The sequence below is a fragment of the Streptomyces sp. 8K308 genome (assembly GCF_004348315.1).
Lineage (GTDB): Bacteria > Actinomycetota > Actinomycetes > Streptomycetales > Streptomycetaceae > Streptomyces.
The window spans coordinates 1-48,818 of sequence record NZ_SMKC01000011.1 but is presented as its reverse complement, the minus strand read 5'-3'; the positions used below and the strand labels follow the sequence as shown (position 1 = coordinate 48,818).

Annotated in this window: 47 protein-coding genes and 2 pseudogenes; 24 read left to right on the top strand and 25 right to left on the bottom strand. The window is 72.6% G+C overall.

Annotated elements, in window-relative coordinates; all coding sequences use genetic code 11:
* The first annotated feature begins 437 nt into the window (after window positions 1–437).
* The 5 genes from sdhC (at window position 438) to E1265_RS03540 (ending at window position 5,384) form a co-directional block, all read left to right on the top strand.
* Window positions 438–818 (top strand): succinate dehydrogenase, cytochrome b556 subunit, encoded by a 381-nt coding sequence (gene sdhC / locus E1265_RS03560; RefSeq protein ID WP_132928719.1) that lies wholly within the window; start codon window positions 438–440, stop codon window positions 816–818.
* Between the two features lie 5 nt (window positions 819–823).
* Entirely contained in the window at window positions 824–1,285 is a 462-nt protein-coding gene (locus E1265_RS03555) for a succinate dehydrogenase hydrophobic membrane anchor subunit (protein ID WP_132928718.1), read from the top strand.
* 24 nt (window positions 1,286–1,309) lie between these two features.
* The gene (gene sdhA, locus E1265_RS03550) at window positions 1,310–3,064 is read left to right on the top strand and encodes a succinate dehydrogenase flavoprotein subunit (RefSeq protein ID WP_132928717.1); all 1,755 of its coding nucleotides are present in this window, start codon (window positions 1,310–1,312) and stop codon (window positions 3,062–3,064) included.
* Window positions 3,064–3,843, top strand: coding sequence for a succinate dehydrogenase iron-sulfur subunit (locus E1265_RS03545; protein WP_132928716.1), 780 nt, complete (start codon window positions 3,064–3,066; stop codon window positions 3,841–3,843). Before sdhA ends, E1265_RS03545 begins: the two co-directional genes overlap by 1 nt.
* Window positions 3,844–4,001: 158 nt before the next feature.
* The gene (locus E1265_RS03540) at window positions 4,002–5,384 is read left to right on the top strand and encodes an FAD-linked oxidase C-terminal domain-containing protein (RefSeq protein ID WP_132928715.1); all 1,383 of its coding nucleotides are present in this window, start codon (window positions 4,002–4,004) and stop codon (window positions 5,382–5,384) included.
* Between the two features lie 16 nt (window positions 5,385–5,400).
* Here E1265_RS03540 and E1265_RS40605 read toward each other — a convergent pair whose 3' ends face one another.
* The 6 genes from E1265_RS40605 to E1265_RS37815 all read right to left on the bottom strand — a co-directional run bounded on the left by E1265_RS40605 (window position 5,401) and on the right by E1265_RS37815 (window position 10,813).
* Window positions 5,401–5,475, bottom strand: coding sequence for a hypothetical protein (locus E1265_RS40605; RefSeq protein ID WP_347877149.1), 75 nt, complete (start codon window positions 5,473–5,475; stop codon window positions 5,401–5,403).
* Window positions 5,472–5,948: a hypothetical protein gene (locus tag E1265_RS03535; RefSeq protein WP_347877147.1), complete on the bottom strand. Its 477-nt coding sequence runs from the start codon at window positions 5,946–5,948 to the stop codon at window positions 5,472–5,474. Before E1265_RS03535 ends, E1265_RS40605 begins: the two co-directional genes overlap by 4 nt.
* A 107-nt stretch (window positions 5,949–6,055) precedes the next feature.
* Entirely contained in the window at window positions 6,056–6,895 is an 840-nt protein-coding gene (locus tag E1265_RS03530; protein ID WP_132928714.1) for a hypothetical protein, read from the bottom strand.
* Window positions 6,896–6,916: 21 nt separating this feature from the next.
* The gene (locus tag E1265_RS03525) at window positions 6,917–8,512 is read right to left on the bottom strand and encodes an ABC transporter substrate-binding protein (protein ID WP_165953633.1); all 1,596 of its coding nucleotides are present in this window, start codon (window positions 8,510–8,512) and stop codon (window positions 6,917–6,919) included.
* 227 nt (window positions 8,513–8,739) lie between these two features.
* The gene (locus E1265_RS03520) at window positions 8,740–9,081 is read right to left on the bottom strand and encodes a carboxypeptidase-like regulatory domain-containing protein (RefSeq protein ID WP_132928712.1); all 342 of its coding nucleotides are present in this window, start codon (window positions 9,079–9,081) and stop codon (window positions 8,740–8,742) included.
* Between the two features lie 85 nt (window positions 9,082–9,166).
* Window positions 9,167–10,813 carry a metallophosphoesterase gene (locus E1265_RS37815; RefSeq protein WP_207930938.1) on the bottom strand — a complete coding sequence of 549 codons (1,647 nt, stop codon included), beginning with the start codon at window positions 10,811–10,813 and terminating at the stop codon, window positions 9,167–9,169.
* Between the two features lie 131 nt (window positions 10,814–10,944).
* Here E1265_RS37815 and E1265_RS03510 point away from each other — a divergent pair, with 131 nt between their 5' ends.
* Window positions 10,945–12,246, top strand: coding sequence for a serine hydrolase (locus E1265_RS03510; RefSeq protein WP_243740507.1), 1,302 nt, complete (start codon window positions 10,945–10,947; stop codon window positions 12,244–12,246).
* Between the two features lie 64 nt (window positions 12,247–12,310).
* Here E1265_RS03510 and E1265_RS38585 read toward each other — a convergent pair.
* A pseudogene (locus tag E1265_RS38585) lies at window positions 12,311–13,069 on the bottom strand (YihY/virulence factor BrkB family protein); the annotation flags it as partial.
* Window positions 13,070–13,338: 269 nt separating this feature from the next.
* Here E1265_RS38585 and E1265_RS37810 point away from each other — a divergent pair.
* Both E1265_RS37810 and E1265_RS03495 read left to right on the top strand, forming a co-directional pair.
* Complete coding sequence (locus E1265_RS37810; RefSeq protein WP_207930937.1) at window positions 13,339–13,497, top strand: hypothetical protein; 159 nt, start codon at window positions 13,339–13,341, stop codon at window positions 13,495–13,497.
* A gap of 83 nt (window positions 13,498–13,580) precedes the next feature.
* Window positions 13,581–13,934, top strand: coding sequence for a MarR family transcriptional regulator (locus tag E1265_RS03495; RefSeq protein ID WP_132928710.1), 354 nt, complete (start codon window positions 13,581–13,583; stop codon window positions 13,932–13,934).
* A 26-nt stretch (window positions 13,935–13,960) separates the two neighbouring features.
* Here E1265_RS03495 and E1265_RS03490 read toward each other — a convergent pair whose 3' ends face one another.
* Both E1265_RS03490 and trpS read right to left on the bottom strand, forming a co-directional pair.
* Window positions 13,961–14,554 carry a 2'-5' RNA ligase family protein gene (locus E1265_RS03490; RefSeq protein ID WP_132928709.1) on the bottom strand — a complete coding sequence of 198 codons (594 nt, stop codon included), beginning with the start codon at window positions 14,552–14,554 and terminating at the stop codon, window positions 13,961–13,963.
* 62 nt (window positions 14,555–14,616) lie between these two features.
* A complete protein-coding gene (trpS, locus tag E1265_RS03485; protein ID WP_132928708.1) occupies window positions 14,617–15,633 on the bottom strand; it encodes a tryptophan--tRNA ligase in 1,017 nt (338 codons plus the stop codon).
* 131 nt (window positions 15,634–15,764) lie between these two features.
* On the opposite strand from trpS, the gene E1265_RS03480 reads away from it, so the two are divergent.
* A complete protein-coding gene (locus E1265_RS03480) occupies window positions 15,765–16,754 on the top strand; it encodes a malate dehydrogenase (protein ID WP_132928707.1) in 990 nt (329 codons plus the stop codon).
* A 190-nt stretch (window positions 16,755–16,944) separates the two neighbouring features.
* Window positions 16,945–17,835 carry a glycine betaine ABC transporter substrate-binding protein gene (locus E1265_RS03475; protein WP_132928706.1) on the top strand — a complete coding sequence of 297 codons (891 nt, stop codon included), beginning with the start codon at window positions 16,945–16,947 and terminating at the stop codon, window positions 17,833–17,835.
* A 272-nt stretch (window positions 17,836–18,107) separates the two neighbouring features.
* On the opposite strand, the gene E1265_RS03470 is transcribed toward E1265_RS03475, so the two are convergent.
* A complete protein-coding gene (locus tag E1265_RS03470) occupies window positions 18,108–18,533 on the bottom strand; it encodes a DUF3017 domain-containing protein (protein ID WP_132928705.1) in 426 nt (141 codons plus the stop codon).
* Complete coding sequence (locus E1265_RS03465; protein ID WP_132928704.1) at window positions 18,530–19,399, bottom strand: bifunctional methylenetetrahydrofolate dehydrogenase/methenyltetrahydrofolate cyclohydrolase; 870 nt, start codon at window positions 19,397–19,399, stop codon at window positions 18,530–18,532. The genes E1265_RS03470 and E1265_RS03465 overlap by 4 nt, the downstream gene beginning before the upstream one ends.
* A gap of 215 nt (window positions 19,400–19,614) precedes the next feature.
* On the opposite strand from E1265_RS03465, the gene E1265_RS03460 reads away from it, so the two are divergent.
* Window positions 19,615–20,271: an HNH endonuclease family protein gene (locus tag E1265_RS03460; RefSeq protein WP_132928703.1), complete on the top strand. Its 657-nt coding sequence runs from the start codon at window positions 19,615–19,617 to the stop codon at window positions 20,269–20,271.
* A 23-nt stretch (window positions 20,272–20,294) separates the two neighbouring features.
* The gene (locus E1265_RS03455) at window positions 20,295–20,546 is read left to right on the top strand and encodes a hypothetical protein (protein ID WP_132928702.1); all 252 of its coding nucleotides are present in this window, start codon (window positions 20,295–20,297) and stop codon (window positions 20,544–20,546) included.
* A 153-nt stretch (window positions 20,547–20,699) separates the two neighbouring features.
* On the opposite strand, the gene purH is transcribed toward E1265_RS03455, so the two are convergent.
* On the bottom strand, window positions 20,700–22,274 hold the full coding sequence (purH, locus tag E1265_RS03450; protein ID WP_132928701.1) for a bifunctional phosphoribosylaminoimidazolecarboxamide formyltransferase/IMP cyclohydrolase: 1,575 nt from the start codon (window positions 22,272–22,274) through the stop codon (window positions 20,700–20,702).
* The gene (gene purN / locus E1265_RS03445; RefSeq protein ID WP_132928700.1) at window positions 22,271–22,906 is read right to left on the bottom strand and encodes a phosphoribosylglycinamide formyltransferase; all 636 of its coding nucleotides are present in this window, start codon (window positions 22,904–22,906) and stop codon (window positions 22,271–22,273) included. Before purN ends, purH begins: the two co-directional genes overlap by 4 nt.
* Window positions 22,907–23,071: 165 nt before the next feature.
* On the opposite strand from purN, the gene E1265_RS03440 reads away from it, so the two are divergent.
* Entirely contained in the window at window positions 23,072–23,884 is an 813-nt protein-coding gene (locus E1265_RS03440; RefSeq protein WP_132928699.1) for a hypothetical protein, read from the top strand.
* Here E1265_RS03440 and E1265_RS03435 read toward each other — a convergent pair.
* From E1265_RS03435 to E1265_RS03420, 4 genes are all read right to left on the bottom strand, one after another.
* Entirely contained in the window at window positions 23,808–25,031 is a 1,224-nt protein-coding gene (locus E1265_RS03435) for a DUF6350 family protein (protein WP_132928698.1), read from the bottom strand. The genes E1265_RS03440 and E1265_RS03435 overlap by 77 nt on opposite strands.
* A gap of 464 nt (window positions 25,032–25,495) precedes the next feature.
* Window positions 25,496–26,386, bottom strand: a complete 891-nt coding sequence (sucD, locus tag E1265_RS03430; RefSeq protein WP_132928697.1) for a succinate--CoA ligase subunit alpha — start codon at window positions 26,384–26,386, stop codon at window positions 25,496–25,498.
* Between the two features lie 44 nt (window positions 26,387–26,430).
* On the bottom strand, window positions 26,431–27,606 hold the full coding sequence (sucC, locus tag E1265_RS03425) for an ADP-forming succinate--CoA ligase subunit beta (RefSeq protein WP_132928696.1): 1,176 nt from the start codon (window positions 27,604–27,606) through the stop codon (window positions 26,431–26,433).
* Window positions 27,607–28,043: 437 nt separating this feature from the next.
* Entirely contained in the window at window positions 28,044–28,457 is a 414-nt protein-coding gene (locus tag E1265_RS03420) for a cobalamin B12-binding domain-containing protein (protein WP_132928695.1), read from the bottom strand.
* A 337-nt stretch (window positions 28,458–28,794) separates the two neighbouring features.
* Here E1265_RS03420 and E1265_RS03415 point away from each other — a divergent pair, with 337 nt between their 5' ends.
* Entirely contained in the window at window positions 28,795–30,222 is a 1,428-nt protein-coding gene (locus E1265_RS03415) for a M23 family metallopeptidase (protein WP_132928694.1), read from the top strand.
* A gap of 88 nt (window positions 30,223–30,310) precedes the next feature.
* Here the strand turns inward: E1265_RS03415 and E1265_RS37805 are convergent, their stop codons facing one another.
* Complete coding sequence (locus tag E1265_RS37805) at window positions 30,311–31,030, bottom strand: hypothetical protein (protein ID WP_207930936.1); 720 nt, start codon at window positions 31,028–31,030, stop codon at window positions 30,311–30,313.
* A 152-nt stretch (window positions 31,031–31,182) separates the two neighbouring features.
* Window positions 31,183–33,618 (bottom strand): DNA helicase PcrA, encoded by a 2,436-nt coding sequence (gene pcrA / locus E1265_RS03405; RefSeq protein ID WP_132928693.1) that lies wholly within the window; start codon window positions 33,616–33,618, stop codon window positions 31,183–31,185.
* A 264-nt stretch (window positions 33,619–33,882) separates the two neighbouring features.
* Here pcrA and E1265_RS03400 point away from each other — a divergent pair, with 264 nt between their 5' ends.
* The 6 genes and pseudogenes from E1265_RS03400 to E1265_RS03380 form a co-directional block, all read left to right on the top strand.
* Window positions 33,883–35,082, top strand: a complete 1,200-nt coding sequence (locus E1265_RS03400; RefSeq protein WP_132928692.1) for a C40 family peptidase — start codon at window positions 33,883–33,885, stop codon at window positions 35,080–35,082.
* Window positions 35,083–35,089: 7 nt separating this feature from the next.
* Entirely contained in the window at window positions 35,090–36,232 is a 1,143-nt protein-coding gene (locus tag E1265_RS40600; RefSeq protein ID WP_347877148.1) for an AAA family ATPase, read from the top strand.
* Between the two features lie 106 nt (window positions 36,233–36,338).
* Window positions 36,339–37,214: a glycosyltransferase gene (locus tag E1265_RS03390; protein ID WP_132928690.1), complete on the top strand. Its 876-nt coding sequence runs from the start codon at window positions 36,339–36,341 to the stop codon at window positions 37,212–37,214.
* A gap of 100 nt (window positions 37,215–37,314) precedes the next feature.
* Window positions 37,315–37,479: a hypothetical protein gene (locus E1265_RS36785; RefSeq protein ID WP_165953630.1), complete on the top strand. Its 165-nt coding sequence runs from the start codon at window positions 37,315–37,317 to the stop codon at window positions 37,477–37,479.
* A gap of 135 nt (window positions 37,480–37,614) precedes the next feature.
* Window positions 37,615–37,890 carry a hypothetical protein gene (locus E1265_RS03385; protein ID WP_132928689.1) on the top strand — a complete coding sequence of 92 codons (276 nt, stop codon included), beginning with the start codon at window positions 37,615–37,617 and terminating at the stop codon, window positions 37,888–37,890.
* A 157-nt stretch (window positions 37,891–38,047) separates the two neighbouring features.
* Window positions 38,048–38,525, top strand: a pseudogene (locus E1265_RS03380) (response regulator transcription factor); the annotation flags it as partial.
* On the opposite strand, the gene E1265_RS40595 reads toward E1265_RS03380, so the two are convergent.
* Window positions 38,509–39,195, bottom strand: a complete 687-nt coding sequence (locus tag E1265_RS40595) for a hypothetical protein (RefSeq protein ID WP_347877146.1) — start codon at window positions 39,193–39,195, stop codon at window positions 38,509–38,511. The pseudogene E1265_RS03380 and the gene E1265_RS40595 overlap by 17 nt on opposite strands.
* Complete coding sequence (locus E1265_RS40590; RefSeq protein ID WP_347877145.1) at window positions 39,149–39,676, bottom strand: hypothetical protein; 528 nt, start codon at window positions 39,674–39,676, stop codon at window positions 39,149–39,151. Before E1265_RS40590 ends, E1265_RS40595 begins: the two co-directional genes overlap by 47 nt.
* 72 nt (window positions 39,677–39,748) lie before the next feature.
* Here E1265_RS40590 and E1265_RS40185 point away from each other — a divergent pair, with 72 nt between their 5' ends.
* Window positions 39,749–40,396: a peptidoglycan DD-metalloendopeptidase family protein gene (locus E1265_RS40185; RefSeq protein WP_132928688.1), complete on the top strand. Its 648-nt coding sequence runs from the start codon at window positions 39,749–39,751 to the stop codon at window positions 40,394–40,396.
* Window positions 40,397–40,590: 194 nt separating this feature from the next.
* Window positions 40,591–41,367 carry an MBL fold metallo-hydrolase gene (locus tag E1265_RS03365; RefSeq protein WP_132928687.1) on the top strand — a complete coding sequence of 259 codons (777 nt, stop codon included), beginning with the start codon at window positions 40,591–40,593 and terminating at the stop codon, window positions 41,365–41,367.
* Between the two features lie 31 nt (window positions 41,368–41,398).
* Here E1265_RS03365 and E1265_RS03360 read toward each other — a convergent pair whose 3' ends face one another.
* Window positions 41,399–41,749: a hypothetical protein gene (locus E1265_RS03360; protein ID WP_132928686.1), complete on the bottom strand. Its 351-nt coding sequence runs from the start codon at window positions 41,747–41,749 to the stop codon at window positions 41,399–41,401.
* A gap of 161 nt (window positions 41,750–41,910) precedes the next feature.
* Here E1265_RS03360 and E1265_RS03355 point away from each other — a divergent pair, with 161 nt between their 5' ends.
* Entirely contained in the window at window positions 41,911–44,523 is a 2,613-nt protein-coding gene (locus E1265_RS03355; protein WP_243740506.1) for a glycoside hydrolase family 9 protein, read from the top strand.
* A 174-nt stretch (window positions 44,524–44,697) separates the two neighbouring features.
* On the opposite strand, the gene E1265_RS03350 is transcribed toward E1265_RS03355, so the two are convergent.
* Window positions 44,698–45,381, bottom strand: a complete 684-nt coding sequence (locus E1265_RS03350) for a response regulator transcription factor (RefSeq protein ID WP_132928685.1) — start codon at window positions 45,379–45,381, stop codon at window positions 44,698–44,700.
* A complete protein-coding gene (locus tag E1265_RS40180) occupies window positions 45,363–45,485 on the bottom strand; it encodes a hypothetical protein (RefSeq protein WP_279571397.1) in 123 nt (40 codons plus the stop codon). The genes E1265_RS03350 and E1265_RS40180 overlap by 19 nt, the downstream gene beginning before the upstream one ends.
* Before the next feature lie 122 nt (window positions 45,486–45,607).
* Between E1265_RS40180 and E1265_RS38570 the strand changes: the two genes are divergently transcribed.
* Window positions 45,608–46,669 carry a hypothetical protein gene (locus E1265_RS38570; protein ID WP_243740505.1) on the top strand — a complete coding sequence of 354 codons (1,062 nt, stop codon included), beginning with the start codon at window positions 45,608–45,610 and terminating at the stop codon, window positions 46,667–46,669.
* Here the strand turns inward: E1265_RS38570 and E1265_RS03340 are convergent.
* A complete protein-coding gene (locus E1265_RS03340; protein WP_243740504.1) occupies window positions 46,581–48,680 on the bottom strand; it encodes an MMPL family transporter in 2,100 nt (699 codons plus the stop codon). The genes E1265_RS38570 and E1265_RS03340 overlap by 89 nt on opposite strands.
* Window positions 48,681–48,818: the final 138 nt, after the last annotated feature.

Genomic DNA, 48,818 nt, shown 5'->3' with positions numbered 1-48,818 from the left:
GGGTGGGGGTGGCGGCCCCCGGGGCGGCCGTGGAGCCGCCTGAGGAGTCGCGGACCAGGGCCAGGGCCAGCGAGGTGACGATCACCGCCACTGCCGTGGCCAGTGCGAATATTCGCCAGGGCGCGTGTCGCATACCTCGAAGGTAACCGCGGGCCACGAGTTGGCAACCGCTATGCGCGAGGCCCAGGGGCCCGGCCGGGCGACCCGGAGGGCCGGCCCGCGCCGGCCGCGTGCCGTGGCCGGCGGCGCGGCTGGCGACCACCGCTCGACCGGACGCCGGAGGCCCGAGGCCGCATCGTCGCCCCCGGCGATGGACCATTCCGGCGGCGCGGATACCATGGCGGCGGCCGGTGGACCGTACCCGGCCGGGCCCGACCGACGTCCCATAGGAGCAGGAGCTGCCGGCAGGCCCCGAATCGCTTCTGAAGGGTTCTTCCGTGCCGGCAGGAACGCTGTACCGCGGCCGGGAAGGCATGTGGTCATGGGTGGCGCACCGCGTCACCGGTGTCCTGGTGTTCTTCTTCCTCTTTGTCCACGTCCTGGACACCGCGCTCGTCCGGGTCTCCCCCGAGGCGTACGACGACACCATCGCGGTCTACAAGACGCCCCTCGTGGCCTTCATGGAGTACGGCCTGGTGGCCGCCGTCCTCTTCCACGCGCTGAACGGCCTGCGGGTCGTCGCCGTCGACTTCTGGAACAAGGGCGCCCGCTACCAGCGGCAGATGCTGTGGTCCGTCGTCGGCGTCTGGGCCGTCCTGATGGCGGGGGCCGCCTACCCGGTCCTCGGCCACGCGTTCCGTGAGCTGTTCGGGAGCTGATGATCATGGCCATCGAGACCACCCAGGTCGACGACGCGACCTACTCCCCGGACAACCCGGCCCCGCTCATCGAGCCGCCCCGGGCCCGCACCGAGCGCACCCCGCGGACCACTCGCACCAACTTCGAGCTCCACGGCTGGCTGTTCATGCGGCTGTCCGGCATCGTGCTCGTGGTGCTCGTGCTCGGCCACCTGCTGATCCAGCTCGTCCTCGAGGGCGGCGTCTCCAAGGTCAGCTTCGCGTTCGTCGCCGGCCGCTGGGCCTCGCCGTTCTGGCAGGCCTGGGACCTGATCATGCTCTGGCTCGCCATGCTGCACGGCGCCAACGGCCTGCGCACGATCATCAACGACTACGCCGAGCGCGACGCCACCCGCTTCTGGCTGAAGATGCTGCTCTACACGGCCACGATCTTCACCGTGCTGCTGGGCACGCTGGTGATCTTCACCTTCGACCCGAACATCCGCTGACGGGGCAGACGAGGCACACGAGACATGCAGATCCACAAGTACGACACCGTCATCGTCGGGGCCGGCGGCGCCGGGATGCGCGCCGCGATCGAGGCGACCAAGCGCAGCCGCACCGCCGTGCTGACCAAGCTCTTCCCGACCCGCTCCCACACCGGCGCCGCCCAGGGCGGCATGGCCGCGGCCCTCGCCAACGTCGAGGAGGACAACTGGGAGTGGCACACCTTCGACACGGTCAAGGGCGGTGACTACCTGGTCGACCAGGACGCCGCCGAGATCCTGGCGAAGGAGGCCATCGACTCGGTCCTCGACCTGGAGAAGATGGGCCTGCCGTTCAACCGCACCCCCGAGGGCCGGATCGACCAACGCCGGTTCGGCGGCCACAGCCGCAACCACGGCGAGGCCCCGGTGCGCCGCTCCTGCTACGCGGCCGACCGCACGGGCCACATGATCCTCCAGACGCTGTACCAGAACTGCGTCAAGGAGGGCGTGGAGTTCTACAACGAGTTCTACGTCCTCGACCTGCTGCTCAACGAGGTCGACGGGGTCAGGAAGACCGCCGGCGTGGTCGCCTACGAGCTGGCCACCGGCGAGCTGCACGTCTTCCAGGCCAAGGCCGTGGTCTTCGCCTCCGGCGGCAACGGCAAGTTCTACAAGGTCACCTCGAACGCGCACACCCTCACCGGCGACGGGCAGGCCGCCGCCTGGCGGCGCGGTCTTCCGCTCGAGGACATGGAGTTCTTCCAGTTCCACCCGACCGGCATCTGGAAGATGGGCATCCTGCTCACCGAGGGCGCCCGCGGCGAGGGCGGCATCCTGCGCAACAAGGACGGCGAGCGCTTCATGGAGAAGTACGCGCCCGTCATGAAGGACCTGGCCTCGCGCGACGTCGTCTCCCGCTCGATCTACACCGAGATCCGCGAGGGGCGCGGCTGCGGCCCCGACGGCGACCACGTCTACCTGGACCTGACCCACCTGCCGCCGGAGCAGCTCGACGCCAAGCTGCCGGACATCACCGAGTTCGCCCGCACCTACCTGGGCATCGAGCCGTACACCGACCCGATCCCGATCCAGCCGACCGCGCACTACGCGATGGGCGGCATCCCGACCAACGTCAAGGGCGAGGTGCTGGCCAACAACACCGACGTGGTGCCCGGGCTCTACGCGGCCGGCGAGGTCGCCTGCGTCTCGGTGCACGGCGCCAACCGGCTCGGCACCAACTCGCTGCTCGACATCAACGTGTTCGGCCGCCGCGCCGGCATCGCCGCCGCCGAGTACGCCGCCACCGCCGACTTCGTCGAGCTCCCCGAGAACCCCGAGCGGTTCGTGGCCGACGAGGTGGAGCGGATGCGCAGCTCCTCCGGCGGCGAGCGGATCTCCGCCATCCGCAAGGACCTCCAGGAGACCATGGACAAGAACGCCATGGTCTTCCGCACCGAGCAGACGCTCAAGGAGGCCCTGGAGGACATCACGGCGCTGCGCCGCCGGTACAGGAACGCGGCCGTCCAGGACAAGGGCAAGCGGTACAACACCGACCTGCTCGAGGCCCTGGAGCTGGGCAACCTGCTGGAGCTCGCCGAGGTGCTGGTCGTCTCGGCGCTGGCCCGCCAGGAGTCGCGCGGCGGCCACTACCGCGAGGACTTCCCCAACCGGGACGACGTCAACTTCATGCGGCACACCATGGCCTACCGCGAGGTCGACGCGGACGGCAACGAGTCGATCCGTCTTGACTACAAGCCCGTCGTCCAGACCCGCTACCAGCCGATGGAGCGTAAGTACTGATGGCTACCCCCACGTTGGAGAAGACCGACGCCGCGCCGCCGGCCGCCGACCACCTGGTCACCGTCACCTTCCGGATCCGCAGGTTCAACCCGGAGGAGGGCGCGGAGGCCGTCTGGCAGGACTTCGAGCTGCGGATCGACCCCAAGGAGCGGGTGCTCGACGCGCTGCACCAGATCAAGTGGGAGCTGGACGGCACGCTGACCTTCCGCCGCTCCTGCGCCCACGGCATCTGCGGCTCGGACGCCATGCGGATCAACGGCAAGAACCGGCTGGCCTGCAAGACCCTGATCAAGGACATCGCGGACCTCAAGGACGGCGTGGGCACCAAGCCCGTGCTGGTCGAGCCGATAAAGGGCATGACGGTCCTCAAGGACCTCGTCGTGGACATGGAGCCGTTCTTCCAGGCCTACCGCGACGTGATGCCGTTCCTGATCACCAAGGGCAACGAGCCGACCAGGGAGCGCCTCCAGTCGGCGGCCGACCGGGAGCGCTTCGACGACACCACCAAGTGCATCCTGTGCGCCGCGTGCACCTCGTCCTGCCCGGTGTTCTGGAACGACGGCCAGTACTTCGGCCCGGCCGCCATCGTCAACGCGCACCGCTTCATCTTCGACTCGCGCGACGAGGGTGGCGAGCAGCGCCTGGAGATCCTCAACGACCGTGACGGCGTGTGGCGCTGCCGCACCGTGTTCAACTGCACGGACGCCTGCCCGCGCGGCATCGAGGTCACCAAGGCCATCCAGGAGGTCAAGAAGGCGCTGATCACCCGGCGCTTCTGACGAGACCCAGGGTGTGGGATGACCCGGCCGCCCCGGCGTCATCCCACGCCCCGGTGCGTGCGGCCACCCCGCCCCAACGCGGCCCGGCGCCGAGATCCACCCAGCGTCCCGCGCCGGACCATGGCTTTTTCCGGCGGCAAGCTGCGAGGCTGCTTTTCATGAGCGAACTCGTGACGCGGCTACGCGAAGGGCTGCCCCCGGAAACGATCATCACCGACCCCGATGTGACCGCCTCTTACGCCCACGACATGGCCAGCTTCTGCCCGGCCGGCGCCCCGGCCGTGGTGGTGCTGCCGCGCACGGTGGAGCACGTGCAGCACGTGCTGCGCACCGCGAGCGCGCTGCGGGTCCCCGTGGTGCCGCAGGGCGCGCGTACCGGGCTCTCCGGCGCGGCCAACGCCGTCGACGGCTGCGTGGTGCTCTCGCTGGTGCGGATGGACGCCATCCTGGAGATCGACCCCGTCAACCGGTACGCCGTGGTCGAGCCCGGGGTCGTCAACGCCGACCTGTCCAAGGCGGTGGCCGCGCACGGCCTCGCCTACCCCCCCGACCCCTCCAGCTGGGAACAGTGCACCATCGGCGGCAACATCGGCACCGGCTCGGGCGGCCTGTGCTGCGTCAAGTACGGGGTGACCGCCGAGTACGTGCTCGGCCTCGACGTGGTGCTGGCGGACGGGCGGCTGCTGTCCACCGGGCGGCGCACCGCCAAGGGCGTCGCCGGCTACGACCTGACCCGCCTCTTCGTGGGCTCGGAGGGCACCCTGGGCGTCGTGGTGCGCGCCGTGCTGGCGCTCAGGCCGGCGCCGCCGCCGCAGCTCGTGCTTGCCGCCGAGTTCGACTCGATGGCCGCCGCCGGGGAGGCGGTGACCGCCATCATGGCCGCCGGACACACCCCCTCGCTGCTCGAGCTGATGGACGCCACCACCGTGGCCGCTGTCAACAGGCTGACCAGGATGGGGCTGCCCGAGTCCATCCAGGCGCTGCTGCTCGCCGGCTTCGACACCCCTGATCCGGCCGCCGACCTCGCCGCCGTCGGCGAGCTCTGCCGGGCGGCCGGCGCCAACGAGGTGGTGCCGGCCGAGGACGCCGCCGAGTCCGAGATGTTGCTCGCCGCGCGGCGCGCCACGCTGGTGGCGCTGGAGGCGGTCAAGGGCACAACGATGATCGACGACGTGTGCGTGCCGCGCAGCCGGCTCGCCGAGTTCCTCGACGGCGTCGCGGCGATCGCCGAGCGCCACCGGCTCGCCATCGGCGTGGTCGCGCACGCTGGCGACGGCAACACCCACCCCACGGTCTGCTTCGACTCGGGCGACGAGGACGAATGCCGGCGCGCCCAGGCGTCGTTCGACGACATCATGGGGCTCGGTCTCGAGCTCGGCGGCACCATCACCGGCGAACACGGCGTCGGGGTGCTGAAACGCGACTGGCTGGCCCGCGAACTCGGTCCGGAGAACGCCGCGTTGCAACGCTCGATCCGGGAGGTGTTCGACCCGCTCGGCATCCTCAACCCGGGCAAGGTCTTCCCGGGCGCCGACGCCTGAGCCGGGGCCGGCCGGCTCACACGATGATGACGACCTTCGCCCGCGCGTGCTCGACCTCCACGTAGCGGATCGCCTTCGCCGCCTCGCTCAGCGGGTAGGTCCGGTCAACGACCGGGATGAGCCGCCCGACTCGACGAGCTCCCTGGGCGTCGTGAGGTTCGCCCTGCTCGGCCTGGCCGGGAGCTCCACCGGGCGCTGGCCGACGAAGGGGTTCAGCAGCCGCCGCCTGAGGAACAGGACCAGGAGCCCTGGCAGGCTGCCGCCCTCCGAGGTGCCCCCGCCGGACAGCACCAGCGTCCCGGTGGGGGTGAGCGCCCGCCGGAGCTCGCCCAGCGGGCGGTTCCCCACCAGGTCGAGCACGACGTCGTACCGCCGGCCGTCGCGGGTGAAGTCCTCCCGGGTGTTAGTCGACGACGTGGTCGCCGCCGACCGCCTCCACGACACCCACGAAGTCCGCCCCGGGCACCAAAACAGCACCTCCTGGTCGCCGGGCACCGGCTTGTCGACGTCCCGCACCTCAAGCACGTCCGGTGCGCCGTACCTGCCCTGGGCGACCGCCTTCACGGGGCATCCACGGAACGCGCGAGTTCGTCGGGAGTGGTGAACGGAACTCTGGACGAAGGCCCGCCGCGCGGACATCCGGGACGACCCTGATGCGGGGACATAGGCCCTCAGCGCGGCTCGCCGGCGGCCTCGGCGAGCAGCCGACGGCGGAACTCCTCCGGGTCGCGGGCCAGTTCGGGCACGACCCGGGTGCGCCAGTCCTCGGCGAGCCGCTCGAGGGCCTGGCCGAGGCCGCGGTGCAGCAGCCGCCGGGTGGCGAGCAGCGGCACCGCCACCACCGGTCTGGCCAGGCCACGGCCGCGCGCCATGGTCAGCACCTCGAGACGCCAGGCGCCGTCCGCGGTGGGGCGCGGCACGGCCTGGAGGTCGGCCCGCAGCAGGGCGTATCTGATGCCGATGGACAGCGGCGGCCGGCCGGGCGCGCCGCCGGCCGCCTCCCACCAGCGGCCGAGGTCGAGCTCGCCCCGGACGGTGAACGTGCGCCACCGCCGTGGCCGGCCGTCCGCCCTGGTGAGCGCGCCGGCCACGGTGAGTCTGACCCGCTGCGGCCGGTCGGCGCTGGCGAGGCGCAACTCTGTCACCACGCGCGCCGCCGAGGTCCGGCCGCCGTCGGCGAGCTCCTGTTCCTCGCGGCCGAGGTCGTGGCGGAGCGCGGTCTCCCTGGCCCGGTCCCAGCCGAGGATCGTCAACTCGCCGTCCGACCAGCGGTAGCCGCCGGCCTCGACGGGCTGCCGCGCGTCCGCGCCGGTGCCCCGGTAGCGGGCACCGGGACTCAGGTGTTCGCCGGCGACCAGCCGGGCCACCCGGACGGTGCGCCCGTCCTCCGCGACCAGCGTGCCGTCCTCCGCGTGCAGGCTCTCCAGGGCCTCGTGGACCACGGCGATGAGGCTCTCGACGCGCCCCCGGTCGACCGAGGTGAGCGCGAGCGTGTGCCGTAAACGTGCCATGGCTGCATCCTGCCCTAACGATCAGATGCGGTGCAGCTCCCACAGCCGCCAGACGCCGCTGTGCGAGACGAGGTTCTGGGTGCCGCTGATGTCGGCGGTGGTGATGATGGTGCGCTTGTCCTGCCAGATTGGCACGATGGGCGCCGAGCCGGCGGCGAGGTCGTGGATGGTGAGGAAGTCCTCGGCGGCGCGGGCCCGGTCGGACTCCTGGTGGGTCCTGCCGATCAGCTCGTTGATGGAGTTGTCGGAGAAGCCGGTGGCCAGGCCGTCGCCGGGGCCGAGGATGGTGTCGGTGAAGGTCGCCGGGTCGGGGAAGTCGGGCGTCCAGCCAATGAGCCAGGCGTCGTAGCTGCGGGCGCCGTAGATGGTGGGGATGAACTCGGCCCAGTCGTAGTAGGCGATCTCCACGTCGAAGAGGCCGCCCTCCTCCAGCTGCTGCTCGATCAGCGCGGCCTCGGCGTGGTTGGCGACGCCGCGCGAGTAGGCGAGGTCGAAGCGGACCGGGAGCTCGAGGCCGGCCGCCTGCATCTCGGTGCGCAGCGAGTCGGTGGTGGCGTCGCGGTACTGGTCGTAGTAGGGGGTGCCGTGGCCGGTGAAGCCGACGGGTATCAGCGAGTACAGCGGCTCCACCGTGTCCTGCTGGACGCGGCGGGCGATCGCCTCGCGGTCGAGCAGCGCGGCGGCGGCCCGGCGAGCGACGGCGTCGCCCATCGGCATGTCCTGGTCGGTGTTGAACGCCATCACGCGGATGCTGCCGCCGGTGGTCTCGGCGACCCGCAGCTCGGAGTCGCTGCGGTTGAGGTCGGACATCACCGAGGGGGGCATCCGGCCGTTGTTGACGTCGATCTCGCCGGCGTCCCACGCCGCGGCGAGCAGTTCCTCGGCCGAGGTTCCGTCGTCGGCCTGCACGAAGTACCGCACGGTCACCGGGGTGTCGGGGACGTCGACGGCGCCCTGGTAGTCGGGGTTGGGCACCAGCTCGGCGTACTCGTTGGGCCGGTACTCCTCGAGCAGGAAGGGCCCGGAGCCGACCACCTGGCCGTCGGTGCGGGGTTCGAGGCTGCTGTAGCTGTCCTGGTCGACGATGGCGCCCGCGCTGCCGGCGACGACGAAGGGGAAGGTGGCGTCGGGCTGGTTGAGTTCGAAGATGATGTCCTGGCCGTCGACGCGCACGGCCTCCAGGGTGGCCAGCAGGCTGGAGGGACCGGCGTAGGCGAACTTCTCCTCGTCGGGGATGCTGTCGTCCGCGGCTTCGCGCTCGGCGCGGTCGGCCATGGACAGGATGCGCTCGTACGAGTACCTGACGTCGTCGGCGGTTATCTCCTCGCCGTTGCTGAACCGCAGGCCCTCGCGGAGCGTGCAGCGGTAGACCGTGAGCTGGTTGTCGGTGAACTGGCAGCTCTCGGCGGCGTCCGGGACCGGCTCCTCCTGGCCCGGCACGTACGTCATCAGCGACTGGAAGAGGTTGCTCATCAGCGCCGCCCCGGCGGCGTCGTAGGCGCCGCCGGGGTCGAGGACGGTGGGCGTCGAGGTGCTGCCGACCACGATCGGATCCTCTTCGCCGCCACCCGACCGGAAGAACATCCAACCGCCGACGGCGCCGGCCAGCAGCACCATCGCGAGACCGATACCTGTGGCCGATCTGGCCCGGATCCGTCGCAACTCCCCGCGCCCTTCCTCCGACGACGTGTGGGAGGCCAGCCAACCACAGTGGCTGGTCCCGCGCATGGGTTAGGGGGCAACGGACGCGACTCGAATCTGGACGCTTTCGTCCCGCTCCTCGGACACTCGACCCTCACGTCCCGGCGGATGCCGTGGTGATTCGCGGTTCGTTCGGTGATGATTCAGTCGGCGAGCGCGCCCGGCACGTTCATCCGGAACTCGACCTCCACCGGCCGCCCATCGAGCCTGACCGCCACACTCTGGCTCCCCAGCTGCGGCGAGAACGCCACCAGCAGGTACTCGCCGTGCCCCGGCGCGGCGACGGTGAACCCGCCGTCCGCCGCGCTGCGTGTCTTGACCAGGTGTCGGCCGCCACCGGCGCCGGAGAGCGTCACGACGGCGCGGGGCAACGCCACCCCGAGGGAGTCCCGCACCCGCCCTCTGATGATCAGACCCGGCTCCGTCTCGACCTCGTCCGCCATACCCCCACGCTCCTCCTCGCTGTCGCGCGCTGTTCCCGTCACGCTGTCAGGTTGTGCCCTGCTCGTTATCTAGGACACCTGGACGGCACGAAAAGTTGACTCCTACGAGCGTTCGATCCACGTGTTTTCAGCCGGCGCGCAGCTCGATCAGCGTCACGTCGGGATCGGCGCCGATCCGGACCGGCGGACCGAAGGCGCCGGCGCCGCGCGTGACGTAGAGCTGCGTGTCGCCGTAGCGGTCGAGGCCGGCGAGGGTCGGGTTGGCGGCCGCCGCGACGTAGTTCAGCGGCCACATCTGGCCGCCGTGGGTGTGGCCGGAAAGCTGCAGGTCGACGCCGTAGTCGACGGCGTCGTGGATCTGCACCGGCTGATGCGCCATCAGGATGCTGGCCCTGGACGGGTCGCGGTCGCCCAGCGCGGCCTCGAAGTCCGGGCCGCCGAAGTCGGTGCCCTCACCGGCCACGTCGTTGACCCCGGCCAGGTCGAAGTAGGGCAGCTCGTCGCGGGCGTTGGCGAGCGGGCGCAGGCCGAGCTCTCTGACGTGGTCGACCCAGGCTCGGGTGTCCACGTTGTACTCGTGGTTGCCCGTCACGTAGTAGACGCCGTCCCGGGACTCGATCCCAGCGAGCGGCGCGACGGCCGACCGCAGGTCGTCCACCTCGGCGTCGACGAGGTCGCCGACGACGGTGACGAGGTGCGGCCGGGTGCGGTTGATGGTGTCCACCACCCGCTGACAGTGCGCGCGGCCGAGCAGGGGCCCGAGGTGGATGTCGCTGACGACGGCGACCCGATAGCCGTCCGCGGCGCTGGGCAGTCGCGGCAGCGTGACGCTCACCCGCCGCGTGACGAGCCGCCGTGCGGCGTACGTGCCGTACGACATGAACCCCGCCGTCACCACCCCCGTCACGACGGCGATCCCCCGCGCCACGACGAGCCTCCGGCTCGGTCGGCCACGAACCGCCGCTGACGCGGCGGCCCCAGCCACCCCCGGGGCTTCGCCCCGGTCCTCGGCCGCCGCGCTCCGCGCGGACGCGCCTCCGGCGCGTGCGGGCTCGGCAACGACGCGGCCTCCGGCCGGGACGGAAGAGCCGCCGGCTTCGCCGCGGCTCCCGGCCCCAGCCGGCTCGGGCGCAGCGCCAGCGGCACGGGCTCCGGCCCCGGCAGGGGCCGGCGTCACGGCCGGCATGGCCGCCGCGCCACCGGCACCGGCACCGGCTGGGCCGGGGCGGCCGCGGCCTTCGTCCGGCACGACCGCCGCGCCAGCGGCGCCGGCACGAGCTGGCTCCGAGCTCTCGGCCCGGCCGCCGGCCGAGACGGCCGAGCCACCGGTTTCATCGCGGCCCCCGGCCGCAGCCGGGCCCGCCGCGCCAGCGGCACCGGCAGCGCCCCCGGCCAGGCCCGCCGCGCCAGCGGCGCGGGGTTCGGCCCCGTCAGGGGCCGGCGTCGCGGCCGAGGCCGCCGCGCCAGCGGCTCGGCGGAGGAGGAGGGGACGGATGGCCTCGGAGATGGCCAGGGTGAGGAGGATGTAGAGGAGGCATCCGTACCAGTAGTTGCCCGGCCAGGCGAGGATCCGGACCAGGGGAAAGGGGAGGCCGAGGAGGCGGCCGCCCAGGATGGCCAGGAGTGACGTGACCGGCAGCACACACAGCAACACCGTGCCGACACGCCGGTACCAGCCTCCCGGCCGGGACACGTCGCGGACGAGCCGCAGCCACAGGTACCAGTGGACGACGACCACCAGCACCAACAGCACGGCGACGAAGCCGAACCCCATCCCGCCAAACCCTTTCGTCAGGACCCCGGAACCAAGTATGGGCGAGGCTGGTCCCCCGGTTGACGGCGGCTCTCACCGGTTTGGCACGCTGCGCTCGCCCCGTCACGCCGCGACGACGGTAAGTTCACGATGTGCCGTTCAATCGCTCGTCTGCTTTTACGACCGCCGCGCGCGCGTTCGGCTGCGCCGCACTCGTCACGTTCGCCCTCGTCTCGCCGGCCCACGCCGACGGGGAGGCGGACGACGCCCGGGACGAACACCCCCCGGAGACCATGTCCACCATCGGCGGCGAGCGTCTCGGCCGCCCCGGAACGCAGGTCGACGGGGGCGACGACGCGCCCGCCCTGCCCGACGACCTCACTTCCAGGTCGTGGATCGTGGCCGACGCCGAGACCGGCGACGTGCTGGCCGCGCACAACGCGCACTGGCCGCTCGCCCCCGCGAGCACCCTCAAGATGCTGTTCGCCGACACCCTGCTGCCCAGGTTCGAGCGCGACGAGACCTACCGCGCCGAGCCGGAGCACTTCGAGGAGATGGGCGAGGGCAGCAGCGCCGTCGGCATCGCCGACGGCCAGACCTACACCGTCGAGGACCTGTGGCACGGCGTCTTCCTCGCCTCGGGCAACGACGCCGTCTACGCACTCACCGCCATGAACGGCGGCAAGGACCGCACCGTCGCCGAAATGAACGAACGCGCCGAGGAGTTGCAGGCCAACGACACCCACGTCGTCAACCCGGACGGCTACGACGCCGAGGGGCAGCGCTCCTCGGCCTACGACCTGACCCTCTTCGCCCGCTCCGGCATGCAGAACTCCGACTTCCGCGAGTACGTGTCGACCCCGCGCGCCGAGTTCCCCGGCGCCGGGGAGGGCGAGGACCGGGAAAGCTACGAGATCCAGTCCACCAACCGACTGCTCGTCGGGGCGCCGGGGCTCGACCGCTACGAGGGGCTCGCCGGCGTCAAGAACGGCTACACCTCCGCCGCGGGACACACCTTCACGGGCGTCGCCGAACACGAGGGACGGGTGCTGCTCGTCACGGCGCTCGCGCCCGAGGACGACGACCCGCTTGCCGTCTACCGCGAGTCGGCGGCGCTCCTGGACTGGGGCTTCGCGGCCGAGGGTCTGGTCGAGCCGGTGGGCGAGCTGGTGCCGCCGCTGAGCGAGCTGCCGGAGTCGGGCGGCGAGGACGGGGAGGAGTCGGAGGGCGGCGACGACGGCAAGAACGGCGGCCAGGAGGCCGGCCTGCACGGCGCGGCCGGCTCGGAAGGCGGCGCCGTCAGCGGACTGCGGGTGCTCGGCATCACGTCGGCGGGTCTCGTGGTGCTCGCCGCGGGGGCCTACGTGTTCCATCGCCGTCATCCGCTTCCGGCGCTGAGTCAGCTGTCCGCTCTTCGCGCAGGACGTCGGCGCGACGACGCTCCTGAGGAGTGACCGCCGCGGCCGTCCAGGCGCAGCACACCAGCAGCAGCTTGGCCAACAGGTTGATCCAGATCAGCAGCGCGATGGGAAAGCCGAAGGCCCCGTAGAGGTTGCGGGTCGCGACCTGGGTGAGGTAGCCGCCGAGCAGCGCCTTCAGCAGCTCGAAGCCGACCGCGCCCAGGCCGCAGACCGTCAGCAGCACGCGCCGGGGCGGCCGGACGCCGGGCAGCCAGGTCAGCACGTAGCCCAGCAGCAGCGACGTCACGGCCGCGGCGAAGGCGTAGGCCGCGAACTGGATCAGCAGGATCCCGGGACCGTGCTTCGCCATCGCCCTGACCACGGCGAGCGCCAGTCCCGAGACGGCGAGCGAGAGCAGCGTGATGACGCCGAGCCCGGCCAGCACGCCGAGGTCCTTGGCGCGCCGCAGCAGCGGGTTGCCCGGCGGGTCACGCAGGTCCCACAGCTCCCGCAGGCAGCCGCGCAGCGCGTTGACCCAGCTGGCACCGGTGACCACGACGAGCAGCAGCGAGACGAGGCCGAGGGTGTCGGCGTTGTCGAACAGGCTGTCCAGGTCGAGCCGGCGCGAGATGCCGGGCACCTGGTCGGCGAACCAGTCCTCGATCTGGCTCACCCGCTCGTCGCTCAGCACGGCGGCGGCGATGGCGGCGGCCAGGCCGAGCACCGGGAAGAGCGCCGTGAAGCTGGTGAAGGTGATGGCCGCCGCGAGCCGGGTCCAGTTGCGTTCCTCCAGGTACGCGTAGACGTGCCAGACCCTGGTGCGTTGGAGCCTCGCCAGCGTGGGGCCGATCCAGGGCAGTCGGGTCAGAGTCACCATCGCGCGTGCCACGGTAGGGGCGCCTACCCGAGAAGGGAGCGGGGACACGCCACGGCGCTGCGCGCGGCGGATACGGCGGCGTCAGTGCCGGGCGGGACCGTTGGGGCCGGAGACGGCCCCGAGCTGGGTCAGCCCGTCCAGGACGTCGGTGCGGGTCCCGTACTCGGTGAACCTGCCGTCGGCCACACGCAGGATGTCGTTGCCGCTGAAGGCGATCCTCGTGCCGGTCAGGGCGGTGGCGTGGGATGCCGCCGGCGTAGGTGGCGCGCATGGTCCAGCGGGTGGCGACCAGGTCGCCGTCGACTATCGGGCCGAGGTCGACGGTGATGGTGATGTCGCCGAAGGCGGCCATGGTCTGCTCGATCTCGGGCGGCGACCGCGCCGGTCCGGTGACCGCCGTGGAGTCGCTGCCGTCGGGACGCGCCTGATGGACGGTGAAGCCGGGGGCTGAAGTCGTCGCGCAACATCTCGCTCCAGCGGTCGTAGAGGGCACGCGGCCGCGGCTGTCACCGTGGCCGCCCGGCGGCATCACACCGCGGACGCCCTGTTCACGTTGACCGGGGTCACGTTGACCGGGGTCACGTTGACCGGGCTGACCTCCGGATCGGCCAGCCGCCTGGTGGACCGGCTGGAGCGGGCCGGACTCGTCGAGCGTCAGCCCCACCGCGACGACCGTCGCAAGATGCTCGTCTCCCTCACCGCTCAGCGCACTCCGGAGCTCGAAGCCGCGTGGGAGATTCCGGGAAGGGCCTTCGGCCAGGCCCTGGACGCCTTCACCGACGAAGAGCTCGCGGTGATCGAGCGCTGTCCGCGGCGCACCACCGAGGTCGGCGGCGAACAGGCCGAACGCCTACCCGGCGACTGACCGAGGAACAGCACTTCGGCCGGGTGTCAGACCGTCCGCGGCGTGGGCTCGCCCGCCAGGGCGCCGGCCGGCGCGCCGCGCCCCCGCGCCGCGCGGCCCCGCGCGAAGCGGAACTCGCGGCACGGCTGCCAGACGCCGGCCGCGTCCTGCTCGTAGAGCGCGAAGCCCCGCACCGTCCAGGCCGCCTCGTAGTCGGCGAGCTCGGCCTGGGCGATGTCCATCGCGTCCTCGGCGATGCCGTGCGCGAGGGTGACGTGCGGGTGGTAGGGGAAGCTCAGTTCGCGGTCGAGCGGGCCGCCGGCCGCCCGCACTCGCTCCTGGAGCCGGTCGCAGGCCGGTCCGCCCTCGACCACCCGCAGGAAGACCACGGGGGTCAGCGGCCGGAACGTGTCGGTGCCGCACAGGCGGATCGGGAAGGGCCGGCAGGACCTGGCCACGGCGGACAGGTGGTCCTCGATCGCGGGCCGGTCGGATGCCGGCACCTCGATCGGCGGCAGCAGCGTCACATGGGTGGGGATGCCGGCCGCGGCGGCGTCGCCGAAGCCGAGGCGGCGACGTTGCAGCGCGCTGCCATGCGGTTCGGGGACCGCGATCGACACGCCGAGCGTGACCGTGCCCATGCCAGGACTCCCTTCCGTCCGCTGCTCGTTACTCGCGCCCCCACCCTCGAGGCCCGACCCCGTCAGCCACCGGCCGGCGGCAGGAAGCCGACCCGGTCGTAGACGGTGGCCACCGTCTCGGCCGCGACCGCCCGCGCCTTGGCGGCACCGTCGGCGAGGATCGCGTCCAGTTGGGCCGGGTCGTCGAGGAACTCGAGCACCCGGGTGCGGAACGGCGCCACCCACTCGGCGAAGATGTCGGCGACCTCGACCTTGAGCGGTCCGTAGAGCTGGCCGGTGAACTTCTCCTCGATCTCACCGATCTCCAGGCCGGTCATGGCCGAGTAGATGGTGAGCAGGTTGCTGACGCCGGGCTTGGTCTCCGGGTCGAAGCGGACCTCGGTGCCGGTGTCGGTGACCGCGCCGCGGAACTTCTTGGCCGAGGCCTTCGCCTCGTCCATCAGCCAGACCACGCCCTTGTCCGAGGCGGCGGACTTGCTCATCTTGGCCGACGGGTCCTGCAGGTCGTAGATCTTGGCGGCGCCCTTGAGGATGTACGCCTCGGGCATGGTGAGCGTCTCGCCGAACAGGCCGTTGAACCGCTGGGCGACGTCCCGGGTGAGCTCCACGTGCTGGCGCTGGTCCTCGCCGACCGGCACCTGGTCGGCGTGGTAGAGCAGGATGTCGGCGGCCTGGAGCACGGGGTAGGTGAACAGGCCGACGGTGGTGCCCTCGGCACCCTGCTTGGCCGACTTGTCCTTGAACTGGGTCATCCGGGAGGCCTCGCCGAACCGGGTGAGGCAGTTCATCACCCAGGCGAGCTGGGTGTGCTCGGGCACGTGGCTCTGCACGAACAGGGTGCAGCGCTCCGGGTCGAGGCCGGCGGCGAGCAGTTGGGCGGCGGCCAGCCTGGTGGCCTGCCGCAGCTCGGCCGGGTCCTGCGGGATGGTGATCGCGTGCAGGTCGACGATCATGTAGAACGCGTCGTGGGTCTCCTGCAGGGCCACCCACTGGCGCACCGCGCCGAGGTAGTTCCCGAGGTGGAACGAGCCCGCGGTGGGCTGGATTCCGGAGAGCACACGCAGTCGTCCTGTGGTCATGGCTCCATTGTCTCAGGTCCCCCACCCTCCGGGGCCAGCCCGATCCCGGCCGCACGGGAGGCGTCGGTTAACCTGACGGGCGGACCTGAAGGATCTCGCTGTCTGAACTGTCCGTCTTCGGAAGGCCACACATGCCCCGCACCCCCGTCACCGTAACCGTCACCGGAGCGGCCGGCCAGATCGGCTACGCCCTGCTCTTCCGCATCGCCTCCGGACAACTCCTCGGCCAGGACACCCCCGTCCGGCTCCGACTGCTGGAGATCACGCCGGCGCTCTCGGCCGCCGAGGGCACCGCCATGGAGCTGGACGACTGCGCCTTCCCGCTGCTGGCCGGCATCGACATCACCGACGACCCGAACGTCGCCTTCGACGGCGCCAACGTGGCGCTGCTGGTCGGCGCCCGGCCGCGGACCAAGGGTATGGAACGCGGGGACCTGCTGGAGGCCAACGGCGGCATCTTCAAGCCACAGGGCAAGGCCATCAACGACCACGCGGCCGACGACGTCAAGGTCCTCGTCGTGGGCAACCCGGCCAACACCAACGCGCTCATCGCGCAGGCCGCCGCGCCCGACGTGCCGGCCGAGCGGTTCACCGCGATGACCAGGCTCGACCACAACCGCGCGCTGTCGCAGCTGGCGAAGAAGACCGGCAGCAGCGTGTCCGAGATCCGCCGCCTGACCATCTGGGGCAACCACTCGGCCACCCAGTACCCGGACGTGTTCCACGCCGAGATCGCCGGGCGGAACGCGGCCGAGGTCGTCGACGACGAGAAGTGGCTGGCCGACGAGTTCATCCCGACGGTCGCCAAGCGCGGCGCGGCCATCATCGAGGCCCGCGGCGCCTCCTCGGCGGCCTCGGCGGCCAACGCGGCCGTGGACCACGTGTTCACCTGGGTCAACGGCACGGCCGAGGGCGACTGGACCTCGATGGCCGTCCCGTCCGACGGCTCCTACGGCGTGCCCGAGGGCCTGATCTCCTCGTTCCCGGTCACCACGGCCGACGGCTCGTACTCGATCGTCCAGGGGCTGGAGATCAACGAGTTCTCCCGCACCAGGATCGACGCCTCGGTGCGGGAGCTCACCGAGGAGCGCGAGGCCGTCCGCGGCCTCGGCCTCATCTGATCGACCGGCGGCGCGGAAGCGTCCCGGGAAAAAGCGGAAGAAATCACGGAGAGATCGTGCGCGAGTGGTGGCCCCGAACCTGAGGTCGGGGCCACACTGCATCCCACGCACACCCCGCACATCCCGCACACATCTCGCCCGTGCTCCGCTGGGCCCCGCCCCGCCGCGACACCCCGAAGGACTCCACACCATGCGGATACGTCATCCCCTGTTCGCCGGGATGGGTGCCCTGAGCCTGCTGGCGGTGAGCGGCTGCAGCCTGGCCGAGGGGGTGACCGGGCGGCTGGCCGAGGACGAGCGGGAGCCGGTGGTGATCGCGGTGCCGGCGTGGCCCGGCGGGCAGGCGAACGCGGCGGTGGCCGCCTATGTGCTGGAGAACGAGCTCGACGTGCCGGTGCGGCGCGTGGAGCTGAGTCAGCGGGACGCGTGGGAGCAGCTCGGGCAGGGCGACGTGCAGGCGGTGCTCGAGGACTGGGGGGCGCTGCCGGACGCGGTCGAGCTGTACGTCGAGCGCAAGGAGCAGGTGGTGGGGGCGGGCGAGCTTGGCATCACGGGCCATGTCGGCTGGTACGTCCCCGAGGAGTTCGCCGAGGCCAACCCCGGGGTGCTGGACTGGCGCAACCTGAACGACTTCGCGGGCGAGCTCGGCGGCCGGCTGCTGCACGGCGATCCGGAGTACGCCACCAGGGACGAGGCCATCGTCGAGGACCTGGACCTGGCCTACCGGCCGGTGGCGGCCGGCAGCGAGGACGCGCTGGTCGCGGAGATAGCGGGCGCGGCCGAGGCCGGCGAGCCGCTGCTGACGTACTTCTGGGAGCCGCACTGGCTGAGCGCCGAGGTGCCGCTCACCGAGATACGGCTCCCCGAGTACTACCCGCGGATAGCGCTGCAGAAGTACCTGAACGCCGAGTTCGCCGCCGCGGGCGGCGCGGCCGTCGACTTCCTGCGGAACTTCTCCTGGTCGGCCGACGACCAGAACGCGGTGGCGGAGCTGATCGCCGGCGAGGGGCTCACGCCGACGGCCGCGGCCGAGCGGTGGGTCACCGAGCACCCGGACACGGTCGCCGGCTGGCTTGAGTAGGTCCGCCCAGACCTAGTGCCGCATCAGCCAAGGTTCGCCCCGTCGCGACGCCCGGCACGGCACTCGCTGCGTTACCGAATCGCGCGCATACGGCCGAGTATGAGCTGCGCTGCTGCCGATGTGCGGCTCCGCCGCGTGGGGCGCCGTGAGCGAGGCGAATGGGGGCACTCCCCCGAGCACTCCGTGCAGGGGGCACCCCCACCCGGACGAAGTCTGGGGGAGCACCGCACCGGACGCCGCTCCTTGACGGGCGAACCTCGGCTGACACGGCACTAGCCCGCGGAGAAGCGCAGCAGGTCGTTGAGGAGCGGCAGCTCGAGCCAGGGGCTCGGCTCGGCCATCAGCGTCAGCAGCGTGATGAGGAGGCCGGCGACGCCGTAGGTCAGCACGTCGGTGAAGCGGGAGCGGACCGCGAGCATCCCGACGGCCGGCAGCCAGCCGCGCATGCCGGCGGCGGCGAGCAGCGAGCCGCCCACGATCAGCAGCCCGATCCGGAAGTCGCCGAGGGTGACGAGCAGCCCGAGCAGGGTGCCGCCGAGCACCGCGAGCAGCGGCCACTGCCGTATCGGGGCCGGGGCGCTGCCCGGCGCGGTGCGCTGGCCGCCCTCGGGGCGCGCGGTGTCGCGCGTGCGGTACTTCTCCGGCACCCGCCAGCGGCGGATCCAGCCGGCCACCGGGCGGCTTCCCACGCCGCTCACCCGCCCACCTCGACGGCGGCGGCGCGCTCGGCGGCCTCCACCACGTTCTGCAGGAGCATGGCCCTGGTCATGGGGCCGACGCCGCCCGGGTTCGGGGAGAGCCAGCCGGCGACCTCGGCGACGCCCGGGTGCACGTCGCCGACGATCTTGCCGTGCTCGTCCCTGCTGACGCCGACGTCGAGGACGGCGGCGCCCGGCTTGACGTCCTCGGGCTTGACCAGGTGGGGCACGCCGGCGGCGGCCACGATGATGTCGGCCTGGCGCAGGTGGGCTGCGATGTCGCGGGTGCCGGTGTGGACCTGGGTGACCGTGGCGTTCTCGCTGCGGCGGGTGAGCAGCAGCGGGATGGAGCGGCCGATGGTGACGCCCCGGCCGACGACGACCACGTGGGCGCCGGCGATCTCCACGCCGTGCCGGCGCAGCAGCGTGACCACGCCGTTGGGGGTGCAGGGCAGCGGGGCCGGCTGGCCGAGCACGAGGCGGCCGAGGTTGGTCGGGTGCAGGCCGTCGGCGTCCTTGGCGGGGTCGATGAGCTCGAGCACCCGGTTGGCGTCGACGCCGCGCGGCAGCGGCAGCTGGACGAGGTAGCCGGTGCAGGCCGGGTCGGCGTTCAGCTCCCGGACGACGGCCTCGATCTCCTCCTGGCCGGCGGTGGCGGGCAGCTCGCGCTGGATGGAGGCGATCCCGACGGCGGCGCAGTCGCGGTGCTTGCCGGCGACGTACTTCTGGCTGCCGACGTCGTCGCCGACCAGCAGGGTGCCGAGGCCGGGGGTCACGCCGCGTTCCCTGAGGACGGCGACCCGGGCGGTCAGGTCGGTCTTGATCGCGGCCGCGGCCGCCCTGCCATCGAGAATCTGGGCGCTCATGGCCGCCATTCTCCCGGATGGCGTGGGTGGGAATCGAATCCGGTCCCCGGACCGGGCGGTCACACGCCCGTCGCGCGCCGGTCGACCCCGGTGCGCGACGAGGTCGTGCGGGGAGGCGGGACGCTTCGGGGGAACCGCCCCGTAGATCATGAGCACGACACAATTCGGGTAGACCGGTCATCAGGCAACTCCCCACACCTCTACGGAGGTTCCTGATGCTCCACCCCCAAAAGCCCACCCCCACACGCTGGTTGGCCGCCGCGCTGACGACCCTGCTGGCCGTGCCGCTGCTCGCGCTGGCGACCGCGGCGCCGGCCGACGCCCTGCCGCCCGACATCCCCGACGAGGAACAGGCGCGTGCCGAGCTCGCGGCCCTCACCGTGGAGCCGCCCGGCTCCATGGCGGGCTACTCGCGCGACGAGTTCCCGCACTGGACCACCGTGAACGGCTGCACCACCCGGCAGAGCGTGCTGATCCGCGACGGCGAGAACGTCGAGCTGGCGCCCGGCAGTTGCCGGCCCGTCGCCGGCGACTGGTTCAGCCCCTACGACGACACCACCTGGACCGACCCGTCCCAGCTCGACATCGACCACGTCGTGCCGCTGGCCGAGGGCTGGCGGTCCGGCGCCGACGAGTGGACCAGGGACCGGCGCCGGCAGTTCGCCAACGACCTCACCACATCGCAGCTGATCGCGGTGAGCGCCGCCTCCAACCGCTCCAAGGGCGACCAGGACCCTGCCGACTGGCAGCCGCCGGCCGAGGGGTTCCACTGCGTCTACGCGGAGATGTGGATCCACGTGAAGTACGTGTACGACCTCACCCTCGACCAGGACGAGCTCGACGCGCTGGGCGAGATGCTCAACTCCTGCTGACCCAGCGGGTAAGAAGTGGAGGCATGAGCGACAGGTACACGGTCTTCACCGCGCCCCGCGGCGGGGTGATGACCAGGGAGGTCGGCGTCATCACGGGGGAGCTCGAACTCCACACCGGCGCCGCCGAGGACGGCACCCTGACCATGCGGATCCGCTACGCGGGGGCCGCCGAGTGGTACACCGTCGACGGCGGCCCCTACCGCCTCCACGACCCGCGCGACCACGAGGTCCTGCACGAGATCGTCGTCAACCTCCTGCACAGACCCCAGCCATGACGCTCCCCTGGGCGAGGCGGAACGAGGACCACGCGTCCACCCACGGCGGCGGGCCCGGTGCCCCTGGGGGGCGCCGAGCCGCACGGCCGACGGGCGGCACTCGCCAGGCCCGGGGAGACCAGGGCCTGGTCCTCGAAGACCGCCCCGACAGGGCTAGTGGAAGAAGTGTCGGGTGCCGGTCAGGTACATCGTGACGCCCGCGGCCTTCGCCGCCTCGATGACCTGCTCGTCGCGGACCGAGCCGCCCGGCTGCGCGACCGCCCGCACGCCCGCCTCGATCAGCACCTCGAGCCCGTCGGGGAACGGGAAGAACGCGTCGGACGCCGCGAACGAGCCGGCCGCACGCTCCTCGCCGGCCCGCCGCACCGCGAGCCGCGCCGAGTCCACCCGGTTCACCTGGCCCATCCCGACGCCCACCGTGGCGCCGTCCTTGGCCAGCAGGATCGCGTTGGACTTCACCGCCCGGCAGGCCCGCCAGGCGAACCCGAGCTCGGCGAGCTCGGCGGCCGGCAGGGGCTCGCCGGCGACCAACCGCCAGCCGGCCGGGTCGTCGCCCGCCGCCTGCAGCCGGTCCGTGACCTGCACCAGGGTGCCGCCGTCCACCGGCCGGTACTCGGTGCCGGCGGCCGGCGCCTGCGGGCAGCGCAGCACCCGGATGTTCTTCTTGCGGGCCAGCACCTCCACCGCGCCGGCCTCGAAGTCCGGGGCCACGATGACCTCGGTGAAGATCTCCGCCACCTGCTCGGCCATCGCCACCGACACCGGCCGGTTGACCGCGATCACGCCACCGTAGGCGGACAGCGGGTCACAGGCGTGCGCCTTGCGGTGCGCCTCGGCCACGTCCGAACCGACCGCGATGCCACAGGGGTTGGAGTGCTTGATGATCGCCACGCACGGCTGCTCGTGGTCGTAGGCGGCGCGCCGCGCGGCGTCGGTGTCGACGTAGTTGTTGTACGACATCTCCTTGCCGTGCAGCTGCTCGGCGGCAGCGAGACCGGTGCCGCTGCCGTCCCCGTAGAGCGCGGCGGCCTGGTGCGGGTTCTCGCCGTAGCGCAGCACCCGCTCCCTGGTGAACGTCAGGTTGGCGTTCTCGATGAACAGCTCGCCCTCGGGCGCGTCGAGCTGTGCGAACCAGCCGGCCACCGCCGCGTCGTACTCGGCGGTGTGCTGGAAGGCGCGGGCCGCGAGCCGCCGCCGCTGGGCCAGCGTGAAACCGCCGCCCTCGACCGCCGCCAACACCTCCGGGTAACGCGCCGGGTCCACCACGACCGCCACGGACGGGTGGTTCTTGGCCGCCGCGCGCACCATCGAGGGGCCGCCAATGTCGATCTGCTCCACGCACTCGTCGACCGAGGCGCCCGACTCCACCGTCCTGCGGAACGGGTACAGGTTCCCCACCACGAGCTCGAACGCCTCGATGCCGTGCTCGGCGAGCTGCGCCCGGTGCGCGTCGAGCCGCTGGTCGGCCAGGATGCCCGCGTGCACCCTCGGGTGCAGCGTCTTCACCCGGCCGTCGAGCACCTCGGGGAAGCCGGTGACGTCCGCCACCTCGGTGACGGGCACCCCGGCCTCGGCGATGGTCCTGGCCGTGGAACCGGTGGAGACCAACGTCACCCCGGCCGCGTGCAGCCCGGTGGCCAGCTCGGCGAGGCCCGTCTTGTCGTAGACGCTGATCAGCGCCCTGCGCACCGGGCGCCGCGAGCCCTGATCGCTGTGTTCGCCGGTCATGGGATAAACACCTTCCGTCCCTTGATGCTGTAGCCGTCCCGGGCGAGTCGCCCCACGACCTCGACGAGCAGCCCTCGCTCGACGTCCTTGATCCGCTCGTGCAGCGCGGCCTCGTCGTCCGCGTCCTCGATCTCCACGGCCCGCTGCGCGATGATCGGCCCGCTGTCCACGCCCGCGTCGACGAAGTGCACGGTGCAGCCCGTGACCCGCGCGCCGTGGTCGAGCGCGTCGCGCACCGCGTGCGCGCCCGGGAAGCTCGGCAGCAGGGCCGGGTGGGTGTTGACGACGCGGCCGCCGAAGCGCGCCAGGAACGCCGCCCCCACGATCTTCATGAAGCCGGCCGACACCACCAGGTCGGGCCGGTGTTCGGCCACCGCCTCCGTCAACGCCGCGTCCCACGCCTCGCGGGTCTCGAAGTCCCGCACCCGGCACACGAACGTCGGAAGACCGGCGCGCTCCGCCCGCCTGAGGCCCTCGATCCCGGGCCGGTCGGCGCCCACGGCCACCACCTGGGCGCCGTACGCCGGACCGCGCTCGGCCACCGCGTCGAGCAGGGCCTGGAGATTGGTGCCCGAACCGGATACCAGAACGACGACGCGCGCCGGCGCCGCCGGCTCAGCTGGAAGGGGCACTGCGAAAACTTTCTCTGCGTCTCTGCGTGTCCGTGTCTCTGCGCGAGCCTCGGGGGGAGTCCCCGGCAACGATACCGGCACGCCCCGCTCCCCCCGTGCCGTGGGGCGGTCCGCTCCAGGTACGGTCGAAAGCAACGCACCTAGCAGGGAGACCCGACGACCACCATGACGGACCGACGCCGTGCCTCCGAACCCCAGGACCGGTCGGGCGAGGAGCACAACCCCTTCGCCCCGCCACCCGAGGGCGCGCCCGACCGACCCTGGCAGCCGCGTCACCTCACGGGCGAGGACCGGGACGGTGCCCAGGGCGCCGGCCAGGACGGGGGCGAGAGCCGCGGCGAGAACGGGGCCCAGGACCGCGAGCGGGAGAGCCAGCGGCAGCGCTGGGGCAGCCAGTGGAGCAGCCGGCAGCCGCGGCGAGGGAGCGGCCGCTGGGGCGAGCCGTCAGGCGGCGGCCAGGACGGCGGCCCGGGCTCAGGCGTCGGCGGCCCCGGCCGGTGGGACCCCTCCGACCCGGCCCAGCGGCACGCCCGCTACGCGATGTTGGCCGGCATGTGGGGCGTGCTGACGGCGGCGCTCGGCTGGGAGTGGCTGGCCCTGCTGCTCGGCTCGCTCGCTCTGTACTGGGGCATCAGCGCGCTGCGCGGCGGACCGAAGGAGAGCCCCGAGGCCAGGGACCGCCGGGTGGCCGCCCTCCAGGGCGGGCAGGGCGGCGCACCGGCGCCCGGGCCCGAGGGGAAGCGGGGACCCGGGCAGTCGGCGGCCCGCGCCGCGTCGTCCCCCGGCCGCGCCTCCGCGATCTCCGGGGTGGTGCTGGCCGGCGTCGCGCTGCTGCTGGTCGCCGCCTCGTACACGATGCAGCTCGTCTACAAGGACTACTTCGACTGCGTCGACGACGCGCTCACCACCCCGTCCCGCGAGTCCTGCGAGAATCTGCTGCCCAGCCAGCTCCGCCCGTACTTCGGTGAGCGGGAGTGAGCCTGAGCTCCTCCAGGATCCGCTGCTCGCGTGGCCTGCGGGCGCCACGCAGCCGCCAGGCGCGCAGCGTGAGCGCCAGCGGCGTCGCGAGGGCGGCCGTCCAGGCGACGGTCGCGCCGGCCACCAGGTAGGGGTCCGGGCCGAACTCGGCCATCGCGGCCGTGCCGAGCGGCCCGCCGGCCAGCGCCGCGAGCCCGCCCATGGCGAGGCCGGCGCAGAGCGCGGCGAGCAGCGCGGTGCCGGCCGTCGCCCACCAGCCGTCCGCCATGGCTCGTGAGTCGCGCACCGGGACGGCCGCATGCGCCACGAACCACGCCACCACCAGCACCACGGCCGCCGGCACCGGCGCGACCAGGGCCCAGGCCCAGGGCGCCTCAAGCGGCCCGCCGGGCGCCATGGCCAGCAGCGGGAAGTCCGGCAGCGCCGGCTCGCCGCGCACCACGAGTGGCCCGACGAGGCTGTCGGCGCCGAGCGTGAAACCGGGCCCGAGGCCGTAGGACGCCGCCCACACCGCCGCGTTCGGCGCCAGCGTGCCGACCACGAGCAGCAACCCGATCCGGCCCGACCACTCGTCGGTGAGCGCGGCGAACACCTCCTGGGCGACGCCGGCGTGGATCAGCAGGGCACCGGCGGCCAGCAGGGCCCCGACGCCGCAGCAGGCCACCGCGCCGGCGAGCGCGGCCCGCCCGGCGGCCCCGACCCGGCCGTCACCGGCGGCCAGGGCCGCGACCAGCGTGACGGCGCCCACGAACAGCGGCAGCCGCCCGACCGAGACGAGCGGCGCCGTGCCGACCGCCGCGGCGCCGGCGGCCACCACGAGATAGCCGCCGAGGATCGACAGCGCGGCGGCCGGACCCGTGCCCTTCGCGGCGCGGCACAGGAGAGCGGCCGGCAGGGCGGCCAACAACAGGGGCGTCAACCCGACCGGCGCGGGCACGCCGCTGAGCGTGTCCGTGCGGAGCAGTTCGACGCCGTGCCCCAGCAGCCACAGATCGGCGGCCGTCCGCAACGCGGCGCCTGGCCCGGTGCCGGAGTAGGGCGAGATGGTCCACAGCATCAGCACCGGCACGGTGACGATGCCGAGCCCGAGTGCGGCGGCCAGCGCGCCCTCCAACCACCAGCGGTTTCGGAACGAGTGCTCTGCCACCCGGCCATGCGAAAGGTCTGCCACCCGGCCATGCTGACAACCCGGGCCCACCGGCCCGGCCCGGCACACCGACAAGCTGCTTTTCCCACCCACACGCTCGCGCTCGGCGTCAGCCACCCCTGCCGGGGCCGCCGGGGCCGGCCGCGCCGCGCCCGAAGCTCGGGCCCACACCCGCTCGAGGTGCTTTCCCCACCCACCGCCCTCATCCGCACGCCGCCGGCCGGGCGCCGCTCGCGAGCTGGTGGCCGCTACGCGGCCGATGCCCCGGCGGCGCGGCCGCCGCAGGCGCACCGCGTGCTCAGCGCGGCCTGCCCCCAACCGCGCGAAGCGCCGGACAGGACGGGTGGGTGGGGAGAATCCCGCGCGAAGTGCCGTGGCGGCTGGGCGCCCCGTGCCCAGAACGCGACCCGCCCCTTCTCGCGCTTCGGGCGAGAAGGGGCGGGTGGAAAAGGAGCCCGTGAAGATCAGGCCGCGTTGGACAGAACCTCGCGCGCGAGCCGCGCCGTCTCGGACGGCGTCTTGCCGACCTTGACGCCGGCCGCCTCCAGCGCCTCCTTCTTCGCCTGCGCCGTACCGGACGAGCCGGAGACGATCGCACCGGCGTGGCCCATCGTCTTGCCCTCGGGCGCGGTGAAGCCCGCCACGTAGCCGACCACCGGCTTCGAGACGTTCTCGCGGATGAAGTCCGCCGCCCGCTCCTCCGCGTCGCCGCCGATCTCGCCGATCATCACGATCAGGTCGGTCTCGGGGTCCGCCTCGAACGCCGCCAGCGCGTCGATGTGCGTGGTGCCGATGATCGGGTCGCCGCCGATGCCGACGCACGTCGAGAAGCCCAGGTCACGCAGCTCGTACATCATCTGGTAGGTCAGCGTGCCGGACTTCGAGACGAGCCCGATGCGGCCCGGCTTGGTGATGTCGGCCGGGATGATGCCCGCGTTGGACTGGCCGGGGGTGATCAGGCCCGGGCAGTTGGGGCCGATGATCCGGGTCTTGTTGCCCTTCGCGCCGGCGTACGCCCAGAACGCCGCCGTGTCGTGCACCGCGATGCCCTCGGTGATCACCACGGCCAGCGGGATCTCGGCGTCGATCGCCTCGATGACCGCGTCCTTGGTGAACTTCTCCGGCACGAAGATCACGGTGACGTCGGCGCCGGTGGCCTCGATGGCCTCCTTGACGCCGCCGAAGACCGGTACCTCGGTGCCGTCGAAGTCGACCTTCTGACCGGCCTTGCGGGGGTTCACGCCACCGACGATGTTGGTGCCGGCGGCCAGCATGCGCCGGGTGTGCTTCTGGCCCTCGGAGCCGGTCATGCCCTGGACGATGACCTTGGATTCCTTGGTGAGGAAGATAGCCATTTCTCTTATTGTCCTCGTCTGTTCCGGATGTCCTGGTCCGAGCCCTACTTGGCGGCCAGCTCGGCGGCCCGGTCGGCCGCGCCGTCCATGGTGTTCACCTGCTCGACCAGCGGGTGGTCGGCGTCGGTGAGGATCTGCCGGCCCAGTTCGGCGTTGTTGCCGTCGAGGCGGACGACCAGCGGCTTGTTGACGTCCTCGCCCTTGGACTTGAGCAGCGCGAGCGCCTGCACGATGCCGTTGGCGACCGCGTCGCACGCGGTGATGCCGCCGAAGACGTTGACGAAGACGGACTTGACCTCCGGGTCGCCCAGGATGATCTCCAGACCGTTGGCCATCACCTCGGCGGAGGCACCGCCGCCGATGTCCAGGAAGTTCGCCGGCTTCACGCCGCCGTGCTTCTCGCCCGCGTAGGCCACCACGTCGAGGGTGGACATGACGAGGCCGGCGCCGTTGCCGATGATGCCGACGTTGCCACCCTCGAGCTTGACGTAGTTGAGGCCGCGCTCCTTGGCGGCGGCCTCCAGCGGGTTGGCGGCGGCCTTGTCCTCGAGCGCCGCGTGCTCCGGCTGCCGGAACTCGGCGTTGGCGTCCAGGGACACCTTGCCGTCAAGCGCGATGATCCGGCCGTCGCCGGTCTTGACCAGCGGGTTGACCTCGACGAGCAGGGCATCCTCCTTGATGAAGACGTCCCACAGCCGCACCAGCACGTCGGCCACCTGGTCGGCGACCTCGGCCGGGAAGTTCGCCGCCGCGACGATCTCGCGGGCCTTCTCGGCGGTGACGCCCTCGATGGCGTCGACCGGGATCTTGGCCAGCGCCTCCGGCTTGGTGGCTGCGACCTCCTCGATCTCCATGCCGCCCTCGACGGAGGCCATGGCGAGGAAGGTGCGGTTGGTGCGGTCGAGGAGGAAGGAGACGTAGTACTCGTCCACGATGTCGGCGGTCTGCGCCAGCATCACCCGGTGCACCGTGTGGCCCTTGATGTCCATGCCCAGGATGGCCTCGGCCTTGGCCACCGCGTCCTCGGGGTCGGCGGCCAGCTTGACGCCACCGGCCTTGCCCCGGCCACCGGTCTTCACCTGCGCCTTGACGACCACGCGACCGCCGAGGCGCTCGGCCGCCGCGCGCGCCGCCTCCGGCGTGTCGATGACTTCACCGTCCAGCACCGGCACGTCATGCTTGGCGAAGATGTCCCTCGCCTGATATTCGAACAGGTCCACGCGCGTCCGTCCCTCAGTCAGTGGTCTCGCGGTCGTTGTCGACGTGGGCGTGCCGCGTGGCCGCGGCGCGAGGCATGGTGACCTAGGCTGACGCACGCGGCAAGTCCGACGTCGAGCGTATCCGGGGGCCCTGAGGGCTCATAAATCGCGGGTCACACCAGAGTGGTGAGACCTGTCACAGTTCGCCCCGCGCCGGCCCGCTCACACGGGGTCCCGGCCGCGCGCTCCGGGACGAGCTCGGACGGGAAGAGGCTTTCCCACCCGGGCCCCCGCGAAACCAGGCGCTCCGCTGGAAGTGCCGCGACGGGCCGTCGACCGTCCGCGGCGCCACCGCGGCTGATCCCGCCCCCACGGCGGACCCTCGCCCCCTTCAGGGGTCGACGAACCGCGCCGGAAGCCGCGCGACCCGCCGGGACCGGCTGGAGCCGCGGGCAGCGTCAGGCGCGGTGGGCGAGCCCGACGTGCTCGCGGACCCAGGCCACCACCTCGCCCGTGGGCACGCCAGGGGTGAAGATCGCGGCCACCCCCTGGGCCCGAAGCGGCTCGATGTCCTCCTCGGGGATGATGCCGCCGCCGAAGACCGTGATGTCGGCCGCGTCCTTCTCGCGCAGCAGCTCGAGCACCCGGGCGAAGAGGGTGTTGTGCGCGCCGGAGAGGATGGAGAGGCCGATGGCGTCCGCGTCCTCCTGGATCGCGGTGTCCACGATCTGCTCCGGCGTCTGGTGCAGCCCGGTGTAGATGACCTCCATGCCCGCGTCGCGCAGCGCCCTGGCGATCACCTTGGCGCCGCGGTCGTGCCCGTCGAGCCCCGGCTTGGCCACGACGACGCGAATCGGACCCGATACACCCATGTTGAGCCTCCCAAGTCGCCCGGCCACGGCGCCGGAGCTAACGGTCGTTAACGTCAGGGACCACGTCCAGGATCCCCCATGGAGGGCGAACGTGGGAGGCGTTCGCACCGTGGGTGATGCCCACCCCGAAAAAATTCGAACAAGGCTCGAACAAATCGTGCGGCATCAATGAGCGGTCCGCCGAAAGGCGGGCGATTGCCCGTTTCCTGACGCAGCGAAACCCGCGAACGGGCCGGGAAAGATTGTGGCCGCCGCTCGCCGGCCGGTACAGTCACGCCGAACTGCAGCCGCTGGGACCCCACCCCTGCTCCTGTCGTCGAGCCGAAAGGCGTAATCGGTGAGCGATCGTCTGCTGTCCGGTGTGACCGACCAACACTCGGATCACTCCGGCTACGGCTCCTACGCCGCCTACGACGTTCTCGATCCCTACGCGACGACGACCCAGCAGGCGCCGGCCCAGGAGTGGGCCGACGCCACGCAGGGACAACAGCAGCACGGCGGCTACGACGCCGGCGCCGGGCTCGGCGAGTGGTCGGCCGACGGCCAGTGGGCGGGGGCCCAGCAGGTCGCCACGGCCACCATCCCGCCCCAGCAGGGCGTCGAGGACTGGTACCTCCAGCAGCAGGTGGGCCAGTGGGACGCCGGCGGCTACCCGGCGGGAGACCTTCACGAGACCCCCGCACAGGGCGTCCCCGCCTACCAGGAGCAGCAGGGCTACCAGGACCAGGGCTACCAGGAGTACGACGGCACCTACGGCGCCGCCTACGGCCCGGAGTTCCACCAGCAGCTGGCCGCCGACTACGGCGAGCAGGCCGAGGCCGATCCAGGCGCCGCCGCGTACGACGCCGCGGGGAACTACGACGCGGGCGGCTATGACGCGGCGCCGGGCTTCGCGGCCGCGTCAGAGGCCGAGCCCGACCCCGTGGTGGACGCCTCGGACGGGTTTCCGGAGCCGGCCGACCCGGTGGACGAGGCCCCGGCCGAGACCCCGGTGGTCGCCAGCCGCTCGCAGAGCCGTGGCAGGCGCCGCGTCAGCCGGCCCCGGGCCCGCTCCGCCTTCCTGAGCGTCGCCGCCCCCTCGCTCGCCGTCCTCGGCGTCACCGCGGTCGCCACGGCCGCCACCGTCTCGGAGTCCGGCACCGACACGGGGAACGAGCCGGCGCCCGTCGCCGCGCCCGACCCGGCCGACGAGGCCCAGCGCGCCGCCGCGAACGCCGAGTTCGACACCCAGCTGACCAGCGTCTCGGCCGCCGCCGGCGACTACGCCGAGCGCGCCAGCCGCACCCAGGGCCGCATCGACCTGGAGGCCCAGCAGGAGGCCGAGGCCGAGGCGGCGGCGGCCGAGGCGGCCCGCATCGAGGCGATGCGGCCCAAGTTCTTCCTCCCCGTCGAGCAGCGCGGCCTGAGCGCCTACTACGGCCAGGCGGGCATCAACTGGATGTCCAACCACACCGGCATCGACTTCCCGGTCAGCTACGGCACCCCGGTGCTGGCCGCGACCGACGGCACCGTCCGCACCCAGTGGCACCCCAGCTACGGCAACCTGCTGATCCTCACCGCAGAGGACGGCACCGAGACCTGGTACGCGCACCTGGACAGCACCGCCTACCAGTCCGGCTACGTGCAGGCCGGCACGGTGATCGCCTACTCCGGCAACTCCGGCAACTCCACGGGCCCGCACCTGCACTTCGAGGTGCGCCCCGGCGGCGGCTCCCCCATCGACCCGCTGACCTGGCTGCGCAACCAGGGCCTCGAGCCCACCTGACCCGCCTGATCCGCCCGATCAGCGCACCACAAGCGCGAGGGCCCGCCGCTCCCCAGGGGGAGCGGCGGGCCCTTCCGCCCGCTTCGGTTCAGCCGTTGCGGCGCTGGAGCCCGGCGCACAGGCCGATGGCGCCGACCGCCGGCAGCACGAGGGCCAGGTAGTTGACCGTCTCGTTGTCGGCGTCCCAGGCGTCCCAGAGGTCACCCGGGTAGCTGGTGATGATCTCGAACGTGCCCGGGTCACCACCGGTCATGTACTCGCTGACCAGCATCGCGGTGCCGAAGAGTTCACCACCGACGCCCGCGGCCAGGGCCAACACCGCGGCGAGTATGTAGATCCCCCAGTTGCCCCTGGCGAACAGCGCCGGGCCGACCCCGGTCAACACGCCGACCAGGACCAGGATGTAGAAGGGCTGGGAGAGCTCGCCCGTGGACTCGTCGAACATGGCCTGGTAGATGAGGCCGTAGAGCAGCGCGCCGAGCAGCGCGCCGACGACGGAGAGCACGATGGCGAGCAGCACGTTCTGCTGCCGACCGCCGCCCGGCTGCGGTGCCGGGTAGCCACCGGGGGCGCCGTACGGCTGTGGGGCGCCGTACGGGCTCGGCTGCGGCGGCTGCTGCGGGTAGCCGTAGCCCGGCTGCGGCTGGGCCGGCGGCTGTGACGGGTAACCATAGCCCGGCTGCTGCGGAGGTTGCTGCGGCTGGCCGTACGGCTGGGGAGGGCCGTACTGCGGGGCACCACCCGGCTGCTGTGGCGGCTGCTGGCCGGCGCCGTCTCCCGGCTGGGGCGGCTGCCAGGGCTGACTCATCGTGTTCCCCCTGGGAATCTGAGGTGATACGTACTCCGGGGACAGGAAGGAACTGGAGTACGAGTTGCCGCAGGCAGCTAATCGCCCACCCGCCTCGCACCACAAGCCCTTTCCCCGGTCTGTGACATATCGGGAACACTACCGAGGCGCGTTCAAAGCTTTTCGACCGGGGCGTATCGCAGCAGCAGCCGCTTGGGCTTCTCGCCGCCGAAGTCGATGGTCGCCTCGGCCCGATCGCCGCTGCCCTGCACCGAGATGACCCGGCCCATGCCGAAGGTGTCGTGCGTCACCCGGTCGCCCGGCGCGAGCGCCACGATCGGCCGGTCCTTGACGCGCCCGGTGGCGAAGCCGCGGGCGCGCGGCGCCGACCCGGGAGTGCTGGCCACGGAGGGTACCGGGGCCGACACGGCGGATCCCGTGCGCCGCCAGTCGAGATGCTCCTCGGGGATCTCGTCGAGGAACCTGGACGGCGGGTTGTGCTGCGGCTGCCCCCAGGCGCTGCGCATCGTGGAGCGGGTCACGTAGAGCCGCTTGCGGGCCCGGGTGATGCCGACGTAGGCGAGCCGGCGCTCCTCCTCCAACTCCTTGGTCTTTCCCAGCGAGCGCATATGGGGGAAAACGCCGTCCTCCATGCCGCTGAGGAACACCACGGGGAATTCCAGGCCCTTGGCGGTGTGCAGCGTCATCAACGTGATGACTCCGCCGTCCTCCGCCTCGTCCGGGATCTCGTCGGAATCGGCGACCAGCGCCACTCGCTCCAAAAACTCGGCCAGCGTGCCGGGATTGTCCTCATCGCGAGCCTGCTCGAATTCCAGCGCCACGGCCGCGAGTTCCTGAAGGTTTTCGATCCGCGTCTCGTCCTGCGGATCGGTGGACGCCTGCAACTCGGCGAGATAGCCCGTCTGTTCCAGCACCGCCTCCAGCACGGTGGCCGGCCCTGCGCCCGACTCGACGACGGTGCGCAACTCCTCGAGCAGCACGTTGAACCGCTTGACCGCGTTGGCCGACCTGGCCGCCATGCCGTACGCCTCGTCGACCCGGCGCAGCGCCTGGGCGAACGAGATCCGCTCGCGCAGCGCCAACGCCTCGATCATCGCCTCCGCGCGGTCGCCGATGCCGCGCTTGGGCACGTTGAGGATGCGGCGCAGCGGCACCGTGTCCTCGGGGTTGGCCAGCACCCGCAGGTAGGCGAGCACGTCGCGGACCTCGCGGCGCTCGTAGAAGCGGACGCCGCCGACCACCTTGTAGGGCAGGCCGACCCGAATGAACACCTCCTCGAAGACCCGGGACTGGGCGTTGGTGCGGTAGAAGACGGCCACGTCGCCCGGCTTGGCGTCGCCCGCGTCGGTGAGCCGGTCGATCTCGTCGGAGACGAACTGCGCCTCGTCGTGCTCGGTGTCGGCGACGTAGCCGGTGATGCGGGCGCCGGCGCCCTCGTCCGTCCACAGGTTCTTGGGGCGGCGGTCCTCGTTGCGCGCGATGACGGCGTTGGCGGCGGAGAGGATGGTCTGCGTTGAGCGGTAGTTGCGCTCGAGCAGCAGCGTGGTGGCGTTGGGGAAGTCCTCCTCGAACTGGAGGATGTTGCGGATGGTGGCGCCGCGGAAGGCGTAGATCGACTGATCCGCGTCGCCCACCACGCACAGCTCGCCCGGGTCCTCGGTGCCGACCAGCAGCTTGATCAGCGTGTACTGGGCGATGTTGGTGTCCTGGTACTCGTCGACCAGGATGTGCCGGAAGCGGCGCCGGTAGTGCTCGGCGACGTCCGGGAAGGCGTCCAGCAGATGGACGGTGGTCATGATGATGTCGTCGAAGTCCAGCGCGTTGGCCTCGCGCAGCCGCGACTGGTAGAGGGTGTACGCCTCGGCCAGGGTCTTCTCGAACTGGTCGGACGCCCGGGCGGCGAAGTCCTCGTGGTCGATCAGCTCGTTCTTCAGGTTGGAGATCTTGGCGCTGAACGACTTGGGCGGGAACCGCTTGGGGTCGAGGTCGAGGTCCCGGCAGACCAGCGCCATCAGACGCTTGGAGTCGGCCGCGTCGTAGATGGAGAAGCTGGAGGTGAAGCCGAGCAGCTTGCTCTCGCGGCGCAGGATGCGGACGCAGGCGCTGTGGAAGGTCATCACCCACATCGCGTTGGCGCGCGGCCCGACGAGCTCCTCGACGCGCTCCTTCATCTCGCCGGCGGCCTTGTTAGTGAAGGTGATCGCCAGGATCTGTCCGGGGTGCGCGTCCCGCGCCGCCAGCAGGTAGGCGATGCGGTGCGTCAGCACGCGGGTCTTCCCCGAGCCGGCACCGGCCACGATGAGCAGCGGCGAACCACTGTGCGTGACGGCGGCGCGCTGCTGTTCGTTCAGCCCGTCGATCAGCGCCGCCGGGTCGCCGACCGGCTTGCGCGCGCCGTTGCGGTAGTAGGCGTCCTCCTCGGCCCGCCCCGGCTCGGCGAAGGTGCCGGCGAACAGGTCGTCCGGGATCTCCTCCCGCTCGTGCTCGTACTCGTACACGTGGGCGTCGGGCTCGGGTGGTGGCGGCTCCTCGTGTCCCCCCAGGGGTCCGAGGCCCGCCAGTGCGCTGTCGTCGAAGAGGCCGCTCATCACCCCCGAGTCTAGGGGGCGGGGGCGCCGCGCCGACCCGGCATGGTCACGAATTGGTTTCGGGCATATCGCACATCAGTCTTCCCAAAGCCTTCGTCGGGTGGCTACCGTGCACCGCGGGTGGCTCGTTCCCCGGAGGTCGAACCCGGCCCCGCGGGCCGCCGCCGTTCCATCGGGCACGCGAGGGATTGGCTGGCCAGCCGACGGGCCAGCGGGCGTGGGGAACCGACCGGTGAGCGGGCAGGTACGAAGGAGACACCGGCCTTGGGTTCCCACCGCAAGCCACGCGGCCGCACCGCACTGCTCGAGTCCCCGGCCGGGCGCCGGGGCGTCGTGGGCGTGGGTGCCGCGGCGCTGGCCTCGATGACGCTGCTCAGCCGGGCCGCGTCCGCCGACGACGGGTCGATCGAGGAGCAACGTGAGCGTGCCGAGGCCGCGCACGAGCGGGCCGTCGAGGTGCGGGCCGAGGTCGACCGCCTCTACCGGGAGGCCGGCACCGCCACCCAGCACTACAACGAGGCCCAGGAGGCGGTCGAGGCGCAGCAGGAGACCGTCGACGGGCTGCTGACCGAGGCCGCGCAGGCCGCCGAGCGGGTCAACGAGGCCCGGCGGACGCTCGGCTCGTTCGCCGCCGCGCAGTACCGCACCGGCGGGGGCGGCGCGGTGAGCGACACCGCGGCGCTGCTGCTCTCCACCGACCCGCGGGCCTTCTTCGACCGCACCCACACCCTGGACCGGCTCGGCGACGCGCAGCGGCAGGCGCTCGCCGACTTCACCGAGCGGCAGGAGGCCGCCACCGCCCAGGGCGAGGAGGCCGGCGCGGCGCTGGCCGCGCTCGAGGAGCGGCAGGCCGAGCTCCAGCGGCAGCAGGAGTCCGTCCAGTCCATGCTGGCCGAGGCCCGCGCGATGCTCGACGACCTGTCGGCCGAGGAACAGGCCGAGCTCGACGAGTTGGAGCGGCTCGAGCGGGAGGAGGCCGAGCGCCAGGCCGCCGAGGCCGAGCGCCGGCGGCAGGAGCGGCTGGCCGCCGAGCGCGCCGCGGCCGAGGAGGCCGCCGCCGAGGCGGAGGCCGCGGAGGAGAGCGTCGAGGCGCCGTCCGCCCCGGCCCCCGACGCCAGCGGCGCCGAGGCCGCCATCGCCTTCGCCGAGTCCCAGCTCGGCAAGCCGTACGTGTGGGGCGCCACCGGGCCCAACTCCTACGACTGCTCCGGCCTCACCCAGGCCGCCTGGCGCGCCGCCGGCGTCGAACTGCCCCGCGTCACCTGGGACCAGGTCGACGCCGGCAGCCGCGTCTCGCGCGACGCGCTGCGACCGGGCGACCTCGTCTTCTTCTACGACGACATCAGCCACGTCGGCCTCTACGTCGGCGACGGCATGATGATCCACGCCCCCAAGCCGGGCGCCGTGGTCCGCTACGAGTCCATCGACACCATGCCGTTCTACGCCGGCGTCCGCCCGTCCTGACGTCCGGGTGCCGGTCCCGGTACCGTGCATTGATGCTGTCGTGCGCCGAACTCACGCCGCCCGAGCGCCTGTTGTGGGACGCCTTCGCCATCGGCGAGCGGGTGGACCTGCGCACCGGCGACCCGGTGGCGGACGGCCCGGCCGGCGGCGAGCGGTGGGGCGCCGAGCGCGCGGTGCGCGCCGAGGTGGTGCGTGCCCTGGTGCTCGGCGGCGCCGAGGCCCGGGCCGGCGAGACCTCGGTGGTCCACCTGGTGTGCGCCCGCGTCACCGGCAAACTGCGGCTCGAGTTCGCCGAGGCCTGCTGCGTGCTGCGGCTCGAACGCTGCTGGTTCGAGCGGAAACCCCAGCTGTACGGGGCCCGGCTGCGGATGACCGGCTTCGCCGGCTCCCATCTCCCTGGCCTCCGCGCGGGCCGGATCATCGTGGAGGGCGGCAACCTCGACCTGATGCACACCCGGATCACGGCTCCGGGCATCGCCCTGTACGACGCGCGGCTCGACGGCGGCCTGCTGCTCCAGGACGCCCACCTCTCCAACCCCGGCGGAGTGGCTCTCGACGGCTCAAGGATGGAGCTCGGCGGCGGCATCGTGGGCGACGACGGATTCCGCATCGAGGGCGAACTCCGCCTGCGCCCGGTTGGGCGAGGCCCTGCTGCTGGCCGGTGCGGCGCCTGGCCGAGCTCGGCCACCACGTCGTCGAGGAGGCGGCGACGGCGGTCATCGCCCAGGCACACACCCGGGGCGTGGACGAGCCGTGGCGGCGCCCGTTCTTCGTCGACGAGATCGTCGCGCTCCAGCGGCGGCGCCAGCTGGCCGCGTCGGCGGCGGTCCAGGTGTACGACAGGTCGCCGGTCTGCACCCTCGCCCTCGCCGCCCACCTGGGACTCCCCGTGACCCGGGCGCTCAGGGCCGAGCTCGCCCGGATCGCCACCGAGGGCGTCTACGAGCGGCGGGTGTTCTTCGTCCGCAACCTGGGCCTCTGCGAGCCGACGCCGGCCCGGCGGATCAGCTTCGAGGAGTCCCTGGCCTTCGAGCGGCTCCACGAGGAGACCTACCGCGATCTCGGCTACGAGCTCGTCGAGGTGCCCGCCGCCGACCTCGCCCGGCGAGTCGCCGTGATCGACGCGGCCATCGCGTCGCACACTCCTTGACAGCACGTTCCCCAGGGTTGCGTGAACCCCACGGGAGGGTGAACGGCTAGCATCTCGGAAGTTGCCGAAAGCTTCCGGCAGCTGTCGCCGAGCTGTGGGAGTGCCCGTGTCATCACCACGCCTGGGTGTCGCGATCCTCACCATGGGCGACCGCCCGGCCGAGGTCGCCGCGCTGTTGGAGTCCGTGGCCCGCCAGCACACGCCCGCCACCCGCGTCGTGGTCGTCGGCAACGGCACCGAGCTGCCCGACTACCCGGCGCCCGTCTCCACCGTCGAACTCCCGGAGAACCGGGGCGTCACCGGCGGCCGCAACGCCGCCCTCGCCACGCTGCGGGCCTTCGGCGACGTCGACGTCGTCATCGACCTGGACGACGACGGGCTGCTCGTCGACGACGACGTCTTCACCCGCATCCAGGAGATGTACGCGGCCGACCCCGAACTCGGCATCGTCAGCTTCCGCATCGCCGACGAGACCGGCCACACCCAGCGCCGCCACGTGCCACGGCTCCGTGCCGGCGACCCGATGCGGGCCGGCGAGGTCACCACCTTCCTCGGCGGCGGCCACGCGCTCTCCGCCCGCATGCTTGAGGAGACCGGCGGCTGGCCGGAGGAGTTCTTCTTCGCGCACGAGGAGACCGACCTCGCCTGGCGCGCGTTGGACGCCGGCTGGAAGGTCGTCTACGAGCCGGCCCTGCTGCTCCAACACCCCCGCACGTCGCCGGCGCGGCACGCCGTCTACTACCGCATGACCGCCCGCAACCGCGTCTGGCTCGCCCGCCGCCACCTGCCGCTGCCGCTGATCCCCGCCTACCTCACCACCTGGTTCCTCCTCACCGTCGCCCGCAACCGCTCCCTCCCCGGCCTCCGCGCCTGGTTCGCCGGCTTCGCCGAGGGCCTCCGCCACCCGTGCGGTCCCCGCCGCCCCATCCGCTGGCGCACGGTCTGGCGCATGACACGCCTCGGCCGCCCACCGGTGATCTGACGCGATCCGACTCGCTCTGGGCCGTCCCTCGCGCGGGGGAGGCCGACAATGGGTCGCGTCGGCGATGTCCGGCGCGGGCGCCGTGCCGAGGATCGAGGGCATGCGTACCTCCATCGCCTTCCTCCTCGCTCCGCTCCTGGTCACCGCCTATGGGCTCATCCGGGCCCTCGACGGCGTGGACGGGGAGCGCGGTCCCGGCCCGGCGTGGACTGCCGGGCACGCGGCCTTCCTCCTGTCCCTGCTCCTCTTGGGGTGGGTGCTGTAAGAACTGCGGCGGCTGGCGGGCCGCGGCGCGTTCGCGACGGTCACCGTCGTCGCCGCGTTCGTCGGCGTCGCCTGCTCCCTGGCCCAGATCTCGATCGACCTCGTCATCGGCCTGCTGGCGGCCGACCACGACGACATGCGGCGCATGTTCGTCGACGCGCACAACCTGCCAGGCGTGGACATCGCCGTCTACGAGGCGGGCCCCGTGCTGTTCTTCCTCGGGCTGCTCGTCCTGGTCTGCCGGCTCGCGGTGGCCCGCGTCGTTCCCTGGTGGCGTGCGGCGGCCGTGACCCTGGCGGTGTTCGTCGCCCCGGTGAGCCACGATCTGCTGCCGGTCGTCGGTCTGCTGCTGTTCGCGGGCCTCGCCCGCGTCACGCCCGCGTCCGCCCCGGTCGCTCTCGCGCGCGGCTGAATCCACCCGGCCCAGTGGGAGAATCCGGGCTCGTGCCCGTACCACCCGCCGTCCCCCGGCTCCGCCGCCTGCTGGGTTCTCCCTGGTCGGACGCGCTGCTGGCGGCCGCCACCACCATCGCCCAGACCGCGCCGCTGCTCTTCCTGCACACGGTGAGGACCACTACGTCTTCGACGCGCTCAGCGCCGGCGCCAGCGGCTTCCTCCTCAAGGACGTGCGGCGGGACGACCTCGTCCACGCCGTCCGGGTCGCCGTGGCGGGCCAATCCCTCCTGGCCCCCCTCCATCACCCGCACCCTCATCGCCGCGTTCACCTCGGGCCGAACCCCACGCCCACCACGAACCGAGCTGCTGTCCCTCCTCACCGGCCGCGAGCGGGAAACCCTGCGGCTTCTCGGCCGCGGCCTGTCCAACGCGGAGATCGCCGCCACCCTGGTGGTCAGCGAACACACGGCCAAGACCCATGTGAGCAACGTCCTCACGAAACTCGGCCTGCGCGACCGTGCCCAAGCCGTCATCGCCGCCTACGAGACGGGCCTCCTCGTCCCCGGCCACCTCGACGCCCCCCTCGCGGTGACGTGTCGCGGGACGGCCCCTCGGGCCGCTGAGTTCGGCGCGGTCAGCCCTCCGCCCTGAGCGCCGCGACGAGGTGCCGGCGGGCTCGGGGAGCCCTACGGAGCAACATCGCTGGGGTGGTGTGGAGTTCGTTCCACGAGTGCGGCCGGCCAACCTCGGCGGCGTGGGGGACGATGTCCAGGGCGAGGGCCAACGCCGCGTCCGGCTCGCCGGCGCCGGCGAGGGAGCGGGCCAGGCAGGCCCGGTACCAGGTGCGGTCGCGCCGGTAGTCGCCGGAGAGCGCGGCGAGCCCGGCGGTGAGGTGCTCGATCGCCCGCGGCCAGGCCCGCAGGTGCATCAGGGCCATGCCGCGTTGCAGGGTGAACCACGTCTCGTCGTAGAAGTACGGCCAGGGCGGCTCGTCCTCCGGCCGCTCCGCCGCGCGGCCGATCAACTCCTCTGCCTCGTCGAGGACTCGGCGGGCGTCGTCCCCTCGCACCGCGAGGGCCTGCCCGCGGCCGGCCATCTGTGCCGCCATGCCCCGCACCCCGAGCGACGCCCCGGGCGCGGACCAGCGGGACGCCTCGGCCAAGCCGACGCACCGCTCGGCACGCCTCCTGGACCAGGCCATGTGCGCCTTCATGTTGAGCGTGCTCGCGGCCATGTTCGGGTCCCCGGCCTCCAGGGCCCACTCGTGCGAGCGGTCATACCAGGCCAGGGCCGCCCCGGTCTCGTCCTGGTCCTGTGCCATCCACCCGAGGAACTGCGCGTGCTCGGCCGCGAGTCGCACCACGCCGGGTAGCCAACTCTCCCCGGGCCCGGCCGTGTAGGGCGACGACCGTGTCCAACTGCCGCCGCATCACCCCGACCAGCGGCCGCGAACCGATGACGTCCTCCGCCCGCCGGTGCTCCGCGAGCAGCCGTTCCAACCAGTCCAACGTCGCCCCATCCACCCGCCGGCCGTCCTCGACCACCCCCGCCACCCGCTCCAGCAGCTCCGGCTCCGGCGCCACGTCGGGCAGGGCGAGCCTCGCCACCGGCCCCTCGCCACTCGGGAGTTCGGCGGGAACGCGAAGGCCCTCGACGATCCGCTGCCGCGCCTCCCGCGACGTCACCCGACGACGCCCCCGCTCGATCGCCGAGACGTCCGCTGAACAACACGCTGAGCGGCGACGCGGGATGTGGCGTCCACGCGCACGCAGCGCGCTGACCCCCTTGTCCGTTATCGTCATGTGCCGGACAATTAGCGGCCAGAATCACCTTCCAAAGGAGCACGATCCACGCCCAATTGACATGGGGGAACCATGCCCGCGATCAACTTCGCGCACGTGAAGTTCGGGAAGAGCGACTCCTGCGTCACCGCGTTCCAGCGGGCGCTCATCAGCCGGGGCCACCGGATCCCGGCCGGGGCCACCGGCTACTACGGGGACCAGACCAAGGCCGCCTGCGCCGCGTTCCAGCGGGCGCGGGGATGGAGCGGCAGCGGCGCCGACGGGCTGCCCGGGCCACAGACGTTCGCCCGGCTCGGCTTCACGGACAGCCGCGCCGACTCCGGGTCCAAGAGCGGGCGGGTCTCCTCACCCGTGCCAGGACGGTCGGTCACGTATCCCTACGGGGTCAGGAACAGCCGCTACGCCGCCGGCTTCCACACCGGCGACGACTACGCCGCGCCGACCGGCACGCCGGTGGTCGCCGTGCTCTCCGGCACCATCGTCTGGTCCAACGACAACGGCGGCGCCTACGGCAAGTGGCTCGGCCTGCGCGCCGACAACGGCCGGGACTACGTCTACTGCCACCTCTCCGCGCGCGAGGTGCGCACCGGCACCCGCGTCATCGCCGGCCAGCGGCTCGGCCGCGTCGGCGCCACCGGCAACGTCACCGGGCCACACCTGCACTTCGAGGACCGACCACGCGGCGGCGGCTACGGCAACGTCCGCGATCCGAGGTGGTGAGGGCCCCGGGAAGGCTAGTGCCGTGTCAGCCAAGGTTTGCCCGTCAAGGAGCGGCGTCCGGTGCGGTGCATCGCAAGGCGCCGGATCGCAGCTCATACTTGGCCGTATTCGCGCGATTCGGTAACGCAGCGAGGTGCCGTGCCGGGCGTCGCGACGGGGTGAACCTTGGCTGATGCGGCACTAGTGTCGCGGGCATGCGTCTGACCGTTCTCGGCGGCTGCGGAGCATGGCCGACCGCGCGCCAGGCATGCAGCGGCTACCTCGTCGAACACGAGGGCTTCCGCCTGCTCATCGACCCCGGGTACGCCACGCTGCCACGCCTGCTCGACCACCACACCGTCGACGCGATCGACGCCGTGCTGATCAGCCACGGGCACCCCGACCACTGCGCCGACCTCAACCCCCTGCTGCGCGCGCGAGGTCTCAGCGACACGCCACCGCCGGCACTGCCGGTACACGCACCCCGTGGCGCGGCCGACGCCGTTCTCGCGCTCGACAAACCGAGCATGCTCGCGGACGCGTACCGGCTGCGCGAGTTCCAGCCAGGCGACCGGTTCGACATCGGTCCGTTCAGAACCGACACCTGGCTCCTTCCGCACTTCGTGCCCAACGCCGGCGTCCGACTGACCACGCCGGAAGCCGTGCTCGCCTACACCGGCGACACGGGTCCGAGTCCTGATGTCCCGCGCCTCGCCCGAGGCGCCGACCTCCTGCTGTCGGAGGCCACCTACGTCCACGAGGTACCGACCGCAGACGCACCGTACCTGCTGACCGCGCGACTGGCGGGCCAGTACGCCAGCCAGGCGGGCGCTGCCAGGCTCATGCTCACCCACCTGTGGCCGGGAACAGACCCGAACGCCGCCCACGAGGCGGCCGCGGAGGCCTTCCGGTCCCCCATCGACGTCGCCGCTCCCGGGCTCGTCACCGACCTCGCTCACGGAAGCGGCCACCCGGCCCCCACCACCGGGTGACGCGGACGGAGTCGCGACCCCAGCGCCCGGACTACCAGACCGTGGCGATGAAGATGTTGGCCGTGGTGAGGAGCCCGACCGTGCCGAAGACCGGCGCGGCGACCTTCTCCTCGTCGCGGTTCACGTAGACCAGGCCCAGGATCACCACCAGGATCGCCAGCTTGACGGCGATCTTGACGTTGTTGACCTCCTGGTCGTCGGCCTGGTTGAGGCCGACCAGCGCCAGGCCCGTGACCAGCATGGTGAGCGCGCCGTGCAGCATGCCCGGCACCATCCGGGCCTCGCCGGTGCGCAGCGCCTTGGTCTGCGCCAGAAAGCCACCGAGCAGCGCTGCGATGCCGATGATGTGCAGGGCGAGAAAGACGGCGATCAGGGCGTCCATGGGGTGGAAGTTTAGTAACGGGCGAATGTGACCGTTCTCGGGGGGTCACCAAGGGTTGACGAGGTCACGCCACGACGCGCAGGCTGTATTGGCTCCTTTCTGGGAGCGCTCCCATGAACCACCGTTGAAGCCATCGCCCCCCACCTGAAGGATCGAGAGCCGTGACCTTACTTCCTTCATCCCACCCGCCCCGCCGCGGCAGACGGCCGCTGAGCGTCACGCTGGCCGCCGGCCTCGCCGTCGCCGGGCTCACCGCGGCCGGCGCCGCGCCCGCCGCCGCCGAGGGTCCCGAGCTGATCGAGAACGGCGACTTCGCCAGCGGCGTCATCGTCCCCTGGTGGTCGACCGCCAACGCTCCCGCCTCGGTCGTGGACGGCCGGCTGTGCGCGGAGGTGCCCGGCGGCACCGTGAACCCCTGGGACGTCATCGTCGGTCAGGACGGCCTCCCGCTCACCGCGGGCGAGAGCTACGAGCTGTCGTTCACGGCCACCGCCACCACGCCCGTCACCGTCCGCACCAACGTGCAGATGAACACCGAGCCGTGGACCACCGAGCTGGCGGCGCTGGACGCCGTCGACGAGACCGCCGAGCCCGTCACCCACGTCTTCACCGCGGGCGCCGACCACGCGGCGGCGCAGCTGGTGTTCCAGATGGGCGGCAGCGCCGAGCCGTTCACCTTCTGCCTGGACGACGTCTCGCTCACCGGCGGCGCCGAGCCGCCCGTCTACGAGCCCGACACCGGCTCCCCGGTCCGCGTCAACCAGGTCGGCTACCTCACCGAGGGCCCCAAGCGCGGCACCTTCGTCACCGAGGCCACCCAGCCGCAGACCTGGACCCTGAACGCCGCCGACGGCACCGCGGCCGCCACCGGCACCACCACGCCGCGCGGCGTCGACCCGACCTCCGGGCAGAACACGCACACCTTCGCCTTCGACGCGTTCGCCACGCCCGGCACGGGCTACACGGTGACGATCGGCGAGGAGACGAGCGAGCCGTTCGCCATCGGCGACGACCTCTACGACACGCTCCGCACCGACGCGCTCGCGTACTTCTACCACAACCGCAGCGGCATCGAGATCGAGGCGGAGTACGTCGGCGAGGAGTACGCGCGCCCGGCCGGACACGTGAACGTGGCGCCCAACCAGGGCGACGACGACGTGCCCTGCCAGCCCGGCGTCTGCGACTACACGCTGGACGCGGCCGGCGGCTGGTACGACGCCGGCGACCACGGCAAGTACGTGGTCAACGGCGGCATCTCCGTCGCCCAGCTGCTCTCCGCCTACGAGCGGGACGCGGCCGGGGCGCTCGGCGACGGCAGCCTCGCCATCCCCGAGCGGGACAACGGGGTGCCGGACGTCCTCGACGAGGCCCGCTGGGAGCTGGAGTTCCTGCTGGCCATGCAGGTCCCGGCCGGCGAGGAGCTGGCCGGCATGGCGCACCACAAGCTGCACGACCGCGAGTGGACCGGTCTTCCGCTGCGGCCCGACCAGGACCCGCAGCCGCGCGAGCTGCACCCGCCGTCGACGGCCGCCACCCTCAACCTGGCCGCCGCCGCGGCCCAGGGCGCGCGCCTGTTCGAGGAGTACGACGCCGCCTTCGCGGACGAGCTGCTCTCCGCCGCGACCACGGCCTACGCGGCGGCCCTCGCCCACCCGGACGTCTACGCCGACCCCAACGACGGCGTCGGCGGCGGCGCGTACAGCGACAACGACGTGCGGGACGAGTTCTACTGGGCGGCCGCCGAGTTGTACGTGACAACCGGCGACGACGCCTACCGGCAGGCGGTGCTCGACTCGCCGCTGCACGGCGACGCCGCGGCGGTCTTCACGGACGACGGCTTCTCCTGGGGCTGGACGGCCGCGCTCGGCGCGCTCAGCCTGGCGACGGTCGACAACGACCTGCCGGCCGGCGATCTCGCCGAGGTGCGGGCCATGGTCACCGACGCGGCCGACCGGTACGCGGCGGACGCGGAGGCGGCGGCGTACGGGCTGCCGTACGCGCCGACCGGCGGCAACTACGTGTGGGGCTCCAACAGCCAGGTGCTCAACAACATGGTGGTGCTGGCCACGGCAGCCGAGCTGACGAACGACGCGACCTACCGGGACGCGGTGCTCACCGGCCTCGACTACCTGCTGGGCCGCAACCCGCTCAACCTCTCCTATGTGACGGGCTACGGCGAGCGGGACGTGCGCAACCAGCACCACAGGTTCTGGGCCAACCAGCTCAACGCCAGCCTGCCCAACCCCCCGGCCGGTTCGCTGGCCGGCGGCCCCAACAACGCGCTCCAGGACCCGATCGCGGAGGACATGCTCCAGGGCTGCGCGCCGGCGATGTGCTACATCGACCACATCGAGTCGTACTCGACCAACGAGGTCACGGTGAACTGGAACGCGCCGCTGGCGTGGATCGCGTCCTACGTCGACGACCTGGGCGCGGGCGCCGCCGAGCCGGAGCCCACGACGTGCCAGGTGTCCTACGTCTCGAACCGGTGGACGGGCGGGGCGACGACCCAGGTGACGGTGCGGAACACCGGCACGGCGCCGATCTCGCCCTGGGAGCTGGCGTGGAGCTTCCCGGGCGACGAGCGGGTCACGAACGCGTGGAACACGACCCTCACCCAGAACGGCCGTTCCGTCGTGGCGCGGCCGGCCAGCTGGAACGCGACCGTGCCGGCGGGTGGTTCGGTGTCCTTCGGCTTCAACACGAGCGGCACCTCGGGCACCGATCCGACCGCGTTCACCCTCAACACCAGGCCGTGTAGCGCCGGCGGCTGACCGGCCGGCTAGGGCCTGTTGCGAAAGTCGCGTCGGATCAGCCCGCGTCGTCAGATGCGGTGCATCGCAAGGCGCCGGATCGCAGCTCATACTTGACCGTATTCGCGCGATTCGGTAACGCAGCGAGGTGCCGTAGCTGGCGGCGCGGGCCCGGCGGGGCTTTCGCAACAGGCCCTAGGGCCGCGGCGTGACCAAACCCGACTCGTAGGCGGCGATGACGAGTTGGGCCCGGTCACGGGCGGCGAGCTTCCCCATGATCCGGCTGACGTGGGTCTTGGCGGTGAGCGGGGACAGGCGCAGGGCGTCCGCGAGCTCGGCGTTGCTCAGGCCGCGGGCGACCAGCGTCAGTACCTGGCGCTCGCGGTCCGAGAGCCGGTCGAGGGCCGGCCGCGGCCGGGCCGTGGCCAGGGTGTCGGGGACCCGCAGCGCGCGGGCGATGAGGCGGGCCGTGGGCCCCGGCGACAGCAGCGCCTCGCCCGCCGAGACCGTGCGGACGGCGTCCAGCAGGTCGGCGGGGCGGGTGTCCTTGACCAGGAAGCCGGACGCGCCGGCGCGCAACGCCTCGACCACGTGCTCGTCCGTGTCGTACGTCGTCAGCACGAGCACGCGCACCCCCGCCAGCTCCTCGGCGGCGGCGATGCGGCGGGTGGCCTCGATGCCGTCCAGGTCGGGCATCCGGATGTCCATCACGACCAGGTCGGGGCGGGTCGTGCGGGCCAGTTCGACGGCCTGCCGGCCGGTGCCCGCCTCGCCGACGACGGACATGCCGGGGGTGGCCTCGATCAGCATGACGAACGCCGCCCGCACCAGGGTCTGGTCGTCGGCGAGCAGCACGCGGATCACGGGCTCTGCTGGCACTCGGGCTCCTCCACGGGTAGCTGGGCGGTGACGGCGAAGCCGGGCTCGCCGTGGCGCGGGGCGGCGCGCAGGGTGCCGCCGATGCTGCGGGCCCGCTCCCGCATGCCGGCGAGGCCGAAGCCGGGCTCGCCGCGTCCGCCGGCGCGGTGCCGTCGTCGACGACCTCGATGCGCAGGTCCTGGCCCGCGCGGCGCACGGTGACGCGCACGGACACCTCGGGCCCGGCGTGCCGAACGGCGTTGGTCAGCGCCTCCTGCACGATCCGGTAGGCCGCCGCGCCGACCACGGGCGGGACGTTCCCCTCGCCGACGTCGACGGTCAACGTCACCGTGGCGCCCGCCGTCTCGGCCGCCACGGCCAGGTCGGCCAGCCCGCCGATGCCGGGCGGCGGGCCGCTGCTCTCCGGGCCGTCGCCGCGCAACACCCGCAGCGTGGTGCGCAGTTCGGCGCGTGCCTCGCGGCAGGTCTCGGAGATGCCGTCCAACTCCCCGGCCAGTGCGGGCCGGTCGAACCGACCGGGGTCGGTGGCGAGGAGGTGGGCGGCGACGGAGGCGCGGACGCCGATCAGCGTGATGCTGTGCGCCAGCAAATCGTGCAGGTCGCGGGCGATGCGCAGCCGCTCCTCCGCGACGCGGCGCGCGGCCTCCTCCTCTCGGGTGCGCTCGGCCCGTTCGGCGCGTTCGCGCATCGCCGCGAGGTACTCGCGGTTCAGCCGGAACGCCTCGCCGAGGACGAGCACGGCGAGGATCCATCCCGAGGTGCGCAGCGTCTCGAGGCCCGTCTCGTTGCCCGAGAGCATCCACACGACGAAGACGGTGACGATGACCGTGCAGGACACCAGGACCGTCCGCAGGTGCGGCCCGGCCAGCGCGACCGTGAAGAGGGCGAGCGCGGTGACCGGGAACGGCGCGAGGTGGGTGTAGTTCAGGGCGTGGTAGGGCGCGTCGAAGCAGAGGTGGGCGACCAGCACGGCCATCGGCCAGCGGCGGCGCCAGACGAGCGGCACCGTGAGGCCGACCATCAACAGCAGGCCGATCAGGTCGAGTTCGCGGCCGTCCGGCCTGAGCAGCTGCGCCGCGGCCAGGCTGACGAGGAACGCGAGCAGGGCGAGGCCGGCGTCCAGCCGGAGGCCCCGGGCGACGCCCGGGGCCTCGGCGGTCCGCAGCAGGGGCGGGATGCGCGGCACGGTCACCGGCCCATCATCGGGTACGGCTGTTCGAAGCCGGGCGGCGGGAGAGCGCCCCCGGCCACCAGACGCGGTGGCCGAGCAGCCAGGCCGCGGCGGTGACGACGTAGGTGCGGACCAGGAAGGTGTCGAGCAGGACGCCGACCGCGACGACGAACCCGATCTGGACCAGGTTCACCACCGGCAGCGAGGCCAGCACGGCGAACGTCGCGGCCAGCACCACGCCGGCGGAGGCGATCACGCCGCCCGTGGTGCGCAGCGCGGCCAGCGCCGCCTGGCGGGTGTCGAGCCCGCGCAGGTTCTCCTCGCGCATCCGGTGCATCAGGAAGATGCCGTAGTCCACGCCGAGCGCGACGCAGAAGACGAAGCTGAGCAGCACCACCGAGGGGTCCGTGCCCTGAAGGCCGAGGAGCGGTCCGAAGACGAGACCGCCGATGCCGAGGGCCGCGCCCCAGGAGGCGGCGACGGCGGCCAGCAGGATCGCCGGCGCGACGAGGGCGCGCAGCAGGGCGGCGAGGATGAGGAAGACCAGCACGAGGACGAGGGGGATGACGAGCGCCCGGTCGCGGGCGTTGGTGTCGGCCAGGTCGAGTTGCTGGGCGGACGGGCCGCCGACCAGGGCGTCGGCGCCCTCGACGCGGTCGAGCCGGTCGCGCAACGCCTCGATGGTGGCGAACTCCCCGTCGGACTCGGGACGGTCCGTGGCGTAGACGTCGATCTCGGTCCAGCCGTCGCCGGCGCGGCCGGCTTCGGCCTCGGCGACGCCCGGGGTGGCGGCGACCTCCCGCACCACCTCGGCGGCGTGGTCGGTGCGGGCCAGGACGGTGAGGGGCTGGGTGCCGCGCTCGGGGTATGCCTCGGCGAGGCGGTCCATGGCGGCGACGGACTCGGGGGTGTCGACGAACGAGTCGGCGTTCCTCAGCGTGCCCGGCAGGTTGAGCGTGCCGAGGGCGAGGGCGCCCATCAGCACCACGCCGCCGGTGAGGATGGCGACCGGGCGGCGGCTGACCGAGGTGCCGAGGCGCGCGAGGACGGAGCGCCCGCGAGCCTCGCTGCCGAAGGCGGGGATCAGCGGCCAGAACACGCGTCGGCCGCACAGCACGAGCAGCGCGGGCAGCAGGGTGAGCATGACGGCCAGCGCGAGCAGCACGCCGACGGCGCCGACCGGGCCGAGGCCGCTGCTGCTGTTGAGGTCGGCGGCGAGCAGGCAGACGAGGCCGGCGGCGACGGTGCCCGCCGAGGCGAGCAGGGCGGGCGCGCAGCCGCGGAGGGCGCGCGCCATCGCCTCCGCCGGCCGCTCGTGGCGGCGGAGCTCCTCGCGGTAGCGGGCCACGAGCAGCAGGGCGTAGTCGGTGCCCGCGCCGAAGAGCAGGACGGTCATGACGGACCGGCTCATGGTGGTGACGGTGAGGTCGAAGGCCTGGACGAGCGCGTAGACGCAGGCGAGCGAGGTCACCGCGGCCACGCCCACGGCCAGCAGCGGCAGCAGCCACAGGACGGGGCTGCGGTAGGTGACGATCAGCAGCACGGCGACGATGGCCACGGTGACGAGCATCAGGGTGGTGTCGACGGACTCGAAGACCTGCTCCGCGTCGTGCTGGAGGGCGCCGGCGCCGCCGACCTCGGCGGTCAGCCCGTCCGGCAGGTCGGCGCCGACCCGCTCCCGGACGTCGGTGACGGCGGCCGACACCTCCTCCTCGCCCGCCAACCCGCCGATGACGAACGGGACCATGGTGGTGGTGCCGTCCTCCGACGGTATGACCCCGGGCGCGCCCTCGGTGATGAGCGCGTAGTCCCCGGCGATCCCGGCGGCCCGCTCCTCGACCACGGCGCGGTCAGCGTCGGTGAGGCCCCCGTCGCGGTGGTAGACGACGACCAGCTCGGTGCCCTCGCCGCCGGGCAGTTCGTCCTGGATCCTGACCACCTGGGTGGAGTCGGCGCTGTCGGGCAGGTAGTCGACGTTCTCGTCCCGCTGGACGTCGGCGAGCCGGCCGACGAACGGCACGGCGACGGCCACGACGACGATCCACAGGGCGACGACGGCCCACGGCAGGACGCGGCGGGGCGGGAATCCTGGCGGCGCCTGGGGAGGGCTCATGGTCACGGCCGACATCGGTGACTCCTCGGTTTCTTGCTTCAGCGGCTTGGTCCCTCCAGCGTTCCGGCGGTGCCGGTGCGTTTCGTCGCTCGCCGGAACGAACCCGGCGGTACGCCGGGGGGCGGCAGGCACCGCGGCGTACTCCCCGCGGAG

Bases quoted from the DNA above. Each gene is read 5' to 3' on its own strand.
- E1265_RS03525 (WP_165953633.1), bottom strand. From the start codon at position 8,512: ATGGTGCTGCTGGCCGGCGCCGTCGGCGGTTGGATGTTCTTCCGGTCG.
- E1265_RS37805 (WP_207930936.1), bottom strand. From the start codon at position 31,030: ATGAGTCAGCCCTGGCAGCCGCCCCAGCCGGGAGACGGCGCCGGCCAG.
- sdhA (WP_132928717.1), top strand. From the start codon at position 1,310: ATGCAGATCCACAAGTACGACACCGTCATCGTCGGGGCCGGCGGCGCC.
- E1265_RS40185 (WP_132928688.1), top strand. From the start codon at position 39,749: ATGCCCGCGATCAACTTCGCGCACGTGAAGTTCGGGAAGAGCGACTCC.
- E1265_RS03545 (WP_132928716.1), top strand. From the start codon at position 3,064: ATGGCTACCCCCACGTTGGAGAAGACCGACGCCGCGCCGCCGGCCGCC.
- E1265_RS03540 (WP_132928715.1), top strand. From the start codon at position 4,002: ATGAGCGAACTCGTGACGCGGCTACGCGAAGGGCTGCCCCCGGAAACG.
- purH (WP_132928701.1), bottom strand. From the start codon at position 22,274: ATGACCGGCGAACACAGCGATCAGGGCTCGCGGCGCCCGGTGCGCAGG.
- E1265_RS03340 (WP_243740504.1), bottom strand. From the start codon at position 48,680: ATGTCGGCCGTGACCATGAGCCCTCCCCAGGCGCCGCCAGGATTCCCG.
- E1265_RS36785 (WP_165953630.1), top strand. From the start codon at position 37,315: ATGCGTACCTCCATCGCCTTCCTCCTCGCTCCGCTCCTGGTCACCGCC.
- E1265_RS03385 (WP_132928689.1), top strand. From the start codon at position 37,615: ATGCGGCGCATGTTCGTCGACGCGCACAACCTGCCAGGCGTGGACATC.
- E1265_RS40180 (WP_279571397.1), bottom strand. From the start codon at position 45,485: ATGCGGGAGCGGGCCCGCAGCATCGGCGGCACCCTGCGCGCCGCCCCG.
- E1265_RS03460 (WP_132928703.1), top strand. From the start codon at position 19,615: ATGCTCCACCCCCAAAAGCCCACCCCCACACGCTGGTTGGCCGCCGCG.
- E1265_RS03420 (WP_132928695.1), bottom strand. From the start codon at position 28,457: ATGGGTGTATCGGGTCCGATTCGCGTCGTCGTGGCCAAGCCGGGGCTC.
- E1265_RS03440 (WP_132928699.1), top strand. From the start codon at position 23,072: ATGACGGACCGACGCCGTGCCTCCGAACCCCAGGACCGGTCGGGCGAG.
- sucD (WP_132928697.1), bottom strand. From the start codon at position 26,386: ATGGCTATCTTCCTCACCAAGGAATCCAAGGTCATCGTCCAGGGCATG.
- E1265_RS37815 (WP_207930938.1), bottom strand. From the start codon at position 10,813: ATGGGGTTCGGCTTCGTCGCCGTGCTGTTGGTGCTGGTGGTCGTCGTC.
- E1265_RS03555 (WP_132928718.1), top strand. From the start codon at position 824: ATGGCCATCGAGACCACCCAGGTCGACGACGCGACCTACTCCCCGGAC.
- E1265_RS03465 (WP_132928704.1), bottom strand. From the start codon at position 19,399: ATGAGCGCCCAGATTCTCGATGGCAGGGCGGCCGCGGCCGCGATCAAG.
- E1265_RS37810 (WP_207930937.1), top strand. From the start codon at position 13,339: ATGGTCCAGCGGGTGGCGACCAGGTCGCCGTCGACTATCGGGCCGAGG.
- E1265_RS40590 (WP_347877145.1), bottom strand. From the start codon at position 39,676: ATGACGATAACGGACAAGGGGGTCAGCGCGCTGCGTGCGCGTGGACGC.
- E1265_RS03475 (WP_132928706.1), top strand. From the start codon at position 16,945: ATGCGGATACGTCATCCCCTGTTCGCCGGGATGGGTGCCCTGAGCCTG.
- E1265_RS03455 (WP_132928702.1), top strand. From the start codon at position 20,295: ATGAGCGACAGGTACACGGTCTTCACCGCGCCCCGCGGCGGGGTGATG.
- E1265_RS03530 (WP_132928714.1), bottom strand. From the start codon at position 6,895: ATGGCACGTTTACGGCACACGCTCGCGCTCACCTCGGTCGACCGGGGG.
- trpS (WP_132928708.1), bottom strand. From the start codon at position 15,633: ATGACCACAGGACGACTGCGTGTGCTCTCCGGAATCCAGCCCACCGCG.
- E1265_RS03365 (WP_132928687.1), top strand. From the start codon at position 40,591: ATGCGTCTGACCGTTCTCGGCGGCTGCGGAGCATGGCCGACCGCGCGC.
- E1265_RS03360 (WP_132928686.1), bottom strand. From the start codon at position 41,749: ATGGACGCCCTGATCGCCGTCTTTCTCGCCCTGCACATCATCGGCATC.
- E1265_RS40595 (WP_347877146.1), bottom strand. From the start codon at position 39,195: ATGGCACAGGACCAGGACGAGACCGGGGCGGCCCTGGCCTGGTATGAC.
- E1265_RS03480 (WP_132928707.1), top strand. From the start codon at position 15,765: ATGCCCCGCACCCCCGTCACCGTAACCGTCACCGGAGCGGCCGGCCAG.
- pcrA (WP_132928693.1), bottom strand. From the start codon at position 33,618: ATGAGCGGCCTCTTCGACGACAGCGCACTGGCGGGCCTCGGACCCCTG.
- E1265_RS03490 (WP_132928709.1), bottom strand. From the start codon at position 14,554: ATGGGCACGGTCACGCTCGGCGTGTCGATCGCGGTCCCCGAACCGCAT.